Source organism: Staphylococcus sp. MB377, from assembly GCF_001922505.1.
Taxonomy (GTDB): domain Bacteria; phylum Bacillota; class Bacilli; order Staphylococcales; family Staphylococcaceae; genus Staphylococcus; species Staphylococcus haemolyticus.
Window position 1 is genome coordinate 403,701 of record NZ_MAON01000011.1, and the last position, 57,671, is coordinate 461,371.

The 57,671-nt window shown below is 32.7% G+C and carries 64 protein-coding genes, 4 pseudogenes and 1 riboswitch (2 of these 69 cut by a window edge); of the genes and pseudogenes, 37 read left to right on the plus strand and 31 right to left on the minus strand.

The window, feature by feature from the left end; genetic code table 11:
- The 4 genes in view from metE to BB045_RS03980 are tightly spaced (each overlapping or abutting the next) and all read right to left on the minus strand, a layout consistent with a single transcriptional unit that may run on beyond the window.
- On the minus strand, positions 1-1,460 hold the 5' portion of the coding sequence (gene metE / locus BB045_RS03965; RefSeq protein ID WP_075140495.1) for a 5-methyltetrahydropteroyltriglutamate--homocysteine S-methyltransferase. 790 nt of this gene lie to the left of the window's left edge; only the first 1,460 of its 2,250 coding nucleotides appear in the window; its start codon is at positions 1,458-1,460; its stop codon lies off the left edge, out of view.
- Positions 1,457-3,295, minus strand: a complete 1,839-nt coding sequence (locus BB045_RS03970; RefSeq protein ID WP_075140496.1) for a bifunctional homocysteine S-methyltransferase/methylenetetrahydrofolate reductase — start codon at positions 3,293-3,295, stop codon at positions 1,457-1,459. The genes metE and BB045_RS03970 overlap by 4 nt, the downstream gene beginning before the upstream one ends.
- Entirely contained in the window at positions 3,249-4,424 is a 1,176-nt protein-coding gene (metC, locus tag BB045_RS03975) for a cystathionine beta-lyase MetC (RefSeq protein WP_070678941.1), read from the minus strand. The genes BB045_RS03970 and metC overlap by 47 nt, the downstream gene beginning before the upstream one ends.
- Complete coding sequence (locus tag BB045_RS03980) at positions 4,421-5,524, minus strand: PLP-dependent transferase (protein ID WP_075140497.1); 1,104 nt, start codon at positions 5,522-5,524, stop codon at positions 4,421-4,423. The genes metC and BB045_RS03980 overlap by 4 nt, the downstream gene beginning before the upstream one ends.
- An 810-nt stretch (positions 5,525-6,334) precedes the next feature.
- On the opposite strand from BB045_RS03980, the gene BB045_RS03985 reads away from it, so the two are divergent.
- The 4 genes from BB045_RS03985 (at position 6,335) to ychF (ending at position 9,561) form a co-directional block, all read left to right on the plus strand.
- Positions 6,335-7,165 (plus strand): ParB/RepB/Spo0J family partition protein, encoded by an 831-nt coding sequence (locus tag BB045_RS03985; RefSeq protein WP_075140498.1) that lies wholly within the window; start codon positions 6,335-6,337, stop codon positions 7,163-7,165.
- 180 nt (positions 7,166-7,345) lie between these two features.
- Positions 7,346-8,227: a mechanosensitive ion channel family protein gene (locus BB045_RS03990; RefSeq protein ID WP_011276872.1), complete on the plus strand. Its 882-nt coding sequence runs from the start codon at positions 7,346-7,348 to the stop codon at positions 8,225-8,227.
- 21 nt (positions 8,228-8,248) lie between these two features.
- Entirely contained in the window at positions 8,249-8,452 is a 204-nt protein-coding gene (locus BB045_RS03995) for a DUF951 domain-containing protein (protein WP_011276871.1), read from the plus strand.
- Positions 8,453-8,463: 11 nt separating this feature from the next.
- A complete protein-coding gene (gene ychF / locus BB045_RS04000) occupies positions 8,464-9,561 on the plus strand; it encodes a redox-regulated ATPase YchF (protein WP_053019363.1) in 1,098 nt (365 codons plus the stop codon).
- A gap of 139 nt (positions 9,562-9,700) precedes the next feature.
- On the opposite strand, the gene BB045_RS04005 is transcribed toward ychF, so the two are convergent.
- Positions 9,701-9,892, minus strand: coding sequence for a hypothetical protein (locus tag BB045_RS04005; protein WP_011276869.1), 192 nt, complete (start codon positions 9,890-9,892; stop codon positions 9,701-9,703).
- Between the two features lie 65 nt (positions 9,893-9,957).
- On the minus strand, positions 9,958-10,764 hold the full coding sequence (locus BB045_RS04010; protein WP_075140499.1) for a glycoside hydrolase family 25 protein: 807 nt from the start codon (positions 10,762-10,764) through the stop codon (positions 9,958-9,960).
- A gap of 290 nt (positions 10,765-11,054) precedes the next feature.
- On the opposite strand from BB045_RS04010, the gene rpsF reads away from it, so the two are divergent.
- The 3 genes from rpsF to rpsR are packed head-to-tail and all read left to right on the plus strand — an operon-like array spanning position 11,055 to position 12,175.
- Complete coding sequence (rpsF, locus tag BB045_RS04015; RefSeq protein ID WP_011276867.1) at positions 11,055-11,351, plus strand: 30S ribosomal protein S6; 297 nt, start codon at positions 11,055-11,057, stop codon at positions 11,349-11,351.
- 21 nt (positions 11,352-11,372) lie between these two features.
- Positions 11,373-11,885, plus strand: coding sequence for a single-stranded DNA-binding protein (gene ssb, locus BB045_RS04020; protein WP_011276866.1), 513 nt, complete (start codon positions 11,373-11,375; stop codon positions 11,883-11,885).
- 47 nt (positions 11,886-11,932) lie between these two features.
- Positions 11,933-12,175, plus strand: coding sequence for a 30S ribosomal protein S18 (gene rpsR, locus BB045_RS04025; RefSeq protein ID WP_002447994.1), 243 nt, complete (start codon positions 11,933-11,935; stop codon positions 12,173-12,175).
- A 218-nt stretch (positions 12,176-12,393) separates the two neighbouring features.
- Here rpsR and BB045_RS04030 read toward each other — a convergent pair whose 3' ends face one another.
- On the minus strand, positions 12,394-13,464 hold the full coding sequence (locus BB045_RS04030) for an Ltp family lipoprotein (protein ID WP_053019361.1): 1,071 nt from the start codon (positions 13,462-13,464) through the stop codon (positions 12,394-12,396).
- Positions 13,465-13,667: 203 nt separating this feature from the next.
- On the minus strand, positions 13,668-13,925 hold the full coding sequence (locus BB045_RS04035; RefSeq protein WP_011276864.1) for a hypothetical protein: 258 nt from the start codon (positions 13,923-13,925) through the stop codon (positions 13,668-13,670).
- Positions 13,926-14,140: 215 nt separating this feature from the next.
- On the opposite strand from BB045_RS04035, the gene BB045_RS04040 reads away from it, so the two are divergent.
- Together BB045_RS04040 and BB045_RS04045 are read left to right on the plus strand one after the other, a co-directional pair.
- The gene (locus BB045_RS04040; RefSeq protein WP_075140500.1) at positions 14,141-14,890 is read left to right on the plus strand and encodes an amidohydrolase family protein; all 750 of its coding nucleotides are present in this window, start codon (positions 14,141-14,143) and stop codon (positions 14,888-14,890) included.
- Positions 14,891-15,067: 177 nt separating this feature from the next.
- Complete coding sequence (locus BB045_RS04045) at positions 15,068-15,316, plus strand: GlsB/YeaQ/YmgE family stress response membrane protein (protein ID WP_011276862.1); 249 nt, start codon at positions 15,068-15,070, stop codon at positions 15,314-15,316.
- Positions 15,317-15,373: 57 nt separating this feature from the next.
- Here the strand turns inward: BB045_RS04045 and BB045_RS04050 are convergent, their stop codons facing one another.
- Positions 15,374-15,607, minus strand: coding sequence for a hypothetical protein (locus BB045_RS04050; protein WP_075140501.1), 234 nt, complete (start codon positions 15,605-15,607; stop codon positions 15,374-15,376).
- A gap of 457 nt (positions 15,608-16,064) precedes the next feature.
- Here BB045_RS04050 and BB045_RS04055 point away from each other — a divergent pair, with 457 nt between their 5' ends.
- The gene (locus BB045_RS04055) at positions 16,065-16,694 is read left to right on the plus strand and encodes a LysE family translocator (protein ID WP_075140502.1); all 630 of its coding nucleotides are present in this window, start codon (positions 16,065-16,067) and stop codon (positions 16,692-16,694) included.
- 23 nt (positions 16,695-16,717) lie between these two features.
- The gene (locus BB045_RS04060) at positions 16,718-17,296 is read left to right on the plus strand and encodes a histidine phosphatase family protein (RefSeq protein ID WP_070840008.1); all 579 of its coding nucleotides are present in this window, start codon (positions 16,718-16,720) and stop codon (positions 17,294-17,296) included.
- Between the two features lie 99 nt (positions 17,297-17,395).
- On the opposite strand, the gene BB045_RS04065 is transcribed toward BB045_RS04060, so the two are convergent.
- The 4 genes from BB045_RS04065 to BB045_RS04080 all read right to left on the minus strand — a co-directional run bounded on the left by BB045_RS04065 (position 17,396) and on the right by BB045_RS04080 (position 21,928).
- Positions 17,396-18,022, minus strand: a complete 627-nt coding sequence (locus tag BB045_RS04065) for an NDxxF motif lipoprotein (RefSeq protein ID WP_016931187.1) — start codon at positions 18,020-18,022, stop codon at positions 17,396-17,398.
- A 598-nt stretch (positions 18,023-18,620) separates the two neighbouring features.
- Positions 18,621-20,144: an alkyl hydroperoxide reductase subunit F gene (gene ahpF, locus BB045_RS04070; RefSeq protein ID WP_075140503.1), complete on the minus strand. Its 1,524-nt coding sequence runs from the start codon at positions 20,142-20,144 to the stop codon at positions 18,621-18,623.
- A 14-nt stretch (positions 20,145-20,158) separates the two neighbouring features.
- Positions 20,159-20,728, minus strand: coding sequence for an alkyl hydroperoxide reductase subunit C (ahpC, locus tag BB045_RS04075; protein ID WP_037538531.1), 570 nt, complete (start codon positions 20,726-20,728; stop codon positions 20,159-20,161).
- Positions 20,729-21,148: 420 nt separating this feature from the next.
- Positions 21,149-21,928 carry a 2-keto-4-pentenoate hydratase gene (locus tag BB045_RS04080; protein ID WP_075140504.1) on the minus strand — a complete coding sequence of 260 codons (780 nt, stop codon included), beginning with the start codon at positions 21,926-21,928 and terminating at the stop codon, positions 21,149-21,151.
- A 157-nt stretch (positions 21,929-22,085) separates the two neighbouring features.
- Here BB045_RS04080 and nfsA point away from each other — a divergent pair, with 157 nt between their 5' ends.
- Positions 22,086-22,841 (plus strand): oxygen-insensitive NADPH nitroreductase, encoded by a 756-nt coding sequence (nfsA, locus tag BB045_RS04085; protein ID WP_075140505.1) that lies wholly within the window; start codon positions 22,086-22,088, stop codon positions 22,839-22,841.
- A gap of 82 nt (positions 22,842-22,923) precedes the next feature.
- Here nfsA and BB045_RS04090 read toward each other — a convergent pair whose 3' ends face one another.
- The 4 genes and pseudogenes from BB045_RS04090 to BB045_RS04105 form a co-directional block, all read right to left on the minus strand.
- On the minus strand, positions 22,924-24,312 hold the full coding sequence (locus BB045_RS04090) for an L-cystine transporter (RefSeq protein ID WP_075140506.1): 1,389 nt from the start codon (positions 24,310-24,312) through the stop codon (positions 22,924-22,926).
- 440 nt (positions 24,313-24,752) lie between these two features.
- Positions 24,753-25,251, minus strand: a pseudogene (locus tag BB045_RS04095) (DNA-binding protein); the annotation flags it as partial.
- 118 nt (positions 25,252-25,369) lie between these two features.
- A complete protein-coding gene (locus BB045_RS04100; protein WP_075140507.1) occupies positions 25,370-26,038 on the minus strand; it encodes a hypothetical protein in 669 nt (222 codons plus the stop codon).
- 148 nt (positions 26,039-26,186) lie between these two features.
- On the minus strand, positions 26,187-26,594 hold the full coding sequence (locus BB045_RS04105) for a general stress protein (protein WP_075140508.1): 408 nt from the start codon (positions 26,592-26,594) through the stop codon (positions 26,187-26,189).
- A 217-nt stretch (positions 26,595-26,811) separates the two neighbouring features.
- Positions 26,812-26,914, plus strand: a riboswitch (purine riboswitch).
- Between the two features lie 257 nt (positions 26,915-27,171).
- Between BB045_RS04105 and xpt the strand changes: the two genes are divergently transcribed.
- The 4 genes from xpt (at position 27,172) to guaA (ending at position 32,238) form a co-directional block, all read left to right on the plus strand.
- Entirely contained in the window at positions 27,172-27,753 is a 582-nt protein-coding gene (gene xpt / locus BB045_RS04110) for a xanthine phosphoribosyltransferase (protein ID WP_053026836.1), read from the plus strand.
- Positions 27,750-29,018 carry a xanthine permease PbuX gene (gene pbuX / locus BB045_RS04115; RefSeq protein WP_016931192.1) on the plus strand — a complete coding sequence of 423 codons (1,269 nt, stop codon included), beginning with the start codon at positions 27,750-27,752 and terminating at the stop codon, positions 29,016-29,018. The genes xpt and pbuX overlap by 4 nt, the downstream gene beginning before the upstream one ends.
- Before the next feature lie 38 nt (positions 29,019-29,056).
- Entirely contained in the window at positions 29,057-30,523 is a 1,467-nt protein-coding gene (gene guaB, locus BB045_RS04120) for an IMP dehydrogenase (protein ID WP_075140509.1), read from the plus strand.
- Positions 30,524-30,696: 173 nt separating this feature from the next.
- Positions 30,697-32,238, plus strand: coding sequence for a glutamine-hydrolyzing GMP synthase (guaA, locus tag BB045_RS04125; RefSeq protein WP_070581735.1), 1,542 nt, complete (start codon positions 30,697-30,699; stop codon positions 32,236-32,238).
- Between the two features lie 214 nt (positions 32,239-32,452).
- On the opposite strand, the gene BB045_RS04130 is transcribed toward guaA, so the two are convergent.
- From BB045_RS04130 to BB045_RS12365, 6 genes and pseudogenes are all read right to left on the minus strand, one after another.
- Positions 32,453-33,427, minus strand: a complete 975-nt coding sequence (locus BB045_RS04130; protein WP_070678962.1) for an Abi family protein — start codon at positions 33,425-33,427, stop codon at positions 32,453-32,455.
- A 3-nt stretch (positions 33,428-33,430) separates the two neighbouring features.
- Positions 33,431-34,645, minus strand: a pseudogene (locus BB045_RS04135) (tyrosine-type recombinase/integrase).
- Positions 34,646-34,666: 21 nt separating this feature from the next.
- On the minus strand, positions 34,667-35,230 hold the full coding sequence (locus tag BB045_RS04140; protein WP_075140510.1) for a hypothetical protein: 564 nt from the start codon (positions 35,228-35,230) through the stop codon (positions 34,667-34,669).
- 48 nt (positions 35,231-35,278) lie between these two features.
- Entirely contained in the window at positions 35,279-35,911 is a 633-nt protein-coding gene (locus tag BB045_RS04145) for a hypothetical protein (RefSeq protein WP_075140511.1), read from the minus strand.
- Between the two features lie 283 nt (positions 35,912-36,194).
- Positions 36,195-36,329, minus strand: coding sequence for a hypothetical protein (locus BB045_RS12360; protein WP_256722956.1), 135 nt, complete (start codon positions 36,327-36,329; stop codon positions 36,195-36,197).
- A gap of 508 nt (positions 36,330-36,837) precedes the next feature.
- Positions 36,838-37,005 (minus strand): hypothetical protein, encoded by a 168-nt coding sequence (locus tag BB045_RS12365; protein ID WP_256722957.1) that lies wholly within the window; start codon positions 37,003-37,005, stop codon positions 36,838-36,840.
- Positions 37,006-37,375: 370 nt separating this feature from the next.
- On the opposite strand from BB045_RS12365, the gene BB045_RS04160 reads away from it, so the two are divergent.
- Positions 37,376-37,942 (plus strand): terminase small subunit, encoded by a 567-nt coding sequence (locus BB045_RS04160; protein ID WP_075140513.1) that lies wholly within the window; start codon positions 37,376-37,378, stop codon positions 37,940-37,942.
- Positions 37,943-38,008: 66 nt separating this feature from the next.
- Complete coding sequence (locus tag BB045_RS12370; RefSeq protein ID WP_256722958.1) at positions 38,009-38,131, plus strand: hypothetical protein; 123 nt, start codon at positions 38,009-38,011, stop codon at positions 38,129-38,131.
- A 264-nt stretch (positions 38,132-38,395) separates the two neighbouring features.
- Here the strand turns inward: BB045_RS12370 and BB045_RS04170 are convergent, their stop codons facing one another.
- Together BB045_RS04170 and BB045_RS04175 are read right to left on the minus strand one after the other, a co-directional pair.
- A complete protein-coding gene (locus tag BB045_RS04170) occupies positions 38,396-38,830 on the minus strand; it encodes a DUF1433 domain-containing protein (protein WP_075140514.1) in 435 nt (144 codons plus the stop codon).
- A 44-nt stretch (positions 38,831-38,874) separates the two neighbouring features.
- Positions 38,875-39,234 carry a DUF1433 domain-containing protein gene (locus tag BB045_RS04175; protein WP_305954599.1) on the minus strand — a complete coding sequence of 120 codons (360 nt, stop codon included), beginning with the start codon at positions 39,232-39,234 and terminating at the stop codon, positions 38,875-38,877.
- A 111-nt stretch (positions 39,235-39,345) separates the two neighbouring features.
- Between BB045_RS04175 and BB045_RS04180 the strand changes: the two genes are divergently transcribed.
- The 8 genes and pseudogenes from BB045_RS04180 (at position 39,346) to BB045_RS04200 (ending at position 42,461) form a co-directional block, all read left to right on the plus strand.
- The gene (locus BB045_RS04180; RefSeq protein ID WP_075140516.1) at positions 39,346-39,603 is read left to right on the plus strand and encodes a hypothetical protein; all 258 of its coding nucleotides are present in this window, start codon (positions 39,346-39,348) and stop codon (positions 39,601-39,603) included.
- Positions 39,604-39,607: 4 nt separating this feature from the next.
- Positions 39,608-39,744: pseudogene (locus BB045_RS12580) on the plus strand (DUF1433 domain-containing protein); the annotation flags it as partial.
- Between the two features lie 73 nt (positions 39,745-39,817).
- A complete protein-coding gene (locus tag BB045_RS04185) occupies positions 39,818-40,435 on the plus strand; it encodes a stage II sporulation protein M (RefSeq protein WP_075140517.1) in 618 nt (205 codons plus the stop codon).
- Positions 40,436-40,635: 200 nt separating this feature from the next.
- Positions 40,636-40,743, plus strand: a pseudogene (locus tag BB045_RS12375) (terminase small subunit); the annotation flags it as partial.
- Between the two features lie 148 nt (positions 40,744-40,891).
- On the plus strand, positions 40,892-41,014 hold the full coding sequence (locus BB045_RS12380) for a hypothetical protein (protein WP_256722959.1): 123 nt from the start codon (positions 40,892-40,894) through the stop codon (positions 41,012-41,014).
- 170 nt (positions 41,015-41,184) lie between these two features.
- On the plus strand, positions 41,185-41,370 hold the full coding sequence (locus BB045_RS12385) for a hypothetical protein (protein WP_075140518.1): 186 nt from the start codon (positions 41,185-41,187) through the stop codon (positions 41,368-41,370).
- A gap of 80 nt (positions 41,371-41,450) precedes the next feature.
- Positions 41,451-41,597, plus strand: coding sequence for a hypothetical protein (locus tag BB045_RS12135; RefSeq protein WP_176745857.1), 147 nt, complete (start codon positions 41,451-41,453; stop codon positions 41,595-41,597).
- Between the two features lie 432 nt (positions 41,598-42,029).
- Positions 42,030-42,461 (plus strand): GNAT family N-acetyltransferase, encoded by a 432-nt coding sequence (locus tag BB045_RS04200; RefSeq protein ID WP_178377502.1) that lies wholly within the window; start codon positions 42,030-42,032, stop codon positions 42,459-42,461.
- Between the two features lie 6 nt (positions 42,462-42,467).
- Here BB045_RS04200 and BB045_RS04205 read toward each other — a convergent pair whose 3' ends face one another.
- From BB045_RS04205 to BB045_RS12540, 3 genes are all read right to left on the minus strand, one after another.
- Positions 42,468-42,896 carry a GNAT family N-acetyltransferase gene (locus tag BB045_RS04205; protein ID WP_070442233.1) on the minus strand — a complete coding sequence of 143 codons (429 nt, stop codon included), beginning with the start codon at positions 42,894-42,896 and terminating at the stop codon, positions 42,468-42,470.
- 33 nt (positions 42,897-42,929) lie between these two features.
- Positions 42,930-43,289 (minus strand): DUF1304 domain-containing protein, encoded by a 360-nt coding sequence (locus BB045_RS04210; protein ID WP_037551719.1) that lies wholly within the window; start codon positions 43,287-43,289, stop codon positions 42,930-42,932.
- 373 nt (positions 43,290-43,662) lie between these two features.
- Entirely contained in the window at positions 43,663-43,725 is a 63-nt protein-coding gene (locus tag BB045_RS12540) for an alpha family phenol-soluble modulin (protein WP_089046351.1), read from the minus strand.
- A gap of 516 nt (positions 43,726-44,241) precedes the next feature.
- Here BB045_RS12540 and BB045_RS04215 point away from each other — a divergent pair.
- The 8 genes from BB045_RS04215 (at position 44,242) to BB045_RS04250 (ending at position 52,348) form a co-directional block, all read left to right on the plus strand.
- Positions 44,242-45,741 (plus strand): NADH dehydrogenase subunit 5, encoded by a 1,500-nt coding sequence (locus tag BB045_RS04215; protein ID WP_070442230.1) that lies wholly within the window; start codon positions 44,242-44,244, stop codon positions 45,739-45,741.
- Between the two features lie 15 nt (positions 45,742-45,756).
- Complete coding sequence (locus tag BB045_RS04220; RefSeq protein WP_075140519.1) at positions 45,757-48,327, plus strand: DUF2309 domain-containing protein; 2,571 nt, start codon at positions 45,757-45,759, stop codon at positions 48,325-48,327.
- A 69-nt stretch (positions 48,328-48,396) separates the two neighbouring features.
- Complete coding sequence (locus BB045_RS04225; RefSeq protein WP_011276808.1) at positions 48,397-48,759, plus strand: Na-translocating system protein MpsC family protein; 363 nt, start codon at positions 48,397-48,399, stop codon at positions 48,757-48,759.
- Between the two features lie 199 nt (positions 48,760-48,958).
- Entirely contained in the window at positions 48,959-49,651 is a 693-nt protein-coding gene (locus tag BB045_RS04230; RefSeq protein ID WP_070861071.1) for a GNAT family N-acetyltransferase, read from the plus strand.
- Positions 49,652-49,710: 59 nt separating this feature from the next.
- The gene (locus BB045_RS04235; protein ID WP_075140520.1) at positions 49,711-50,397 is read left to right on the plus strand and encodes a phosphatase PAP2 family protein; all 687 of its coding nucleotides are present in this window, start codon (positions 49,711-49,713) and stop codon (positions 50,395-50,397) included.
- Between the two features lie 32 nt (positions 50,398-50,429).
- Positions 50,430-51,287: a patatin-like phospholipase family protein gene (locus BB045_RS04240; RefSeq protein WP_075140521.1), complete on the plus strand. Its 858-nt coding sequence runs from the start codon at positions 50,430-50,432 to the stop codon at positions 51,285-51,287.
- A 66-nt stretch (positions 51,288-51,353) separates the two neighbouring features.
- Positions 51,354-52,100: an alpha/beta hydrolase gene (locus BB045_RS04245; protein WP_075140522.1), complete on the plus strand. Its 747-nt coding sequence runs from the start codon at positions 51,354-51,356 to the stop codon at positions 52,098-52,100.
- Positions 52,100-52,348, plus strand: a complete 249-nt coding sequence (locus BB045_RS04250) for a hypothetical protein (RefSeq protein ID WP_070442212.1) — start codon at positions 52,100-52,102, stop codon at positions 52,346-52,348. Before BB045_RS04245 ends, BB045_RS04250 begins: the two co-directional genes overlap by 1 nt.
- 484 nt (positions 52,349-52,832) lie before the next feature.
- Here BB045_RS04250 and BB045_RS12390 read toward each other — a convergent pair whose 3' ends face one another.
- Positions 52,833-52,991: a hypothetical protein gene (locus BB045_RS12390; protein WP_227490104.1), complete on the minus strand. Its 159-nt coding sequence runs from the start codon at positions 52,989-52,991 to the stop codon at positions 52,833-52,835.
- Between the two features lie 150 nt (positions 52,992-53,141).
- On the opposite strand from BB045_RS12390, the gene BB045_RS04260 reads away from it, so the two are divergent.
- On the plus strand, positions 53,142-54,470 hold the full coding sequence (locus BB045_RS04260) for a sodium-dependent transporter (protein ID WP_075140523.1): 1,329 nt from the start codon (positions 53,142-53,144) through the stop codon (positions 54,468-54,470).
- A 52-nt stretch (positions 54,471-54,522) separates the two neighbouring features.
- On the opposite strand, the gene BB045_RS04265 is transcribed toward BB045_RS04260, so the two are convergent.
- Both BB045_RS04265 and BB045_RS04270 read right to left on the minus strand, forming a co-directional pair.
- Positions 54,523-55,062, minus strand: coding sequence for a hypothetical protein (locus BB045_RS04265; RefSeq protein WP_075140524.1), 540 nt, complete (start codon positions 55,060-55,062; stop codon positions 54,523-54,525).
- 121 nt (positions 55,063-55,183) lie between these two features.
- On the minus strand, positions 55,184-55,714 hold the full coding sequence (locus BB045_RS04270; protein ID WP_037551702.1) for a pentapeptide repeat-containing protein: 531 nt from the start codon (positions 55,712-55,714) through the stop codon (positions 55,184-55,186).
- Between the two features lie 282 nt (positions 55,715-55,996).
- Between BB045_RS04270 and BB045_RS04275 the strand changes: the two genes are divergently transcribed.
- Both BB045_RS04275 and BB045_RS04280 read left to right on the plus strand, forming a co-directional pair.
- Positions 55,997-56,893 (plus strand): PLP-dependent cysteine synthase family protein, encoded by an 897-nt coding sequence (locus BB045_RS04275; protein WP_037552593.1) that lies wholly within the window; start codon positions 55,997-55,999, stop codon positions 56,891-56,893.
- 2 nt (positions 56,894-56,895) lie between these two features.
- On the plus strand, positions 56,896-57,671 hold the 5' portion of the coding sequence (locus BB045_RS04280; RefSeq protein ID WP_075140525.1) for a bifunctional cystathionine gamma-lyase/homocysteine desulfhydrase. Its footprint extends 370 nt past the window's final position; the window shows 776 of its 1,146 coding nt (coding positions 1-776); it begins with the start codon at positions 56,896-56,898; its stop codon lies beyond the right edge, outside the window.

Here is a 57,671-nt window from a genome sequence, read left to right on the forward strand (position 1 = left end):
AGTTTTTCTCCAAAGAATTCAACCATATCATTACGTTCGAATTCACCGTGCACTAATACATCTAAACCGATATCTTCTTGGATTTTAATCCAACGTGCAATTTCACTTTCTAAGAAGTTATTATAGGCTTCATCAGAGATACGTTTGTTTTTCCAATCGGCACGATATTTACGTACTTCTTGTGTTTGAGGGAATGAACCGATTGTAGTTGTTGGTAAGTCAGGTAAGTGTAAGCGTGCGTCTTGTGCTTTTTTACGCTCAGGGAAAGGTGACTTACGGCTTGTCGGTACACTATCGAAGTCGTATTCTAGATTTTTGAATGATTGAATTTGGAAACGTTCATAACGTGCTTTCAATTCGTCATATTTTGCGCTATCATTCTGATTTAATAGTCGACGTAGCGCGTCTAATTCGTCTAACTTTTCAGTGGCGAAACTTAAACCTTCTTCGATAGATTGCTCTAAAGTTTCATCATCTAGTGATACTGGAACATGTAATAAAGATGATGAAGGTTGGATAACGATATGTTTTGCGTGTCCTTGTAACGTTTCGATTAATTTTTTCTTAGCTTCGATATCTGCAGCCCACACGTTACGGCCATCAATAATACCTGCATATAATGTTTTAGATGAATCGAAGTCACCTGATTCAATTTGTTTTAAGTTATAACCGTTGTCGTGTACAAAGTCTAATCCTAAACCACCAACTGGTAATGAACTTAAGAATTTAACATTGGCACGTTCGAAGTAAGTTTGAATGACTAATTTGTCAGCTAAACCTGCTTTATCAAAGTAGTCATAAGCTTCTCTAGTAATAGCTTCATAAGTTTCGCTTTCATCAGTAACTAATACTGGTTCATCAACTTGGATATGAGCTGCACCAGCGTCAATTAATGATTGAAGCACTTCTTTATATAAAGGTAATAGTGTTTGAACTTTCTCTTCGAATGATTGATGTCCACCTTTAGATAATTTTACAAACGTAATAGGACCTACAATCACAGGGTGAGCGTTAACGTTAAGAGATTTCGCATAGTTAAAGCGATCTAATAAAATGTTGTGGTTCACTTTAGGTTCAACATTATCCCATTCAGGAACAATATAGTGGTAATTCGTGTTGAACCATTTAATGAGTGCACTCGCGACATGTTCTTTATTACCGCGTGCAATATCGAATAATAAATCATCGTTAACTTCGCGACCTTGGAAACGTTCAGGGATGATGTTGAATAATAATGATGTATCGAGAATATGATCATACAAGGAGAAGTCACCAACAGGTACACTGTCTAAATTATAATTTTTTTGTAATAGTAAATTTTCTCTATGTAGGTCACTTAACTTTTGATCTAATTCTGCTTTATCGATTTTTTTAGCCCAATAGCTCTCGATGGCTTTTTTCCATTCTCTTTTTCTACCTAATCTTGGGAATCCTAAATTTGAAGTTGTAATTGTTGTCATGATATTGCCTCCTTGTTTTGGGTATTTGCTTTGGAATATGCTGCGAGTTCTAATGAATAATCGATACGTTGGAATGGTGTGATAATGTATAAACCATTGAAATACTCATGCACTGTATCAATCAATTCTTTAGAAAGTCTCAAACTTAATGCTTTTGTTTTTTCTTTATCATCTTTTACTGCTTTAAATTGGCTTAATACGTCTTCAGACATTTTAATACCAGGCACTTCGTTATGTAGGAAAAGTGCATTGTTATAGCTTGCGATAGGCATGATACCTATAAATAGAGGGACATTAAGGTGTTTCGTCGCCTCATATACTTCTTTAATTTTTTCTTTGCTATACACAGGTTGTGTAATGAAGTAATTCATACCGGCAGCTACTTTTTTCTCAAGGCGTTTTACTGCACCGTCAAGTTTGCGTACATTAGGGTCAAATGCACCAGCGATGTTGAAGTTTGTATGTTTCTTCAGCGCATCACCATCAGTATTAATACCTTGATTGAATCTTAATGCTAATTCGGTTAATCCTTTTGAATTTACGTCGTAGACATTCGTGGCACCGGGTAGGTGGCCTACTTTTGAAGGGTCACCTGTAATCGCTAAAATTTCATTAACACCAATAAGCGATAAGCCAAGTAAGTGTGATTGCAAGCCAATCAAATTACGATCTCGACATGTAATATGCACGAGGGGTTCAATGTTATAACGTTGGCGTATGATGCTCGCTGCAGCGATATTGCTAACACGAACAGTAGCAAGTGAATTGTCAGCGAGGGTAACAGCATCAATGTTCGCTTCGTCAAGTTTGCCAATATTCTCAAAGAAGAGATCTGTATCTAAATGTTTAGGTGTATCAAGTTCGACAATAACTGTTGGTCCGTTTTTAACTTTTGTTGTTAAATTATGTTTATACGTATGTGTGACTGCTCGATTTGTCTGACGATTAATCGGAATGACGTTTTTATTTTTAACAGGCTTTAAATCTTTTACAGATGATTTGATATATGCAATGTGTTGTGGTGTTGTGCCACAACATCCTCCAATTAATCTCACACCCTCATTAATAAGTTCTTGTGCGACATCTCCGAAATATTGTGCGTTATCGCTATACTTAAATTCGCTATTCTCAATATCCAGTAAACTTGCGTTTGGATAGCATGATAAGTAAGCCGTTTCTGGTAACTCAATATGTGAAAATGAGCGTTGCATATGGTGTGGACCGTGATGGCAATTTAATCCAACAACATTGGCGCCACAGGCAACTAGTTGCTGTAAAGCTTTATTGATTTCAGTGCCATCGACTAAGTAATTCGTATTTGAAGCGGTCAATTGCGCAATGATAGGGATATCGTACTTTCGACGTGTTGTTGTAACAATATTTGTCAGTTCTTCTAAGTCGTAGTAAGTTTCGAACAATAACCCATCAACACCTTCTTCAACGAGTGTATCGATTTGATTTTCAGCGTGATACTGAATGGTGGACAAAGGCAATTCCTCTTGCTGTAAACTTCTGAAACCACCTACTGTGCCAAGTATGAAAGTATCAGGTCGTGCGGCACGTTTTGCGATGGCTACAGCTGCCTTATGAATGTCCTTTACTTTATGTTCCAAGCCAAAGCGTCTTAGCTTTTCAAAGTTAGCGCCATACGTGTTGGTCTGGATAATATCGGCACCGGCTTCTATATAAGAACGATGTATAGACTCTACTTTTTCTGGATGTGTTAAGTTATAAGCTTCTGGACATGTATCTAAACCCTCTGAATAGAGAATTGTTCCCATTGCACCGTCAGCTACTAAAACGTTGTTCTGTAATTGATTCAATAATCGACTCATTGAAAGCCTCCTTTAATGCGTAGTTGAGGTCAGCAATTAATTCTTGAGATTGTTCTAGACCTACGCTTAATCGGAATAAGCCAAAGGTAATGCCACGTTCATTTCGAACATCTTCAGGAACAGCAGCATGTGACATTGTGGCTGGATGAGATAATATTGTTTCTACACCCCCAAGACTTACTGAAACTAGGGGTAAAGTTAAAGCATCTACAAAGTCTTGTGCTTTCGTTTCATCTTTTAATCGGAATCCAATCACGGCACCACCGCTATTTGCCTGTGATAAGTGTAATGAACTGTTTCCTGGATAATATACTTCGGCAATTTCTTCTCTTTCTTTTAAAAATGCTACAAGTTTCTCCGCATTTGATGTTGATTGTTTAAACCGCACAGGTAATGTTTTTAAGTGTTTGGCTAATGTCCAACTATCATGCGCTGACAATGCAGTGCCCGTACCATTCTGTAAAAGATATAATGCATCAGCGACGTCTTTACGATTTGTAATGGCAGCGCCTGCGATAATATCGCTGTGGCCACCTAAAAATTTAGTAGCTGAATGAACCACAATATCAGCGCCAAGTGCAAGTGGTGATTGACCCAACGGTGTCATAAATGTGTTATCTACTGCTAAAAGTAAGTGATGACGTTTAGCAATCGCTGCTACTGCACGTATATCTGTAATTTTGAAACAAGGATTGGATGGTGTTTCTACGTAGATGAGTTTGGTATTCGGCTGAATCGCACGCTCAATTTCTTCAGGTTGTGTAGCATTAACAGTCGTAAATTGAATATCAAAGCGATTTAAAATTTGTTCTGTAAGTCTGAATGTGCCACCGTATACATCATCAGGAAGAATGACGTGATCATTTGTTTTTAATGTTAGTAATACAGCTGAAATTGCTGCGATACCTGAGGCGTACGCAAATGCATATTGTCCTCCTTCAAGTTTCGCTAATTTCTCTTCAAGAAGTTGGCGGTTTGGATTGCCACTTCTGGCATAATCAAATTTTGCATTGCCACCAAGCACTTTTTGATGAAATGTTGAAGAGTCATAAAGTGGTGGGTTAGCTGAATCGTAATCTACTCCTCTGTGTTCATCAAAAATAACTTCGGTTTCTTTTGATAAGCTCATGAAATCACTCCTACTTTAGAATTCTCCAATGCTCGTAAAATATCTGACTCAATGTCGTTATAATCTTCAATACCAATGGATAAGCGTATAAGGTGTTCATCTATGCCACGTTTATCTTTTTCTTCATCCGGCATATCGACATGGGTTTGTGTGTATGGGAAAGTAATGAATGTTTCTGTTCCACCTAGACTTTCTGCAAAGATACAGATTTCTAAATTTTCCAAAAATTTAGCAACGCTAAAGTCTTTATTTAGACGTAAACTCAGCATGCCCGTTTTACCACTGTATAGCACTTCGTTTATTGCACTAGAAACTTTACATCGCTCGGCTAACTTCTTAGCGTTTGCCTCTGACCGTTCAATACGTAAATGTAATGTTTTTAAGCCACGTTGTAATAAATAACTATCGATAGGAGACAATGTTGCCCCAATCATGTTATGCAATTGCCCAAGTTGCTCAGCTAATGATTCATCTTTAACAGATACAACCCCAGCCAATACATCATTGTGACCACCAATATATTTAGTTGCTGAATGGAGTACAATGTCAGCACCGTCTTCTAAAGGCGTGGATAAATAAGGTGTTAAAAATGTGTTGTCGATAATTGTTAATAGATTATGCTGTTGACTTAAGATGTAATAAGGTTCAACGTCAATTTCGATCATTTGTGGATTCGAAATAGGTTCTATGAAAAGTGCTTTTGTATTAGTCGTAATAGCGTTAACAACTTCTTCATAATTTAGGAAATTAACATATTTAAATTTGATACCATATTGTTTTTCATAAAAGTCAAATAATCTAAATGTACCACCATATAAGTCGAAAGCGACTAATATTTCATCACCTGGTTGAAACAAGTTACATATGAGTTGTACTGCAGCCATGCCACTTGAAGTGGCAAATGAAGCAATGCCTCCTTCTAATTTCGCAAAGGATTCTTCAAATGCAGAACGTGTTGGATTCTTTGTTCTTGTATAATCATAGCCTGTTGACTGACCAAGGTGAGGATGTTGATATGCAGTAGATAAATAGATAGGATTGGCTATTGCGCCAGTAATATCTTTAGTTAATGATATTTGTGCTAATTGAGTATCTTTCATGTCAAATCCTCCATTCATTTTTTTGTCCAATAAAAAAAGCTTCCGTCCTTTAAACCCGATATGCATCGGATGTAAAGGACGAAAGCCTGTTTCGCGGTACCACCTTTATTTATTACTTTATTGCTAAAGTAACCTCAAACAGTACGCCATTTTATGAATAAAAGTGTACTGAGATAGTGGACGCTAATTTAATCGTTATGTAACGCTTTAGTCGAATGAAAGGGACACATTAAAAAACTCATTTAACTTGATTATAAGTAAATGAGTATTAACGATGATTAGCGACGTCTAGAATTCCAGTACGCCATTAAACAATAAATGTTAATACTGTATCGCTATAACGGGCGAACCCGTTGACACCTCGTATTGGCATCAACACTCAAAGGCCATTTTCAAACTTTCTTTCAATGTCTCTTCTCAGCTTTGGAGACTCTCTGTATTAGCAGTGTAAGTTCTACTTTCCTTATTACAGTGTGTAATTTGTGTTTTTTTAAGTTAATTCATAGCTTACAGACCTAAATTACATTTGTCAACAACTTTTCTGAAAATTAAAATTATAAAGGTAATTCAGAAAACGCTTTAAGTATTGATAGCATAGCGATAATTGTATATAAAAAAATTTAATTTTTTCATTACATTTGTCTAATCTACTTGTTAAACCTATTCCATATTTTTTAAAATAAATAAGTACTAAAAAATGCGCGCCATTGAATTTATAGTGTAAAAGTAAGTTTGTTGTGATTGTAAAAGACTAGTTCTTAGATAATGCTTCAAATACGATATCAATAATGGCTTAGAGAGGTGAAAATAGTGAGTCATAAGCAAGATGAGCGATTGGCGATAAGTCAAAATGAACAAATTCAAAAAATTGATCTTTCTAAAATTAAAGCTAATCCATATCAACCTCGTAAAACATTTGACGATGATAGATTGAGTGATTTAGCAACGTCAATACAAACTCATGGTGTATTACAGCCCATTGTATTGCGTCAGACTGTACAGGGCTACTATATAGTAGTTGGCGAAAGACGATTTAGAGCATCTCAATTAGCAGGGTTAAGCGAGATACCTGCCATTATTAAAGAATTGTCCGATTCTGACATGATGGAATTAGCAATTATCGAGAATTTACAAAGAGAAGATCTCAATGCCATTGAAGAAGCTGAAAGTTACCAGCGCCTCATGAATGATTTAGGATTAACACAACAAAAAGTAGCGGGACGACTAGGCAAATCACGACCATATATCGCAAATATGCTAAGATTGCTAAATTTACCCAAAGACATTTCGAATCAAGTCAAAGAAGGTGCGTTATCTAGTGCACATGGACGGACGTTGTTAGCCATTAAAGATGTAACTATGATGAAAAAGATAAGCCAACAAGCCATACGTGAAAATTGGAGTGTTAGATATCTTGAACAGGTTGTAAATGAATTACAAGACGGTGGGCAGTCTAAAAAAAGCAAAGCAACAACGCAAATAAAACCTAAATTTATTCAAAAGCAAGAACGTCGACTTAAAGAAAAGTTTGGGTCTAAAGTAGACATTTCAACTAGCAAGAATATAGGTAAAATTACATTTGAATTCAAAACAGAAAAAGAATTTAAACGACTCATTCAAAAACTCAATGACGAAGTATGATACGTAATCAATCGTATTGATAGAGTGATATTCTATGAAAGAGTGAGTTAAGATGTGTTACATCTTAGGCTTTGCTAAGGAAATAAGTAATAAAATAAAGCTTAAGACGGATACATATTGCGCAATAAATGATTATAATAATTTAATTATAAAAAAGTTGAATAGGGAGGTTACTATTACATGAATCAGGTCAAAAATGTATTGTCTTCATTATTTGAACCTTTAACTAAAATAGAAACATATGAAAATTTAGCTATTAAAATAGCATTAATTATCATATATATTATTGTTGCACTTATCGTCATAGCAATATTAAACAAAGTAATTGAACAAGCATTTAAAATTCAAAATCGCAGTAGCAAAGGCAATAAGAAACGTTCTCGAACGCTTATTTCTCTTGTGCAAAACGTAGTGAGCTACATTGTTTGGTTCATTGTGATTACTACTATCTTAAGTAAATTTGGAATTAGTGTTGAAGGTATCATCGCTAGTGCCGGTGTCGTCGGTTTAGCGGTTGGTTTCGGTGCTCAAACGATTGTTAAAGATATCATAACTGGTTTCTTTATTATATTTGAAAATCAATTTGATGTTGGGGACTATGTTAAAATCAATAGCGGTGGTACAACAGTAGCAGAAGGAACAGTAAAATCTATTGGCTTAAGATCAACGCGAATTAACACAATCACTGGTGAATTAACGATTTTACCAAATGGTAGTATGGGAGAAATTACTAATTTCTCTATTACCAATGGTTTCTCTATAGTAGAAATTCCGGTATCTGTAGAAGAAAACTTAGACAAGGTAGAAAAGCGTCTAAATAAACTATTTACTGCAATGCGCAGCAAATATTACTTATTTATCACTGATCCAGTCGTAGAAGGTATTGATTCGTTGGATGAAACTAAAGTAACGTTTAGAATATCTGCTGAAACCATTCCAGGTGAAGGTGCATCCGGCTCAAGAATATTACGTAAAGAAATTCAAAGAGTATTTGTTCAAGAAGGTATTAAATTACCACAACCAATTTATATTAAAAATAATAATCAACAAGGAAAATCTTAATTATTATTGAGGGGTAATTTCATGACGTCAAATTATGGAATAAATGATATAGTAGAGATGAAAAAGCAACATGCATGTGGAACTAATCGATTTAAAATTATTCGTATGGGTGCTGATATTCGCATCAAATGTGAGAATTGCCAACGAAGTATTATGATTCCACGTCAAACGTTCAATAAAAAATTAAAGAAAATATTAGTATCAAATCAAGATACTGAAGGTTAGGAGAATGATTAATGGCTTTAACAGCAGGAATCGTAGGATTACCGAACGTAGGTAAATCTACCTTATTTAATGCAATAACTAAAGCGGGAGCGTTAGCCGCTAACTATCCATTCGCAACAATTGATCCAAACGTAGGTATCGTAGAGGTGCCAGATTCACGTTTAAATAAATTAACAGAAATGGTTGAACCTAAAAAAACTATTCCTACAACTTTTGAGTTTACTGATATTGCAGGTATTGTAAAAGGTGCTTCTAAAGGTGAAGGTTTAGGAAACAAATTCCTTTCACATATTCGTGAAGTAGATGCAATTTGCCAAGTTGTACGTGCATTTGATGATGAAAATGTAACGCACGTATCAGGACGTGTAAATCCTTTAGATGATATTGAAGTTATTAATATGGAATTAGTATTAGCAGACTTAGAATCTGTTGAAAAACGTTTGCCTCGAATTGAAAAAATGGCGCGTCAAAAAGATAAAACTGCTGAAATGGAAATGAGAATTCTGTCTAGAATCAAAGAAGCACTTGAAAATGGTGATCCTGTACGTAGCTTAGACTTCAATGAAGAAGATCAAAGATATGTTAACCAAGCACAATTATTAACGTCTAAGAAAATGTTATATATTGCCAATGTTGGAGAAGACGAGATTGGTGATGAAGATAACGATAAAGTAAAAGCAATTCGAGAATATGCAACGAAAGAAGATTCTGAAGTTATCGTTATTAGTGCAAAAATCGAAGAAGAAATCGCTACATTAGATGACGAAGATAGAGAAATGTTCTTAGAAGATTTAGGCATTGAGGAACCAGGACTAGACGTACTTATCAGAACAACATATGATTTATTGGGTTTATCAACATACTTTACTGCAGGTGTACAAGAAGTGCGTGCTTGGACATTCAGACAAGGTATGACAGCACCACAATGTGCAGGTATTATTCACACTGACTTTGAACGTGGATTTATCCGTGCCGAAGTGACAAGTTATGATGACTATGTTGAGCATGGTGGCGAACAAGGTGCTAAAGAAGCGGGTAAACAACGTTTAGAAGGTAAAGAATACATTATGCAAGATGGCGATATCGTACACTTTAGATTTAACGTTTAATAATCACATCTAATTATTTATAGCGATATGCATAGTAAAAATTAAATATTTGATAAAAATAAAAAGCAATGTAAGTTTCGCTTGGCTTGAGTGACAGGAGACTTACATTGCTTTTTTATATTGTTTATTTCATTATATCTTAAAAGAACGGTATAACTTTACTTGCTTCAATAATATCTTTGGTACTAAAAAACTGTTTACCTTCTCCAGTGTAAGCAGGTTCTAGAATCATATTGGCTTTCGCACAATATAACCATTCTGGATTGATACCGCAATTTAAGACTTCTTGAAATTCTTGAAAATCTTTATTCCAATCTAAATCTAATTGCATGTTTTACACCTCGACTATATTATAGAACAAGTGTTCGTAAAAATAAAGTGCTATGTATAAATTTTTTAACTAGTAAACCAATCAGCAGTAACATTCGCATCTAAGTAATTCGCATCAACGTTTTGGTTTAGCTCAGGGGCATAGTAACTATCTGTGTATTGCCATAAAACTTTCTCTCTATTAGGTTCTTGCGTTTGATAAGCTGCTAACCAATAACCATCATAGGCACTTACAGCATTCGGAACGTTGTTGGTCATAAAGTTCTCATAAGAATAAAATAATACTTTTTTATTCCCTGCAAGTTGTTTCATTTCATCAGCCCAAGCTTTTGTAGCAGTGTCAGCATCACCAGAACTGATTGAATTTTGTTCAAAATCATTTACATAGAATGAAGCTTTAGGTGCACGACTATAAAGCGTTTGAGCTTCATTTCGAGCATCATCAGCATTTTCATACAGGCTATATGAATAGACGCCGAATTTCATATTATTTTTATCTAATAAAGCTGAATTATTCTCCAAACATTGATCAACATATTCTGAACCATATTGACCTCTGATAATGATGAAATCATAATCTTGCTTTAGTTGTTTAACTTGTGCATTCGTTAAGTTTCCTTGCCATTCTGAAATATCTAACACACGATCACCATTTTGTGTTGTGATTGCTTTAGATTTTGTTGAAAAGGTTGAACGGTTACTAGTAGCGTTGTTTTGTTCATTGGGATGATTTTTTAGATATTTTTGATATCCATACCCCATCGTTCCTTTTTGGCTACCTTCAGTTTGTTCAGAAGCGTTTGCATTTAACGCACCTATAGAAGTTGCCATAATAGTTAAACATGCAATAGATGATGTTGTTTTCTTGAACATTTGAGCTCTCCTTTAGATATTTTATTTTTTTAAAATAATATTAATATGCAAAATGCAGTTGTGATGTTAGTACAAAAACTAATGATTCTCAACTTTATAATTGACACGATACATATGTAGAAAAATAAGGTTATGAACAATGTAAATTAGCGGGACAGATGCTGAATAAAATATATTGTAAAAAGTAATACTCTGTGCTATAATCCTTGATTGTGAGTAATGAAAATTATTCCTTGCTTATCGTTAGTATTCGATAGGCCGCATAGACCACAAGGAGGTGCAAGTATAAAATGAGAACATATGAAATTATGTATGTCGTACGTCCAAACATTGAAGAAGATGCTAAAAAAGCAGTTGTTGAACGCTTCAACGGTATCTTAGCTTCAGAAGGATCAGAAGTTTTAGAAGAAAAAGACTGGGGTAAACGCCGTCTTGCTTATGAAATTGAAGATTTCAAAGAAGGTTTCTATAACATCGTACGTATTAAAACTGATAACAACAGAGCTACAGACGAATTCCAACGTTTAGCTAAAATCAGTGACGATATCATCCGTTATATCGTTATCCGTGAAGACCAAGATAAGTAATAAATTAATGGGGGCGTTTTAATGATAAACAGAGTTGTATTAGTAGGTCGTTTAACTAAAGATCCAGAATACAGAACCACTCCCTCAGGCGTAAGTGTAGCGACATTTACTCTAGCAGTTAATCGTACTTTCACGAATGCTCAAGGGGAACGCGAAGCTGACTTCATCAATGTTGTTGTATTTAGAAGACAAGCAGAGAATGTGAATAATTATTTATTCAAAGGTAGTCTAGCTGGCGTTGATGGTCGCATACAATCACGCAGTTATGAAAATCAAGAAGGTCGTCGTATCTTTGTTACTGAAGTTGTAGCAGATAGTGTTCAATTCCTTGAACCTAAAAATGCTCAAGGTGGCCAACGTAATCAAAGTAATAACAATGATTTCCAAGACTACGGTCAAGGATTTGGTGGTCAACAATCAGGACAAAATACGTCTTACAATAACAATAATTCATCAAACAATAAACAATCTGATAATCCATTTGCAAACGCAAACGGACCGATTGATATTAGTGATGATGACTTACCATTCTAATAACAAAATGAACGTATAAAAAAATATTCCAAAGGAGGTAATTAACCATGGCAGGTGGACCAAGAAGAGGCGGACGTCGTCGTAAAAAAGTATGCTATTTCACAGCAAATGGTATTACACACATTGACTATAAAGACACTGAATTATTAAAACGTTTTATCTCAGAACGCGGTAAAATTTTACCACGTCGTGTAACTGGTACTTCAGCTAAATATCAACGTATGTTGACTACAGCTATCAAACGTGCTCGTCATATGGCTTTATTACCATATGTTAAAGACGAAAACTAATATATAGGTATTGGTTAAACCCCGTAGGCTTAAGGCTTATGGGGTTATTTTTTTGTGCTTTGAATTTTAGGGAAAGGATAGAAAAGGGATATAATAATAATTTTACATAAAGCACTTAGTAGTACTACACAAAAAAATCCCCACCAATACTAAATTGATAATTTAGCTTGAAGGGGATTTAATATTATAAATACTAATATTTTATGGTCATTAAATCATTATTTTAAATGATCAACGGCATATTGTGCTTCTTCTTCAGTGAATTTGAAACCATCTTTAGAAGACAACATATCCTTAATATCTGATTTAGAAGTATCGCCATTCTTAGATAAAGATTTGGCTCTTTCTAGTGCATTCTCTTTGTAGTCTACTTTTACATTATCGGCAGCATATTTTGCTTCATCTTCTGTGAAATCGTCGTATTCTACTAACTTATTATAAAGTTCACTTTTTGATTCGATAGAGTCTTGCATATATCGTTGGGCATTTTTTAATGCATTCTTTTTAAAATCCGTCTTCAAATGTTTCATTGCGTAATCTGCTTCATCTTTCGTAAATTGACGCCCATCTTTAGACGTAAGTTCGTCTTCAAGTTGCGATTTTGAAGAATAAGATTGGTCACTGATATGTTTTGCTGTTTCTAACGCATTTTCTTTATAGTCAATTTTTGCATGCTTCATCGCATAATCTACTTGTTCACTAGTAAATTGACCTGAATTTTCATCATTTTTAAGATAATCAGTTAGTTCTTTTTTCGAAAAATGTAAGTTATCACTACTTTCTTCTGCAGTTTTTAACGCATTTTCCTTATAATCTACATCTTTTAAATGATTAACGGCATATTTAGCTGTACTAGAATTAAATTTATCACCACTACTAGAAGTCAATTGGTTATAGATACCTTTTTTAGACATGTACATCGATTTAGCATAAGTTTCAGCACGTTGCAAAGCTTCTTCTTTATCATTCCCGCCAGCTTTACGAGAGTTACCTTCTTGTTTGGATTCATGTGTTGCATTTTCACTATCACTTGATGAAATTGAGTCTGAGACTTTCATAAAAATCACACAAGCTGCTAGTACTAATATAATTAAAATAACTAGACAGCCACAACCGGCGCCGCATCCAATAAGCCAATATTTCCCTTTATTAGAACTATTGGAATCATCGTTTTGAGTACTTTCATTATTACTCACATTTTCATTTTTATCTTGATTATGTATATTGTTTTCTTGTGATTGTTCTTGGGATGAATTGGTATTATTTGGTGGCTCTTCATTAAATGCCATTAAAATATCCTCCTTGTAGTTGGTTAACACTAATTACAATCATACATAAATTAAAATTTACATACAATAGCTATAAAAATTATTTTGTGACATTAATTTAAATTCAAGTCATTATATCGCAATTAATTTTATTTAAAAAGAAAATTATGATAAAAAAGCCTGTCATACACTAAATATATAGTATGACAGGCATTTAATAGAAATTATAAACGAATATCGATATCGTCAATTTGCTGTTGATATTCTTTGTATTTACTTTCGACTAACATTTGATAAGGTGTGTCAAAGAAGTCTGCGAGAATCATTGCATCTTTAAACTTAGGTTCATGTTGATGATTTTCCCATTCCCATAATTGATGTGGTTCATAATGTGTACCATATTTTTTATTAATTAATTCTGTTAATTCGTTAATTTCAAGATTTCGTTTAGTTCTTAAATTAAAAAGTGTATGTGAACTCATGAAACATAACCTCCTAAAAAACAAGTTTGAATTTAAATTGTTTTTACTTACTTTCCAATTCATTAATTATAAGTAAATAATTTGAATCTTTTATATACAACCTAAGTTATTTAACTATACTAGTCTTGTTCACAATAATTATCAAGTCTTTTAGCTGATAAATATTAATTATGTTATCTTTATTTCAAGAAATATAAATGTAGGGGAAATTTATAATGAAACTATTTGATTCGCATTTTCATATCATTGATTATAATTTTCCGGTGAAGGAAAATAACGGCTATATGCCTCCATCATTTAAGGTTAATGACTATTTAAATCATACTCAGCAATTAAATGTTGTTGGTGGCGCAATTGTATCAGGGTCATTTCAAGGATTTGACCAAGATTATTTAATATCAGCTTTAAATCAACTTCAGGGTCAATTTGTTGGGATAACGCAGCTACCTGCATCTACATCTGATGATGAAATTCTTCGATTACATGATGAAGGAGTTAGAGGTATTCGATTTAATGTTAAACGTGGTGGGTCTGAAGATATAGCGCTTATTAAGACGTTTGCACAAAGAGTCTATGATTTAGTTGGCTGGCATTCTGAAATATATATTGAATCCAAACAATTAAAAGACTATAAAGAAATTATAAGTTCGTTACCTAAAGTATCAATCGATCATCTTGGCTTAACCGTAGAGGGTTTTGAAGATTTAAAAGCATTAGTCAAACAAGGTGTTTATGTTAAAGCAACAGGATTTGGACGTATAGAAGTTGAGCCTATTGCAGTCATTAAGGAACTGATTGACATTAATCCTGATGCCATTATGTTTGGTACAGATTTACCTTCCCCGCGAGCAAAGCGTCCTTTTAGTGAACGAGATATTGAGTTAATTCAAAAGCATTTTGATGAAGAGACACAAGAGAAGATCTTTTGTAAAAATGCATTAAAATTTTACAGAATTTCAGAATGAAAATCGAATTTGTAGTAGTGGAAAACGAATATATAAATTATCCATAATTTTTATAATGAGATTTGATATAAGTTTAAATAAAAATATAATAAAATTATATGCTAATGTTTATTCATATTGATGCGTGGTATATATAAGAAGTATATAAAAATAGAAGATGTAAGGAGAGTTCTGAATATGGGCTTTATTGTTATGTTAATAGTCGGAGGATTAATCGGCTGGGTTGCCGGTATGATCATGGGTAAAGATATCCCAGGTGGTATCATCGGTAACATCATCGCTGGTTTAATCGGTTCAGCTGTAGGTAGTAAATTGTTAGGTACTTGGGGACCTGTATGGGGTGGCGTACCAATCATTCCAGCACTAATCGGTGCAATTATTGTTATTTTCGTTGTTTCTTTAATTTTAAAAGCACTTAGAAAATAATAGCAATATTAAGAGAGCTACTTTAATAGTAGCTCTCTTTTTTAGTTTAATGAAATTTTAAATAATTAAAGCCTGATGGTTATGAATATCTTCAAAATCATAGTTCTTTATAATCTCACATCCTAGTGGATGTCTACCATTATCAACGTGCTTATTAACTTCTTCTAATACTTCCAGAATTTCATACTCAGGCGTTTCAATATTAAATGAATACCTAAATATATGTCCGTGATCCGATTTAACAGTTGCCATGAGTTCGTCGTTTACCATTTTATAACCTAGTAATTCCATTATTGATTCCCCTCCAATAAGTGTGATTACTTAGTTATAATGTAGCATGTAAAAATGCATGATGACAGTAATTTTACTTAAATGTTAATGATTATCATTTCACTTATCTTTTTGAGGGGATATATTTTAAAAGTAGCTAAAATTGGGCATAAAAAGAGGGTGACGTCGGGTTAAGGCGTCACCCAGGAGTATTATGTTCATGAATATAAAAGACTTTGTAGTTATTATTTAACTACACCCTAATACTACCATGTTACCTACCATAATGACAATAAAAAGTGCTTAAAATATAAAAAAATTCCGTTTAGTACTAATATTTGTAAAAAGTTATATTTAAGTTATTTATTAAACTTAAAATGATTGTGTTGCTTATTAACATTTAGACTACGCGTAGACTTACATATCTATATAAGTTATGGCATAATGTTTATAATATTTTATTGAAGAGGGTGTATATATGGATGGAATAATAACGTTTATTACTATTACGCTACTTATTATCATTGTGCCTGGTCCAGACTTTTTGATTGTCATGAAAAACACAATCCATTCGGGCAAACTAAATGGTTCTATGGCAGCTTTAGGTATTACCTCTGCTCATATCATTTATTCATCGTTAGCTGTATTGGGAATTATATATATTCTTACAAGTTTATATTACGTATTTTTGATTATAAAAATTCTAGGTGTCTGTTATCTGATTTATCTAGGCGTACAAAGTATTCGTTCAGCTCGTCAGTCGATGAACTTTAATACGGGTGGTATTAAAGTCAATGATGTGAGTTGTTTTACCTCATATCGACAAGGCTTTCTAAGCACAATTTTGAACCCTAAAGCGTTACTTTATTATGTGAGTGTTTTACCGCAATTTTTGTCAACTGGCGGAATTGAAGTGAAATCACAAGTAGCCATTTTATCTTTAGCAGTCATTATGATTATCTTAATTTGGTTTTTATTCTGTGTATTTGTATTTCAATATATTAAATTATTATTCAGTCAGCCTAAAGTAAAAGCTATATTTGATTATACTGTAGGTTTTATTTTAATAGGATTATCAATTAATTTATTATTAAGCAAGAGTAGTTAAATTTCAGTAAAGGATTGTAGTATATGAAATTATATTTAGTGAGACATGGAGAATCACAATCAAATTATGATAATAAACATAATCGAGCTTATTTCTGTGGCCAATTAGATGTGCCATTAACCAAGAAAGGTATTGAAGGCGCAAAAAATTTGGAAAGCTACTTTAAAGACAAACATATTGATCATGTTTATATATCTGATTTAACTCGAACACAGGAAACCTATCATTATATCTTTCCATATGACATACCTTCTACTATCACTTCATTGCTTCGAGAACGTTCTTTAGGAGTATTTGAAGGAGAGTATAAAGATAAGTTAATGCAAGATGCACAATATCATCGTTACTTTAACGATCCTGAATATAAAGATTTTCGTCATAGTTTCACTCAAAAAGCACCTATGGGTGAAAGTTATAGAGATGTATATAATAGAGTTCATCAATTCTTTGAACAAATGAATATGAGTGACGATGAAATAATTGTAATCGTAGCACATCAAGTAGTTATTCGTTGTATATTTGCATATTTCAATGTAATTGGTGAAGAAGAAGCATTAGATTACAATGTTGAAAATTGTAAACCATACTTTTTAGAAGTATAAAATGTATAATAACAATTAATTAACACGCAAAAATCCAAACCGTATATTTTAACGGTTTGGATTTTTATGTGCCTAGAAAAGTATGTCAGTCACAACATTTTATTTATCTAAAACGTCAGATTTAATATTTTTATCGTCTAGGAATTTTTGAATTTTATCTTGTTGTTTACCATTTACATCACCTGCATAATGTGTAGGCACATCGACAACGTTAATTGTATTTTGTGGTTCATAATTAAGCTGCTCAATGCTCTTATCTACATCTGCGATTGTGCTATTTAAGGCGTGGAAATAATTAATAATACGCTCCGTGTTTTCCTTATACCCAGAAGGTAAGGTATTGTTTTTAACGAATTTTTTGAAATGTAAATCATTTTTAACAGCTAAGTTTGATAATTTGCTCAGCTTTTTAGCTTGTTTATCAGTGACTCTTGTTTGTCCTGTGCTTTGTCGGTCAATTTGACTTTGCATCACGTATTTATTATCTAAAATATCGCTATTAACATCTAAATATTTTTTAATGGCTTTATTCATTTCATCTTCGCTAAGTTTTTGGTTCTCTTTATTTGAAGTGAAAATATCACTTTCTGTTAAATTTTTAGCGTGTTTTGGTGCATTAACGCCATTACTATGATGGTCTGTTGTATCATTATCATCTTCAGGTGCACAAGCACTTAATGTTAGTAATAATGATAAAAAGAGACCTATTAATATATTCTTCTTCATAGGTTTATAAATCTCCTTTATTAGTAACGCAACTATAATTTTACATAATAATAGATTATCATTTATCGAAAAATAATTGAATGTTAAGTACTTAAATTCATAGCCATCTATGAACAATTTGTGGCATTTATCTAGTTACATAGTTTGTAAATCGGCTAAAAGATTATCTAGGATTTTATGGGTCATAGGTAACTTTTTTAATTTTCTCTTATTAATTAGTATAAGTGATTCACTATTTTTAAAAAAAATACTAATATAAATTCTTTCAGATTGGCTCATCTCATTGTAAAGTTGTGTTAATGTTTCGGATTGTGAAGCGAATTGAAGTAGCGTATAGACTTTACTGTAATGAGATGATGGATTTACAAGTAGCTTCAAATTACTCAATTGTTCTTCTGAAATTAGGGAAAGAGATTCGTGACATACAGTGACCTCCAACTGTACAAACATAGATTAGCAAAGATAAAGTGAAAGTTACAAAAAAACAGAGACGCTTGTAAAAAACGTCTCTGCTTTATATGAAGATATTTGATAGGTTAAGTGTTTAATATGGATAAATGTGAAGTAAATAAACTTCTAACATATCCTAAAAAGATTATTAATTTCTAATGATATAATCAAATGCATTTAATGCCGCATTGGCACCTGCACCCATAGAAATAATAATTTGTTTATTTTTCTGATCGGTAACGTCACCAGCAGCAAATATACCTGGAACGTTTGTATTGTTATTACGGTCAATAACAACTTCGCCACGGTTATTTAGTTCTACTGCATCACCAATCCAACTTGTATTTGGAACTAGTCCGATTTGAACGAAGATACCATCTAAACTTAATTCTTTCATTTCGCCAGAATTTAAATCTTCGTAACTAATACCAGTTACATGATCTTCACCTAATACTTCAGCAGTTCGTGCATTAGTGTGGATATCTACGTTTGATAGTGAACGTAAACGATCTTGTAATACAGTGTCTGCTTTAAGTTCTGATGAATATTCAAATAAAGTAACATGTTTAACAATTCCTGCTAAGTCGATAGCAGCTTCAACACCAGAGTTTCCTCCGCCGATAACTGCAACGTCTTTGTTTTCAAATAAAGGACCATCACAGTGAGGGCAGAAAGCAACACCTTTATTGATTAAACGATCTTCACCAGGAATGTTAAGTTTACGCCAGCTTGCACCTGTTGAAATAATAGCGGTTTTAGTTTCTAAAACTGCATTATTTTCAAGTGTGACACGAATAGCTTGGTCTGTCTTCTCGATATTAGTAGCACGGATGCCTGTCATTGTATCAATATCATATTCTTCAATATGAGCAGCTAAATTAGCTGAGAATTGAGAACCTGTTGTTTCTTTTACAGTGATAAAGTTCTCGATGCCAGCAGTATCATTAACTTGACCACCAATACGGTCAGCAATAATACCTGTACGTAGTCCTTTACGAGCTGTATAAATTGCGGCACTACCACTAGCTGGACCACCACCGATGATTAAAACATCATATGGATCTTTACCTTCAAATTCAGAAGCATCTTGTGTACTGCCTAATTTAGTTAAGATATCTGAAATAGTCATACGTCCATTGCCAAATTCTTCACCATCTAAGAATACAGCTGGGACAGCCATGATATCTTCTGATTCTTCACGGAATACAGAACCATCAATCATTGTATGAGTGATATTAGGGTTAACAACACTCATTAGATTTAATGCTTGAACAACGTCAGGACATTTTTGACATGTCAAACTAACGTAGGTTTCAAAGTTGTATTTACCTTCTAATCCTTTAATTTGATCAATAATTGATTGTTTCTCTTTAGGTGCACGACCACTTACTTGTAAAATTGCTAATACAAGAGAATTAAATTCATGACCTAATGGAATTCCGGCAAACGTTACGCCAACTTCTTCATCAGGTTTGCTGACTGAGAAGCTTGGTGTACGTTTTGATTCTTTTTCTACGATTGTTATATGTTCAGACATTTCAGCGATTTCATCTAAAAGTTCTTTAAGTTCTTTAGATTTGTCGTCAGAACCGATACTAGCTCTGAATTCTACATCGCCTTCCATTAGTCCTAAAAGTTGTTGTAATTGTTGTTTTAAATCAGCATTAAGCATTCTTTAATGCCTCCTTAAATTTTACCTACTAAGTCTAATCCTGGTTGTAATGATTCAGAACCTTCTTCCCATTTAGCTGGGCATACTTCACCTGGATGTTGACGTACATATTGAGCGGCTTTGATTTTATTTACTAATGTGCTTGCGTCACGGCCAATACCATCTGCATTAATTTCAGCTGCTTGAACAACGCCGTCTGGATCAATGATGAAAGTACCACGTTGAGCTAAACCAGCTTCTTCATCTAAGACATCAAAATTACGAGTGATTGTTTGAGAAGGGTCACCGATCATTTGATATTGGATTTTACTGATTGCATCTGAATGATCATGCCAAGCTTTGTGTACGAAATGAGTATCAGTTGATACTGAGAATACATTTACACCTAAGTCTTGTAATTTATCATATTGGTTTTGTAAATCTTCTAATTCGGTTGGGCATACGAATGAGAAGTCAGCTGGGTAGAAACATACTACGCTCCAAGAACCTTTTAAATCATCTTGGCTTACTTCTTTGAATTCGTCTTTTTTAGGATCATAAGCTTGCGCTGTGAATGGTAGAATTTCTTTATTGATTAATGACATAACTTAAATTCCTCCTGATTATCATGAATATTAATTAGAACTACATAATAATTATTGCTTGTTTATAATAATTCTAATTTCTTAAATATTATTATTACATGCTATTTCCTATTCGTCAACTTAATGCACTTATAACTATTGAAATGTTGATTTAACATTGTTCAAATAGGTTTTTTGAATCATATATTGAGAAAGTAAATATGTGTTTAAGTTTTAGTGTTTATTTTGAAAATGTTATTTTAAAAGTGCTTATGAATATCAATTAACTTTTTCCATTCTCAACTAAACATATGTTTTTGATAATAAATAATATGAATAATTAAAAAGACGGAATAGAAATCAACATTAATGATGAGGATTTCATATCCCGTTCAACAATGGCTAATGTATGGGTTAGTTCTTTATAACTTAAATAGTCAGTTAATCAATAACTTTAACTGTGACAGATCCTACTCTATCATAGTCAGCAGTATAAGTACCTTCTTCTAAATTTAAAGGAGAAATGAAGGTTCCAGATGAAATAAATTGTCCTCTTTTTAATGATTTACCATGAGAATGTAATTTTTTGTTTAACCATTTTACTGATTCAATTGGGTTGCCAAGCACTTCACTAGAGTGACCCGTTTCAATTTGGTTATCATCCTTGAATAACTTTAAATTAATATCAGCAAATGCCTCGTAATCAAGAGGTGTGATACGTTCACCAACCACAATAAGTCCAGTAGCTGTATTATCAGAAATTAAATCACCTAAAGTGAAATTTGGGAACCAATCTTTATAACGTGCATCGGGAATTTCGATGCCTGGTGAGACTTTTACGCTTTCTAATATCGTTTGTGTATCAGCATCTTCAGGTAAATCCGCAGTTAATTCGAAAATAATTTCAGGCTCCAATAGTGGTGCAAATAACGTTGTAAGAGATACACCATGACCGTTTTCTACGACTTGATGAGATAAAATAGTACCGTATGCTGGTTCATTAGTGTTAGCAATTGCTTGAGTTGCAGCACTCGTCATACTAACTTTATAACCTTTAATAGGTACATTCTTCTCGGCTTGAATTTGATGGATAAGATCATCTTGTGTTTTGTAAGCTTCTGGTTCAGTTAGATTATATGTTTTGCTTACAAATTCGATAGGTTCTTTTGAAATGTATGCTTGAAATAAGGCATTTGATACTTCTTTGTTTGCTTGACTCATGATATCTCTCCTTAAATATCTGAAAATTGTTGCTATTATGATAACTATAAAATTATTATCATGCAAATGTTTTACGGAAGATAGTTAAACCTTTATAAAAGCAAAATGAAATATAAATTGTTACGATGTAATAAATAGACTTGAAGGAGAAGATACCATGTCAGACTATGTTTACGATTTGATGAAAAAACACCACTCAGTGAGACAATTTAAAGATAAAGCACTAAGTGATGAAACAGTTCAAAAGTTAGTAGAAGCAGGGCAAAGCGCATCAACGTCAAGTTACTTACAAACATACTCAATTATAGGTGTAGATAATCCTGAAATTAAAAAACAATTGAAAGAAGTTTCAGGACAGCCATATGTTGTCGATAATGGCTATTTATTTGTATTTGTTTTAGATTATTATCGTCATAATTTAATAAATGAAAATGTAGACTTTGATATGCAAACGTCTTTTGAATCGGCAGAAGGATTATTGGTAGGGGCTATTGATGTGGCATTAGTTTCTGAAAATGTTGCTTTAGCTGCTGAGGATATGGGTTATGGTACTGTTTACTTAGGTTCACTACGAAATGATGTTGCGCGTGTCAAAGAAATTTTAGATTTACCTGAATATGCTTTTCCATTATTTGGAATGGCTGTTGGCGAGCCAGCAGATGATGAAAATGGTGCACCTAAGCCACGTTTACCGTTTGAGCATGTATTCCATAAAAACGTTTATAATAGCAATGCTAAAGAACAAAGAGAAGCTATTCAGAAATATGATGAGAAAATCAGTGAGTATTATAAAGAACGTACGAATGGAAAGCGTCAAGAAACATGGTCACAACAAGTTGCTGGGTTCTTAAGTGGTAAAACACGTTTAGATATGTTGGAAGAGCTAAATAAATCTGGGTTAATGAAAAAATAAGCTATTAATAAAAAAGCGTAGCTAATGGTTACAATTGTTCGAAATAAACATTGTAATGTTTTAGCTACGCTTTTTTTAAATATTAATTTGTTGATAAATCTCCATATTCATTTGAATTGAATTTATCTTTATCCATATTACCTGTAAGTTTTGCAGTTCCAGTACCTGCTAATATTGAATCATTAACGTTAAGGGCAGTACGTCCCATATCGATAATTGGTTCTATTGAAATAAGTACCCCTGCAAGTGCAACTGGTAGATTTAAAGTTGATAATACTAAGATAGATGCGAAAGTTGCACCACCGCCGACACCAGCTACACCAAATGAACTGATTATAACAACGCCAATTAATGTAAGAATAAATGGTAAATCAATATCTACATTTGCAACTGGTGCTACCATAATGGCTAACATAGCAGGATAAATTCCCGCACAACCATTTTGACCTATTGATAAGCCGAATGATGCTGAGAAATTAGCGATACCATCTGGTACACCTAATCGTTGTGTTTGAGTTTGAATGTTTAAAGGTAATGCACCAGCGCTTGAGCGAGAAGTAAATGCAAATATAAGCACTTCTAAAGTTTTCTTAACGTAACGCACTGGATTGATTCCCATTACTGCTAATAATATTAAATGGATAATGTACATTGTGATTAATGCTGCATAAGATGCAATCATAAATTTACCTAATGTCCATATCGCTTGAAAATCACTCGTAGCGATTGTAGATGCCATAATCGCGATGATACCATATGGTGTTAGTCTTAAAACGAATGTAACGATAGACATTACTAATGCGTATATAGCATCGATACCGCATTTTAACAAACTACCACTTTCTGGTTGTTTGCGAGCAACACGTAAATATGCAAATCCTACAAAGATTGCAAAGATAACCACTGCAATTGTAGAAGTTGTTCTCTGACCAGTGAAATCTAAGAATGGATTGCTAGGTAATAATTCAAGAATTTGCTGTGGTAACGTATTAGCAGTCAGATCTTTAGCTTGGCTACTAATTTCGCTTCCTCTTGAGTTTTCTGCACTACCTAAATCAATGCTTGAGGCATCAAGTCCAAATACAATGGCATAAAAAATTCCTACTATAGCAGCAATAGCTACAGTACCAATTAAAAACATAAAAATATAAGTACCAATTTTAGCGAATTTGTCACCAATTTGTATTTTACTGAATGCTGACACAATTGAAATGAATATAAGTGGCATTACAATCATTTGTAACAAAGCCACATAGCCGTCTCCCACAATACTAAACCAGTCAGTAGTTGTTTCAAGTACTTTGGAGTTTGCTCCATAAATAAGATGTAACGCTATACCAAACACAATTCCCAACCCTAATGCGGTAAATACTCTTTTAGGGAATGAGACGTGCTTTCTAGCCATTATGAATAACCCAATTAAAAACAATATCATAACGACAATATTAATAACTGTAAAAAAAGTCCCCATAATTAGTCTCCTTTGAATATTCTAATTCCGACATACTTAATAAGGATAATACTATTTATTTTATATTTCAATAGCTTGGAATAGAAAGTATAAATTATAAGTTTTTGAAAACACACAATAGTTAATTGAATTAAAATAATTTAAAGATTTAAATCGTTAATCATATTAATTATAGAAACGAAAAAAGGTGAGACAATGAATTCAAAATGAATTCTGTCTCACCTTTGTATAAAGAGTTAGTATTGCGACAAATAGGTCTTGTTACCAATCATTAAATAATTGAAATCTTTATAAATTAAATAATCTCGCAAAGAAACCTTTATTCTCATCATTAGGTCTATTAAGAGAAGATTGTGTTTTAATATCTTCTTTTAATGTATCGATAGATTGTTGATTATTATCATTAATTTCTTTAACTAAACTATTTTTAGTGTATTCAGATTGCTCTTTTTGAGCTGTTTGGATGGCTTCTTGTGAATTTTGAATAGCCAATAATGATTGATTGTGAGTATCTAATTTTTCAGTGATTTGATTTTGAAGTTCTTTTAATTCCGTTTGTTGTTGGTGAACTTGGCTAATCATTTGACCGAGCATTTGACGTTCTTCGCGCATTTTTTGAATTTCTGTGCGTAATTCTTCTACCAATTGTGTAGCACCTTGATCAGCAGGTAGTTGTTCATTATCTTCTTTGACAATCACTTGTAAGAAGTCTTTTTCTTTTTCAAGCTCTTCAAAAGCTAAATCATAACTATTCGTTTGTTTTACTTTTTCAGCGATATCTTGGAAAAGTTCGATATCTTCTTCTTTAAAGTCAGTAGCTTCACGGCCACGGTATTCTGTCTTACTAAGTTGATAGCCACGTTCTTCTAAGTGTTGGACTATCTTACGGACTTGTTTTTCACTTAGTTCGACACGTTGAGCGAATTCTTTGGTTAACATAGCTGAAAGTCCTTTCGTTCTTTGATTTATGTACACTGACGTTTGTCTTCTGTCAGTGAAACGTCAGTCTAACCTCAAATATTAGTTTAACCCTTTATATCGCTCATTTCAAGTGTTCCTAATGGGGTAGGCGTAAATTCATTTTGACTAATAAAGGATAAATAATATCTCGAGAAATGCCGTTAGCAAACACATATTTTAAAATGTAATTTGATTTAACACTTGCTGGATAGATATCTTTTGTTAATTCTATATTTGATTTAATGAATAAGTCTACTTTAAAAGGCGAGTCAATTTTTGAATAGTTAGGATGTATATAATCAATTTCACTTTGTCGTTCAAAGCCGTTTGATAATAATAATTGTTGGCGTTGAGTTAAAGCTTGTTGATTGATGTCTTTTAATGGATGATCCGTCTTAGGAACTTCCACCATTACAAAATTAATATCACGAGAATGAACTTTATTAGAAAGTTGATTTAATTGATGTTCTATTTCTTTAAGTGTATTAATTAGGACATCTTCATAATCTGGTGTATCATTGGCGATTAAATGTATTAAAAATGCCGAATTTGTTGTTGCTTCATAATGTGCCGTTGCTAAACTAATAATCTCATCATCTTGTATGCCCACAAGAAATGCGTAATCATTTTTGGTCTTATTATTTTTTAAGGATCTTTCAATAATATAGCTATCTTCATAGAAATTCACATTTAATTGTTGATTATAAAAAGTGATTGCCTTGTCATAATATTCATCTTTTATTGATTGAATTACGTGAAAATTCATTATGTCACCCCCACGATAGTTTGTTTAAGTATAGCATATTTAAACATTTTGACGTCATTGTTAAAAAGATATTGAGATTGAAAAAAACCGTAAAATGAACTTAAAACTACGTTCATTTCACGGTCTCAAAGTTTAAAATGAATATTGATTATGATTTAGGACCTTTAGATTCATTTGCATAATGTGTAATATCAATTTCTTCATAAGCTGAGTTATTTTCCTCAACTTCGTCGTGTGAAGAGTTATCTTTGTTGGCAATTACTAAAAATTTACCATCTAAAATATCTTTTTTGTATTTTTCTGTTTGCTCTTCAGATAATTCATAACGAGCTAAAACGGCTTCTTCGCCATCCTCACCAGTTAATAATTTAGACATACGGTCACTAAAAGATCCACTTGTAGCAATTAAAGTAACTTGAGAATCATGTAAATCATCTAAATGTAATTTACTTTTACTTAAAACGACTAATTCATTTTCTGAGTATCCTTCAGCTTTTTTCTTATTAATAACGTTATAAATCTCATCTTGCTTGTCTAATACGGTAAAATCTGCCATATTAATCGCCCTCCATCTTTTCGTCCTACTTTTAATAAAAATATACCCTTAAGAATATTTATAAAACTCAACTATAGTTATTATATAATTAATTAAGAATGGTTTACAAATAGTGATGAACAATATTTAGTTAAACGTTTACACTTGAAAATATTATTATGAAAGGGCTTGTAACAATTTCTATCATATTGAAAATAAAGCAAAAGTTTGGTATTATCGTTAAATAATTTATATCACTCATATAATCTAAAGAATATGGCTTTAGAAGTTTCTACCATGTTGCCACAAACGACATGACTATGAGTTCAGACTCAATACATAAAAGAGCAAGTTTTATTTAAATAGCTATCTAGAATACTATATAAAAGTTGTTTAGCTTTGGAGGTTGTATATACACCCACTTCATCCTATGAGGTAAAACAAATTTAAAATTATAAAGTGTTTGAAGAAGAATATATTTAAATATACGGCTTCTTGAAATTTCAAAATACTATGTATTGCCTGTACGCTCATGGATCCTGAAACTTTTTCGCAAAGTTTGAGGCTTTTTTTGTATACAAATTTAGGAGGTTTTGACGTGGAATCGCTTAGACAGAAAGTCAAAAAAGATGGCGTAGTAATTGATGAAAAAATATTGAAAGTGGATGGTTTTTTAAATCATCAAATCGATGCAAAATTGATGCATGAAGTAGGCAAAACATTTTATGAGCAATTTAAAGATAAAGGTGTCACAAAGATCTTGACAATCGAGGCTTCAGGTATTGCTCCAGCTATTATGGCATCTTTACATTTTGATGTTCCTTGTTTATTTGCTAAAAAGGCTAAACCAAGTACGTTGAAAGATGGCTTTTATAGTACCGATATTCATTCTTTTACAAAGAATAAAACAAGTACGGTTATTGTTTCGGAAGAATTTCTAAATGAGAATGATACGGTTTTAATTATTGATGATTTCTTAGCCAACGGTGATGCTTCACTTGGGTTATATGATATTGCGCAACAAGCTAAAGCTAAAACGGTTGGTATTGGTATTGTTGTTGAAAAGAGTTTCCAAGATGGTAGACAAAGATTAGAAGAGGCAGGTTTAAACGTTTCTTCATTATGTAAAGTGGCTTCATTAAAAGGAAACCAAGTGACACTACTAGGTGAAAATGAATGAAGACGTTCATTTTAAGTTTACAACACTTATTAGCAATGTATGCCGGAGCGATATTAGTACCAATTATTGTTGGTACCAGTCTTAAATTTACGCCGGAACAAATTGCGTATTTAGTCACAGTGGATGTTTTTATGTGTGGTGTAGCAACATTTTTACAAGCTAACAAAGTGACAGGTACAGGATTACCCATTGTACTAGGATGTACATTTACTGCGGTAGCACCTATGATTTTAATCGGTCAAACGAAGGGCTTGGATGTGCTATATGGTTCATTGTTTGTATCAGGTATTTTAGTTGTTATTATTGCACCATTCTTCTCTTATTTAGTTAAATTCTTTCCACCTGTCGTAACTGGAAGTGTGGTTACAATTATAGGAATTAATTTAATGCCAGTAGCAATGAATTATTTAGCTGGTGGAGAAGGTGCTAAAGACTATGGAAATCCTAAAAATTTAATTTTAGGAGGCGCTACATTAGTCATTATTCTTATTTTACAAAGATTTACGAAGGGGTTCTTAAAATCCATTGCGATTTTAATCGGACTAGTTGCAGGTACAATATTGGCAAATGTTCTTGGCTTAGTAGATGTTAAGCAAGTGGGAGAAGCCCATTGGTTAGGAATACCTCAACCATTTCGCTTTTCTGGTTTTGGTTTTGATTTAGGTGCGATACTTGTATTTACAATTGTAGCCATCGTAAGTTTAATAGAATCGACAGGTGTATATCATGCACTAAGTGAAATTACTGGTAAAAAGTTGGAAAGAAAAGATTTTCGTAAAGGTTACACTGCGGAAGGTCTTGCTATTGTATTAGGATCAATTTTTAACTCATTTCCTTATACGGCATACTCTCAAAATGTTGGACTAGTATCTTTATCAGGTGCTAAGAAAAACAATGTCATTTACGGCATGGTTATTTTACTTTTAATATGTGGTTGTATTCCTAAATTAGGTGCATTAGCTAATATCATCCCATTACCTGTATTAGGCGGTGCAATGATTGCAATGTTTGGTATGGTTATGGCTTATGGTGTTAGCATTTTAGGACATATTGATTTTAAAAATCAAAATAATTTACTAATTATTGCAGTATCCGTAGGTTTAGGTACAGGCATTAGTGCAGTACCTCAAGCATTTAAAGCGTTAGGTGAGCAATTTGCTTGGCTAACTCAAAATGGCATTGTACTAGGTGCTATTTCAGCAATTATTCTTAATTTCTTTTTTAATGGTCTAAAGTATAAACAAAGCGAAGAAAATGTGAAATAATAGAAATAACTATATTAAAAATGGAGGCTGTATTATCAATGTGGGAAAATAAGTTTGCTAAAGAATCTTTAACGTTTGACGATGTTTTATTAATTCCAGCTGCATCAGATGTGTTACCTAGTGATGCTAATCTTAGTGTTGAATTATCAGAACGAATTAAATTAAATATTCCAGTTATATCAGCTGGTATGGATACAGTAACTGAGTCTAAAATGGCAATCGCAATGGCACGTCAAGGTGGTCTAGGTGTCATTCATAAGAATATGGGCATCGAAGAGCAAGCTGAAGAAGTTCAAAAAGTTAAACGCTCAGAAAACGGTGTAATTACAAACCCATTCTACTTAACGCCAGACGAAAGTGTGTATGAAGCAGAAGCTTTAATGGGTAAATATCGTATTTCAGGTGTACCAATTGTTAGTGATAAAGAATCAAGAGAGCTAGTAGGTATTCTAACTAATCGTGATTTACGTTTTATTGAAGACTTTTCAATCAAAATTTCTGACGTTATGACTAAAGAAAACTTAATTACAGCTCCTGTAGGCACTACATTAGATGAAGCCGAAACAATTCTTCAAGAACACAAAATTGAAAAACTACCTTTAGTTGAAAATGGTCGTTTAGAAGGTTTAATTACAATTAAAGATATTGAAAAAGTGCTTGAATTCCCTCACGCAGCAAAAGATGCGCATGGACGTTTACTAGCTGCTGCAGCTATCGGTACATCTAAAGATACAGAAATTCGTGCTCAAAAATTAGTCGAAGCTGGCGTAGATGCATTAATTATCGATACAGCACATGGTCACTCTAATGGCGTTATTCAAGAAGTTAAAAAAATGAAAGAAAAATATCCAGAGATTACAATCGTAGCTGGTAACGTAGCCACTGCTGAAGCTACACGTGCATTGTTTGAAGCTGGTGCTGACGTCGTTAAAGTTGGTATTGGACCAGGATCAATTTGTACAACACGTGTCGTAGCTGGTGTAGGTGTGCCTCAAATTACTGCGATTTATGATTGTGCTACTGAAGCTCGTAAATTTGGTAAAGCAATCATAGCGGATGGTGGTATTAAATTCTCTGGTGACATTATTAAAGCATTAGCTGCTGGTGGACATGCAGTAATGTTAGGAAGCTTATTAGCTGGTACTGAAGAAAGCCCAGGCGCAACTGAAGTATTCCAAGGCAGACAATATAAAGTTTACCGTGGTATGGGTTCTTTAGGCGCTATGGAAAAAGGATCAAACGACCGTTACTTCCAAGAAGACAAAACGCCTAGAAAATTTGTCCCTGAAGGTATTGAAGGACGTACTGCATATAAAGGTCCTTTACAAGATACAATTTATCAACTTATGGGTGGCGTAAGAGCTGGTATGGGTTATACAGGTTCACCTGATTTAAAAACACTACGTGATGAAGCACAATTCACACGTATGGGCCCTGCTGGTTTAGCAGAAAGCCATCCACATAACGTACAAATTACAAAAGAATCACCAAACTATTCATTTTAATTTAAATCAAGTGTGATGAAGTCAATTTGTTAGAAAGAATGGGGAGCACTTTTCATTTTAAATGTGATTGTCATAGAGGTTGTTCACTTTTAAGAAGAATCTAAAAGCAATGCATTGTGGGAAGTGTCTCTCTATTATTTACATAAAATTCAATTAAAAGGAGATTCACAATTATGGAAATGGCTCAAGAGCAAGAGTTGATTCTTGTCTTAGACTTTGGTAGTCAGTACAATCAATTGATTACGCGTCGTATTCGTGAAATGGGCGTATACAGTGAATTACATGATCACGAAATTTCGGTTGATGAAATTAAACGTATGAATCCTAAAGGTATTATTCTTTCAGGTGGTCCGAATTCAGTATATGAGGAAGGTTCATTCACTATCGACCCTGAAATTTATAATTTAGGCATTCCTGTACTAGGTATTTGTTATGGTATGCAGTTGACGACTAAACTTTTAGGCGGAAAAGTTGAACGCGCTAATGAACGTGAGTATGGTAAAGCAATTATTAATGCAAAATCAGATGAGTTATTCTTTGGGTTACCAGCTGAACAAACTGTATGGATGAGTCATTCTGATAAAGTAATTGAAATTCCAGAAGGATTTGAAGTTATCGCGGATAGTCCAAGTACAAGTTATGCAGCAATTGAAGACAAAGAACGCCGAATTTACGGTGTTCAATTCCACCCTGAAGTACGTCATACAGAATACGGTAATGATTTATTAAGAAACTTCGTACGCCGTGTGTGTGTATGCACAGGCGAATGGACAATGGAAAACTTTATCGATATCGAAGTTGAAAAAATCCGTAAACGCGTTGGAGATCGCAAAGTATTATGTGCGATGAGCGGGGGCGTAGACTCATCAGTTGTAGCTGTCTTATTACATAAAGCGATTGGCGATCAATTGACATGTATCTTTGTTGACCATGGTTTGCTTCGTAAAGGCGAAGGTGACATGGTTATGGAACAATTTGGTGAAGGTTTCGATATGAATATTATTCGTGTGAACGCACAGGAACGTTTCATGGATAAATTAAAAGGTGTATCTGATCCAGAACAAAAACGTAAAATTATTGGTAATGAATTTGTATATGTGTTTGATGATGAAGCGGCAAAATTAACTGATGTTGATTTCTTAGCACAAGGTACGCTTTACACTGACGTCATCGAATCAGGTACTAAAACTGCACAAACTATCAAATCTCACCATAACGTAGGTGGATTACCTGAAGATATGGAATTTGAACTTATTGAGCCGATTAACACGTTATTTAAAGATGAAGTGCGTGCATTAGGCATAGAATTAGGCATTCCTGAACATTTAGTGTGGAGACAGCCTTTCCCAGGTCCAGGTTTAGGAATCCGTGTATTAGGTGAAATTACTGAAGATAAATTAGAAATCGTACGAGAATCAGATGCGATTTTACGTGAAGTTGTACGTGAGGAAGGTCTTGAGAGAGACATTTGGCAATATTTCACAGTACTTCCTGGCATTCAATCTGTAGGTGTTATGGGAGACTATCGTACGTATGATCATACTGTAGGTATTCGTGCAGTTACATCTATTGACGGTATGACAAGTGACTTCGCCCGCATTGATTGGGAAGTCCTACAAAAAATCTCAAGTCGTATCGTAAACGAAGTAGACCACGTTAACCGCGTAGTCTATGACATCACTTCTAAGCCACCAAGCACTATAGAGTGGGAATAATAACATAAAATGAAGAAACCTCTTAGGCATAGGCTTAAGAGGTTGTTTTTATGATTTTTAAATTAAAAAAAGGGCATAATGTGAAAAAAACTTGATTTTAAGCATAAAAAAAGAGGCAACCGTCGCAACAGTTAACCTCAGATACACTCCGCAGATGTGTACCGCTATTTGCATATTATTATAATACTTATATATGACTTTTACAATAGAAAACTTATATGTAGGTTTTTATTTCAGTTAATTTTCTTCGCACATCTGTACCAATGATTTTATCATAGGTTGATACATTTAATTTTAAACGTAAAGTGTTTAATTCTAATTCAAAGCCTTTTATTAAGCGTTTTAATTCAGTTTTAGAGTACCCTAAAGAGCAGCCAATTAATACTATTACAGCTAAATAATCAACTATTCTATCAAAATTCAAATCTTTAACTTTCATTTTTATATTAAAATATTCAGTTAGTTGATTGCCTACATTACTTTCTTTAAATCTACAATCATATAAAACACCATTATGTGCAATTGCATTTCTTAACCCTTTTAAGCAATCTATTAGATCACCGATTAATCTGTCATTTTTATCAAAAGAAGAATGATAAAGTTTTAAATCTTTAACTATTTGTAATTTAACTTCAGAATTCATGCACCTTACAAAAAATACTAAATTCCCTAATGTGAAAAGTTCAAAAACAGCATATAGAGGTACTGAACGATCATTATAAATAAAATGATGAATGTAAGGTTTAGAAGTGAAATTGTTGTGTAATTTCTCATAAATATCGTTACGCAATTTCATAGTGTTTTTAAATTTGTCTTTGTATTTAGTAGAACCTGGTCGATATTTTTTATAATCGGTTAAAATATTGTTAAACACTTTATCTAACTCAAAGCCAGCTTTTTTATGAATGATTTCTAGTAGTCTGTTTTTGATAGAAGTTTCAATATACATAATGTGTTTATAAAATAATGATTTAATATTTGTATCAAATTCGTATAACGCTACTATCTCATCAAAATTTTTAAAGGATAAGGAATTTTTGCTATTTTGGAAGAAACTATATCCTTTGTAACCATGAAAGTAACCTATGTTTAATAATTGTTTCTTTTGCTTACTTCCATTAATTTCAATATTTTTATTGTCTCTAATATGTCTCATTAAACCATCAGTAGTTTTAGGTTTCTTATTCACGCTCTATATACCTACCTTTTCCAACTTACTCATCATATCTTTATCCATTTGCTCAGTTACATGACTATATATCTGTAATGTTTTTTTATGGTCTGTGTGACCTACACGATCCATTATTGCACGCAGTGATACACCTAACTGTGATAATAAGGATATGTGACTGTGGCGCATGGTGTGGGTTGTCACATGCTTTTCTATCCCTATATTTTGTGTAGCTATTTGTATGTTTCTGTTTATTGATGTGAGAGGTAGAGGGTTGCCTCTATGACTTGTAAATATGAAACCTCTATCAATATACATGTTTTCCCATTGTATCGCTCTCTTATTTTCCAACATAACCTTACGCAAAATATCGCAACTTCTAGTAGTTAAAGATATAGTTCGATATGATGATGTTGTTTTTGTAGTATCTTTGAAACCTATTTTGTTACCATCTTTACGCCAGTGTATAGTACCATCAATGAGAAGTTTCTTATTTTCAAAATCAATATTATCAGGTTGAATTGCTAAGAGTTCGCCAATACGCATGCCATTTAATGCTTGAAATTCAACTATATAAGCAGTAAATAAGTATGATCTTTTCATATAACTAGCACGCTTTTTATTTGCTATGCGTTTTAATTCTTCAGCAATAGCCAGAATTTCATTCATTTCTAGGTAATTCTCACGTTTAGCTTTAATTTCTTCTCTTGTAGTCGCTTTTTTAGGCATAACAACATCATCTATGTATGATATATCAGTGATGTTATATTTCTTTTGAGTATATCAAAGTATATTTTTGATGATACTTAAATCGTCTTTAACTACTTTATGGCTTAGTCCATCTTTTAATGATGAGTTAATTAAATCTTGTATAACTTTAGCATTCATATTTTGAACAAGAATATCTTTGTCTATATTTCTTTTGATGTGAGCAACCTTATAGCTTTTAGTAGTAATAGTTGACTGTTTAGATCCAGATATTATTTTGTAATGTTCAAACCACTCATCACATGCAGCATGGAAAGTTAGCGTCTTGAGTGTAGTAGGCGTCTTGTCATTTACCTTTGCCTCTATACGCTCATTTAAACGCTTTTGAGCCTCTTTCTGTGATTGCTTACCATTCTTATTAAGTACCACGCTAACACGTCGCCATTTGTTTGTGAGAGGGTCTTTATACTTCTCATAAAAGCGATATTTAGTTTCACCATGTTTATTAGTAAATTTCTCATGCCACATGTGAGTAGGCCTCCTTTTTACTTAATCTTGTGGTCCATATTGATTTTCTACTGCTTGATTTAAAATTTCGGAAGCTTGTTTATCTCTCTCCATTGCTTCATCTTCACTAATCAAGCCATTTTCATAATCTTCACTAGCTTGTCTTTCGATTTCAGTTTTACGTTGCAAAGCTTCAGAAACTTCACCATGTATATACTGATCATCAATCTCTGTATTTTTAGGTAACTTTACATTTTGATTAGGTTGTTGAGATTGATTATAGCTTTGGTTATTTTGCTGTTGTTGTGGAGTTTGTTGAGCGTTATTAGCTTGTTGTGTTTGCTGTTGCTCTTGAGTTGCAGTTTCTTGTGTGTCTTGTTCTTCAGTAGAGTTATCTTCTTGGATAGACTTGTTATCTTCATTCTCTTGGGATTTCTTTTCTTCTTTAGACTTTTTATTCTCTTTAGTTTTCTTATCTTTTTTATCATCAGTTTTCTTTTCAGTAGTGCTTTCTGACTTTTTACTTTCATCTTCTTTAGTGTCATCTTGGCTACAAGCACTTAATATAAGTGTAGCTGCAAATAATGTTCCTAGTAATTTTTTCATATGTATTCTCCTTTAATTAAAGTAAGGGTAGGCGGACTACCCGTAAAATTATTGTGATGGTGTATTTTGCACTTCTTGTTGTCGTTTAGCCCAACTTTCATAACCTTCGTTTTTACCTACCCAGATTGGACCACCTACATGAGCGTTTGGATCGTCCCAAACCTTTTCGCTTGCTTTACGAGCCTCCTCGTACTCTGAACGCCCATATCCCATTTGCGACTCATCATGCGTAGTAGGTTTGTTTTTATTCCATTCATTTATTTGTTCTTGTGTCATATAACCGTTATTATTTTGTGCTTGATGGTTATTGCTTTGTTGTTGATTGTTATTTTGTTGAGTTTGATTATTGTTACTTTGTTGTTGGTTATTTTGTTGTGTATCTTGAGCTTGTTTGCCTTGTGTTCGTTCATTATTGATATTGTTATCTTGTGATTTACCATTATCATTTTTAGATGTGCTTTGAGATTCATTGCTATCTGAATTAGCTTGTTGCTTATCTTCACTAGAGTTATTCTTTGAATCTTTCTTATTATTTGCTTTCTCATCTTTATTCTTTTTAGGGTCATTCGATTTTTTATGTTCGGACTGTTTGTTATCAGCTTTATTCGACGTATCCCCGTCTTGACCACATGCACATAGCACCAATAAACTTGCAAATATTAAAAATAACACTTTTTTCATTAGTTATTTTCTCCTTTGATTATATATTTATATTAAAGCGCCACTAGGACGCTAAAAGATAAGTTTTATATTCCTAAATAATGCGAAGATAAATACTGCACAAGGTAACCCATTAAGCAAAGCGTCCCAATTGCAATAAAAATAATAGATATAGTTCTACAGTTATTTTTATAATATAAACCTTCGTTTTGAGCTAAAAAGAAACTAAATATATACAAAAAGGCACTTATTAAAAATATAATAATGATGAGTATTAACATAAAATCCTCCTTTATTTATATTATTATTCTTTCTCCAATCCTATAATTAGCATTATCACTACTGAAATAAGCATGAACGGTACAAAAATAGAAGTTACTAAAAACCCACCAATCATGATTAGGTAAAATTCATCAATCTTGTAGTTACCGAATTTCATAATATCTCTCCAATATGTATTATTTTTCTTTTCTATCTTTTGGTTTAAATAACTTGTTAAATATTGGCGAAATTATATTTATAAATAGACTTGATATTGTTACAGTCACTTCTAATGTTTTAATTATAATTCCTGTGAGTATTTCCATTTCTAAACTTCTTTGTCCCCAATACACGCTACTTAATTCACATCTTACTATGTATCTCACGATCTTAAAATAGGGCGTACATGTGCTGGGACACGTAGTAATTTGATTGTTTTATATAATTTATTTGAAAATTATAAACATTACTCTGTTTCATATAAAAATTTATATAAGGCGTCATCTTGGCTACAAACACTTAACACAAGTGTAGCTGCAAATAATGTTCCTAGTAATTTTTTCATATGTATGCTCCCTAATATAGATTACCTTTTATATTCATTTTTCTATGGTGTATTAGACATTGTTCGATAGAACCACCACCTTAATTGAATAAATTGAACTTTATTTATAATGTATTTTTTATTAATAATCGTCTAGCTTATTCATAATATCTTTATTTTTATCATCAAATTCTTTTTCTTCTTTTTCGCTATGTTCAAAACTACTTCTTGTTTCTTTTTGAATATTAATTTTATTTTCAAAATAATTATCTAAAATATTTTCAATATTTTTTCTATCCATCTCTGACAAAAGAATTCTTTTATAGAACTTATTATTATTAGTATCTTTTAAGTGGAAAGATAAATCATTTGCTGGTATTGAAAGGTATAGTGTTTTCTTTTCATTATTTTCTAAATATGATAGTTCAAATGGTTCTGCTATTATATTTAAATTAATGTTGAAAGTATCGATGTAGTAGACGCAGGACAGCAGGCGTTTTTTAATGAGTTAGATCAATATATATACGCAACATGTACCAGTAGAGAACACATGCTATTTATGATGTTGTGTGAAGGATATTCACAGAAACGGATAGCAGATATATTTATGGTTACTGTTAGTAGAGTATACCAAATATATTCAGATCTATTAGATAAATTAGAAAATAAGGAGTGATAAAATGCACGATTTAAACCCAAGACAAGAGAAATTTGTTCATGAGTACCTAAAGACGCTAAATGTGACACAAAGTGCAATTAAGTCTGGATATAGTCCACATACAGCACATGTACAGGGTAGTAGACTGCTCAAGAATAAAAAGGTGGCTCAATACATTAATGAACAGCGTTCTAAACTGATTGATGAGAATGTACTTAAAGTAAATGAATTACTACATATCCTAAGTAATGCAGCAGTAGGTGATGAAACTGAAGTACGTGAAGTCGTTGTTAAACGTGGCGAGTTTCAACGCAACCCAGATACCGACAGAATGAACCTAGTTTACAATGAGCATGTAGAACTTGTAGAAGTACCTATTAAGCCTAGTGACCGATTACGTGCTAGAGATATGCTAGGTAAGTATCATGGTTTGTTTACAGATAAATTTGATGTAAATATGGCTACACCAGTATTCATTGATAGTATTGGAACAAATGAAGAAGAAAATAAAAGAGAATTAGAGAAATTAAGTAAAGAGCATCCTAATGCAGTATTTCATATTGATGATATAGGTGGATTTGAGGAATAGAATACGCTCATAAAATGATTAATTATACAAAAAACATGGTATTCATATAGTAAAGGAGAATGCTATATGGAGATAATTGGTAAAATAATAACTTTTGTCATGAGTACATTTTCAAACCTAGTAGGTACTAGTTCCTTAATTGATGATGTTAAAAAAGGGTTCAAAGAAATTTTTAAAAAAGATAGTTAGTAATACACCCATCAGCAGAAGTGTTGGTGGGTGTTTTTACATTAAATAGAGGTCAATAACATAAATAGCTACGGACACACCAATTTTCATTAATATAGGTGAATGGAATGAGGAAGATGAAGAATTAGACAATGGGGTAAATAAAGTAGCAGACGAACATCCAACCAGACCGGTATTTGTTGATGATGTATCGTTGGAGGACTAATAATGAAATTTAAAAGCACTAACTATTCATTAGGTTGAGTAATTAGTGCTTTTCTGATGTTAAAAGCCCCAAATTAGAGGAGGGTCTGCTTCATAGTCGTTTTTATTAAGGTTTTCTTTTTTTATAATATCATTTGGTGTTAATTTATCTTTAGCATTTTTTTCTTTAAAAAGTTTCCCTACGCCGTCTGTGTCATATCCTATGTCTCCAGTAAACTGATGATTATCTGCACTTGATATATAGGCCTCAAACTCTAAAGTTTTATCATCATTAATATAACCATCGATAAAGTATCCTTTCATAGGACTCTTTTTGAAATTGTTAATTTTCATAGTTTGATAATTTTTTAGATTATGTTTGAAGTATAAATCTATACGCTTTTTTTGTGTCGTAATGTAAGTATCTTTTTTATTTTTGTGAGAAAGATATAGTCCGACTACGAGCAATAGTACTATGATAGAAATAAGGACGAATATTTTATTTTTATTTCGCATGAAATCTCCTTTGAAAATGAGTAGATGACAATTGTTAATGCGCCTTAGAAGCTAAATATAATGGGTGGGTCAGCTTTATAATCATTTTCATTTAAGTTTTTTTCTTTGATGATTTGGCTAGGGAATTTATCAGGTTTGCTTTGTGATTTGAACATATTCGAAAGTTTTTCGGATATACCAATTTGGTTGTCAAATTGATAATTACTAGAGCCATCCATAGTAGCTGTAAAATATAATTTTTTATCATCATTAATATATCCTTTAATTAAATAAATCGTTATTGGATTTTGTTCAGTTTTTGTTATTTCTATCTTGTGGTAGCTACTAACATTTTCTGCGAAATACATTTCGATACGCTTTTTTTGTATATCTATATAGTGTTCACGTTTTTTTTCATGTAGCACATAGAAACCTCCAATTATAAGTGTTAAGATTATGAAAAATGATATGGTGAACAATATAATTTTATTATTCTTGAACATAAGAACCTCCCCAAATAAAGGATGTTAAATACTATGAAAATTAACGATAACACTAAGTTGAAGCTTTCTGAAAGTTCTTATCAGAACTATAACATTGGACGTCAGATTAGCGCTCCAAAAGGTGAATTTGAAGTCATTGAAAAACGTGATGACACTCAAAATGGTCTACGTGCTTATGCCCATGCACCAATGGTTAATGGAAAACCAGACACGAATAATATTGTGATGGGTTACGCTGGTACAGACACTCTTAGTATGAAGATTGTCTGTTATTTTACCTCAAAGGAATGATTATTTGAATAAAAAAGTAATATTAATATTCATTATATTAATTAGTATAATATTCATTGTTGGAGGCGTATATTTTAAAATGAAATATGATAAAAAAAAGAAGAGGAACAACAATATTATAATGAACAGAAAGAAAGGATAAATTATATGAATATTTATATAGATATCCTATTTTAATTAATGGACAATATTATCTATAAGGAGATCTGTAAATATGGAAAATTTAAAATTAACCTCGTTCATTAAAAGAGCAAATAAATTTATGATATTTAATCTTATATTAAGTGTTTTAATAGGTGTTATTTTTTTTATTATCGGTATGAGCATTAATGATTTTAGTGATTATCCTAATTTAAATTTAAATAATAAAGTTGATAACAGTTTAAATGGTTTAATAGAAATTTTTTGTAACAATGCGTTTATAATGCCACTTACTTCGCTTATCATAGCTCTTATACCTATACCATACTTGTATTTGATTCCATCAATATCAACAATATTTTCTTTGAGTATGGCTATTGGTATTCAATTTGCCTATAAATTTAATGAGGGTACAGTGTTGTTAATAGGTATATTACCACATGGATTACTAGAAATTTACATAATGAGTGTATTATTATCTTTATTGTTTGCACTTAATAAGTATATAAGAAATAGTTTAGTTAATTTATTTAAGAAGAATAAAACGTATTTACCAAAATTTCTTAACGTAATTACATCAATTTGTAAGTGTTATTTATTAGTAATGTTACCACTTACCTTTATATGTGTATTAATCGAAGTATTTATTACACCTAATTGGTATCAATTTTTGAAAAATATACTAATATAATTCAGTAGACAACAAAAATATGAGCAATTAAATGTTTCGCTTTAAAGTCACATAGACGTGGCGTTTTTTACGCTGAGAAACGCCTTGTATAACTATGTGTTTAAAGTGATTGATAAACGCTCTGTAATATTCCTATTAAACATCAATTTATGCAACATTTCAGTAGTTTTAAAAAGTGTATGAAGTAAGGTGTATCAAGTGCTCGAGATATGTTGGGTAAATATTATAAATTATTTACTGACAAGCAAGAAATTACATATTGTAATTTTGAAATTAACATAGGTGAGTGGGACGAAGAAGTGGAATAAATACCAAAATATATACAGATAAGGTGGATGTGAGCATGGTAGCACCCACATTTATTGATAATATAGGTGGATTTGAGGAATAGAATACGCTCATAAAATGATTAATCATACAAAAACATGGTATTCATATAGTAAAGGAGAATGCTATATGGAGATAATTGATAAAATAATAACTTTTGTAATGAGTACATTTTCAAAACTAGTAGGTACTAGTTCCTTAATTGATGATATTAAAAAAGGATTCAAAGAAATTTTTAAAAAAGATAGTTAGTAATACACCCATCAGCAGAAGTGTTGGTGGGTGTTTTTAAGTATTGTTGTTACATTTAATAATGTTCATAAGGCGCTTAGGCACTTATAACTAACAAGTAGGCAATATAATTTGTATAAGAACTATGTTAATATAAAACTAAATTTCATATTATGTTAGGAGTGCTTATTTTGAATAAAAACACAGTGTTGGATAAGGGTTATTTTATAGCGACTATCTTAAACGTTTTCTTTTTACTTGGACTTATTTTTATAATGAAAACAGAGAATTTATTTATCCTAATACCTTATGCAATCATAATGGTGTTAAACGCTGGATATATAGTCGCTAAAGCGATGAAAATTAGGAATAACTAAAGTAATTAAAAAGATCAACTGATTAATAGGTTAATAGGGTTTGAGTTAGAGAGATTAGAATAAGAAGAAGGTGGAAGACAATGAAGAAAAAAGATTTGAAAATTTTAAAAATTACATTCTCTAGTTTAGCAGCTATTTTATTTTATATTTCTGGATTATGGATTATTAGTGCATTCTTTGCTTTGTTGTCATTGTATTTTATGGATGGAAAAGGTATGAGAAAATAAACACAATACTTTATAAGACTACTCTAACCACTCGCACATGTCACTGGGTGGTTATTTTTTATGTATAGAATTAAAAAATTGATAAAAAAGATTGTCAAAAGGGACAATTGTCTTGTGTGATGCGTAGTTTAGTAAGAAGGTGGCAAAAATTGAACTGTTTAGAACGGAAAGAAAAAGGAAACACTCCTAAACGATAAAATACGTAATTTTAAGGGCAAAAAAAGGGCATAATTTTGATAATAAGGGCAAGGGTATGAACAAGAAATCATCTTTAAAACGCTCATAAACTCCTATATAATAGTGTTTTGAAAACTTATGAATGTTCATAAAATCAGATTTAGGATTGAGTGGGAATAAAGGACAATAAATAATTATAGGTTAGAAACACTTTTTGATAGGGTTTCTAACCTTTTTATTATGTGAGATTATAAAATGAAACTAAGTAAAATCGAGCTTCAAGAAAAGGATTATCCTAAGGCATTGGCTATTTGGGAGCGTTCAGTTATTGCTACACATGACTTTTTAAAAGAGAAAGATAGAGTAGAACTTAAAAAGGAAATCCCAATATACTTCCCGCATGTTGAGGCATATTTGTGGTTTGATGGTGATGATGTCATTGGATTTTCAGGGACTAATGACGCTAATTTGGAAATGTTATTTTTAGATCCTAAATACTTTAAACAGGGTTGTGGCACGGAAATACTACAAATTTTAATTCAAGAGCATAAGGTTCAATATGTGGATGTAAATAAAGATAATCCCAATGCCTTGTCATTTTACCTTAAAAATGGATTCAAAAAATATAATGAATCTGCAAAAGATGGACAGGGTAGGGATTATCCAATCATACATATTAAATTGTAAACTGTTTTATTTCTTCCATTGCATTAGTAAGTTTGTATGGTTTGTTTTATCAACACTGGACTCCATTTTTATAAATCCTAAACTTTCATAAAAATGAACAGCTCTATTATTTTGTTCAAATACTTTTAAAGATAAATGATTGTATTCTGATTGTAAATGTTTGATGAGAGCATGACCTATACCTTTATTACGGTATTCTTCTTTCACAAACAATCCGGCTATATAATTATCTCTTAAGCCACAGAAAGCAACTATTTGTTCATTTGCCTTATACACATAAACATCGGCATCTTTAAGTGAATCAAGCACATTACTATAGTTGTCTATCCAGTAGAAACTATCAATAAAGGTATGTGTATCTAAATTTGCATTAAGCCAAATGTTTCCTAATACTTTTATAGTTTTACGATTTTTCTTTTTTAAATGTTCTATCATAGCAGACACCAACTTTGCTTGTTTAGTAGATAACTAAAGTAATAAAGAGATTAAAGCTAGAATTGGAAGGGTTCCTTGTTTAAGGAAAATACTAATATGACTCGTTAAGCCACCGTAAATAGCTACTATAATGGTGTAAATTAGAATTGGAATGCATAGTTGTTTAGGAGCACTACTGAAAAAAAGACCATAAATTAGAAGTAAACCAATCAAGCCATTATACACTCCTTGGTTCTTAAGAAGGGTATTTATGTTTTTATTATTGAGTTGACTGACAGTAATACCGAAGACTTTGCTCGTTCTATCGGAAGTCGTTGCTATGGTCTCTAAATACATAATAAATAGAAATTCAATCGCTACAAGTAAAATGAGTATTATGGATAGTATATGAATTTAAATCAGTCCTTTTTTGTAAATTATAAATTGTATTTTTATGTGCGTCTCTATTACTTGTTTGATTATTACCCTAATTTTAGTAGTATTTGTGTGAAATAGAAGTTTTAATAAGAAAAATTCACTAAATATTAACTTATTTTAAGCTTTTGAGAAAATTTTCGAAATATTTTTAAGCGTTTTCACAAAATTGTTACATGCATGACCGTTAAAATATGTTACTTTATAGTTAAACAAATAAATTCATTTTATCCACTGACGTTCAATCTTTATATATAGGGATTGAGCGTTTTGTTTATGGGCACAAAAAAAGAGTGAAATCATCCGATTTCACTCTTTTTTATATGGAATGTTTATGTGCGTAATGCGAGACTTATTTTTTAGTTAAGTCGATGATGAATTTAACAAGTTCAATAATACCAGAAATGATTCCCATTTTGAGTACCTCCTTATTAAATGTTAAATAAAGTATATCGTGACTTTGAGAGGATGTGTTTGATAATTCTTAACTCGATGAAAGCGTTTCGTATTCGTTAGATTTCAGACAACTTAACACGATAAATTATGCCTATCTGAAAGATTGAAGAGTAACGTGTTATTAAATGTATGAAAGAACTTCCAATTACTATAATATATTGACTTTTTAGCAATATTTTCATATATTGTATGTATTACGATGATTTTTACATAGGTGTTTATCAAGCATTTGTGCAAGGATTTTCAATATCCATTGTTCATTTGAAGGATAAGGCATATGTTCAACCATACATATTAGGTAGCTTGAAAAAGCATTTTTACATATTAAGTAAATGAGTTCTCATAGAAACCTACAATAGTTAGTAAATATCTGATACCTAAGGATAAAACTAGACTATTGTAGGTTTTTTCTTATATTGTTAATAGTATAAGGAAACTTTTTGTTGAAATAGATTGAAGACATGGAGGAGCGGCAATGTTAAGTTCTGGTTTTTTACTAACATTATTTTTCGTAACGCTTGTCATTGCAGTGTTAAGTGGTTTGATTTTTTTAGTGCCATCGGTTCCTGTAAAATACATACGTTTACATTTAACTTTACTTCTATTACCTGTCATTGTAGGAGTAATTGGATTAATCACTATTAATGGCAGAGAAGTTATAGGTATCTTTGCACTAGATAAACTAGCTTGGTTAGTAGGTGCCTTTGTGTTAGCTTTAGGTTTTATTATTCAGAAATTTTCTGCACGTTACTTATTAGGCGATCGTAATTATCGTAAATACTTCCCGTTATACACATTTACAACAGTATTTGCGTCTATTGGCTGGTTAAGTAATGATTTACGCTTGATGGTTATTTGTTGGGGACTAACATTATTTTGTCTAACACAACTTATACGACTAAACCGTTCTTGGAAAGTGCCGGCTGAAGCAGCAAAAGTATCTGCGCGTTCATTTATCATTGGATGGGTTGCTTTATTATTAGCTGTAGTTGTATTTTTCATCGGTACTGGCGATTGGGTTATCGATCCATCACAAGATTACGATGTTTCAATGAGTTATGGACTGAAATTAATTGTAGATTTATTACTTGTTATTGCTGTTATTATCCCAGCAGCACAATATCCATTTCAAAGTTGGTTAATTGAGTCTGTTGTAGCACCAACACCCGTATCTGCAATTATGCATGCTGGTATTGTAAATGCTGGTGGTATTATTTTAACGCGTTTTTCACCAGTATTTGATAATAATATTGCATTAACGTTATTACTTATTATTTCAAGTATTTCAGTACTTATTGGATCAGGAATTAGTTTAGTGCATGTTGACTACAAAAGACAACTTGTTGGTTCAACAATGAGTCAAATGGGTTTCATGCTTGTGCAATGTGCTTTGGGTGTTTATTCTGCTGCGATTATTCACTTGATTTTACATGGTGTATTTAAAGCAACGCTATTTTTACAATCAGGGTCAGTTGTTAAACGCTTTAATATTCCGACACCACCAAATGTTAAGCGTTCTTATGCTTGGACAGTATTAGGAAGAACATTAGCCGTTGTTATTGCTATTACCTTCTTTTTAACAAGTTCGCATACACCTTACACATTAATTAGCGCCTTTATCCTAGCATGGTCATTATCTGTATCGTGGAATCAAATGGTTGCACTAAATAGAGGTATGATGGGAAGAGTAATTGGTATTGCGATGCTTATCATTGTGGCACTCGTTTACGTTGTGACACATGAAGTATTTGTTAATATTTTAAATAGTGTATATATGGTAACGCCACATCCACCATTAATTAGCGTTATCATTTGTGTGGCCATTCTAGTATTAGGTAGTATCTTTAGCATTTGGGTAGCACGTCGTCGTTCATCAACAGCTTTCGCTAAAGTATATTTATGGCTTGTAAAAATTGGAGAAGCAAAATTTAAATCGGTTGAAAGTCATCCGAACTACTTAAAGAATTATTTATAAGAGGTGAAATCTAACATGACAATAACTAAACATAACATAGAAGAAACAGTTAAATCGGCACGTCGTGTGATTACACCACTATCTCCTATATCTATCTTTGCAGCACGTAATCCATGGGAAGAAATGGAACATGAAACGTTTGATCAAGTAGCTCAATGGTTTAAACATGTTCGTGATATAGATTTATACCCAAGTCACGCGTCAGTGATGACTGCTTTAGAAAATGGCGAGATAGACCAAAAACTTGTAGAAACAGAAGTACAACAAGCTATTAAAGACTACGACACTTCAGTGCCAAAATCACATATAGATATTTATTGTAAAAATGCGATGCGCATCAAAGATTTGCCTACAAACCTAATTACTAAAGAAGCATACTTAAAGATTGAAGTATCTAAGCTCAAACGTGTATTTGAAAATGAGCCTTTTAAATATGCACGATCAAAAAGTGCGAATGCATTTAATGCTAAAGGTGAATCTTTAATGGATGAACTTAATACACATATTATTAAGTGGTCCAAATTATATTTAGATAATTTCCAATCAAGTTGGACTATGCCTAAAAGGGAAGAAGGATTCTATATTTCTTGGCTACATTTAGCACAGCATGATCCAATGCTTACTAAAACACAACGTAAAATGATTAAGACACTGCCTCAAGATTATAGAGAGGCTTTAATCATGGCATTAAATCATTTAGATATAGCTGAAGATGAACGTGAATCATATTTAACAGGTCATTTCCTATCATTACCAGGTTGGGCAGGCATGATGTACTACCGTGCTGAACAACATGAACATGAAGCGGATTTGTTAACACAGTATCTTGCTATAAGATTAACGATGGAGTGTATTTTACTAGATACTGAAAAAATGAGCCGTCCGGCAGTCTTAAATGTTGAAAGACGAATCAAAGAACTTGTAAGTAAATGGTTATATTATGGAGAGATGTCAATTGATGATTGGGCCTCAATGTCTATAGAAGACCAACTGGAACATTTAAGGTTTGCTCACGATTTTAACCCACTCTATTTCAAAAAATTATGGCTTGAAGCGTGGGAAGAAACACATGAACGTGAGTTAGTCGAAGCGATTTATGATAAATCTGTTAAACCAGTAGAGCAAGAAACTCAAGTCCAATTAGCTTTTTGCATTGATGTGCGTTCAGAGCCTTTTCGTCGTCATTTAGAGAGTGAAGGACCGTTTGAGACGATAGGTATTGCAGGATTCTTTGGTCTTCCAATTAGAAAAGAAGTGTTAGATGAACAATTTACGCATAATTCATTACCTGTCATGGTACCACCAGCCTATGCCATTAAAGAGTATGCCGATCGCCATGATTTAAATACGTATAACCAACAACAACATTCGGTTACATCCATGTTTTATACATTCAAATTGATGAAACATAATGTCTTACCGAGTCTACTATTACCAGAATTAAGCGGATCATTTTTAAGCTTAAATACGATAGCGAGTACATTAATGCCGAAGAAGACAGGCCACTTTGTTCGTAATTTTACGAAGAATTGGTTGAAGAAACCTGAAGCTAAATTAACAATAGATCGTGAGCATGAAATTTATAGTGATTTACCAATAGGATTTACTGAAAAAGAACAAGTTGCTTTCACAAGACAGGCATTACAGTTGATGGATTTAACGACAAACTTTGCACCTTTAATTGTATTAGGTGGTCATGGAAGTGTGTCCAATAACAATCCCTACCATGCTTCGTTAGAATGTGGCGCTTGTGGAGGCGCGTCAAGTGGATTCAATGCTAAGCTATTGGCAATGATGTGTAATTTACCACATGTACGTAAAACTTTAAAAAATGAGGGTATAGTGATTCCTGACTCAACCGTCTTTGTTGCTGCAGAGCATAAGACCTCTATCGATGAATTAGAATTTATTTATATGCCAGAATTAACTAAGGAAGCTCAAAATGCATTGGATATGTTAAATGAAGCTATGCCACGTATAAGTTATAAAGCAAATTCGGAACGTCTCGCTAATCTTCCTGGCTTAGATCAAGATAATTTGAAAGACCCGATTGCAGAAGCGCATCGCTTTGCGAATGACTGGAGTGAAATCCGTCCAGAATGGGGCTTAGCTCGTAATGCAGAATTTATTATTGGTCAGCGTAATATTACTGCAGGTACCAATTTAGAAGGACGAGCTTTCTTACATAATTATGATTGGAAGAAAGACACTGATGGGCAATTATTAAATACAATTATTTCGGGTCCAGCTTTAGTAGCACAGTGGATTAATCTACAATATTACGCGTCGACTGTTGCACCACATTTTTATGGAAGCGGAAATAAGACTACCCAATCAGTAACATCTGGTGTTGGCGTTATGCAAGGTAATTCAAGTGACTTATTGGCTGGGTTACCTTGGCAATCGGTTATGGCTGCAGATAACAAAATTTATCATTCTCCAATTCGATTGTTAGTTGTTATCCAAGCGCCAGATCAATATATTAAAGACTTACTTGAGAATAATATTAAATTCAAACAGAAAGTTGATAATCAATGGGTACGTTTGGCAAGTATTGATGAGAATGGTAGTTGGAAAGACTGGTAGAGAGTTCGGTTTTTTCGGAAAAAGTGATAAAATAAGGTTAATCAATTAATAGGAGATAAATGATTAATCATGGCTAAATCTAAAGGTGCTTATGAGGCAGAGATTAGTAAGGCAATTACACAATGGGAAAAGGATTTTCTCGGACGTGGTTCGCTTTCAGTAAAAACTGATATACTACGCGATATGATTATCGTCAACTTACAAGGCGTATTAACTCCTGCAGAATATCGTGTATGCAAGACACAAGAAGGCCTACTTAACATTAAACGTACGCGTTCGGAACTTGTGGAGTCAGGACAAGATGATTTGATGCAATTAATCTTAGATATTACTGGCGTCAGTGTGAGTAGTTTCCATAGTGATTTAAGTACGATTACAGGCGAACGAGTGATTGTATTTAAACTAGATACTAATTTGGAAAAGCAACTTTAAACTCAATGTCGTTAATGTTAATACAATTTTAAAGAGGCACCCTAAAAGTTAGATTATTATGCTGACTTTGTAGGGTGCTTTTACGTATAAGCGTTTTAATTAATGAATTATCCATTTATATTTAAACATTTCTAATTAAGAGATTATTTTATTGGATTAGTGTACAATTTACACAAAGAGAATCTAGGAGTTGAAAGTGATGCGCGTAAATGAGTTTAAGCAACCAATTGGAGAAGCATTAGATGATTTTGTGACGCCGTCTTTTCCTGATGCACAAACGCTAGAGGGCAGTTATGGAAGGCTAACAAAGCTGAGTATTGAACACATAAATAATTTATATGACGTTCTATGTGATGTTGAATCGAGACGCATTTGGACGTATCTTTATGAGGGCCCTTTTGATTCTAAGACCGAATTTGAACAATACATTAAACAACTTATTGATAGTAAAGATAAATATTTCTTTACGATTTTAGATAATGTGCAACAAAAACCTTTAGGTATTCTAGCATTAATGCGTATAAATCCAGAACAAGGGTCTATAGAAGTAGGCAATATTATCTACTCTAAAACGTTAAAGAAAACACGTGTGGCTACAGAAACTCAATATTTGTTAGCGAAATACGTGTTCGAAACGTTAGGCTACAGACGATATGAATGGAAATGTGATAACTTAAATGCACCTTCCAAACATGCTGCGCAACGATTTGGATTTACATACGAAGGATTATTTAGACAATCTAATATTTGTAAAGGTCGTAATCGTGATACTGCTTGGTTCTCAATGTTGGATAGTGAGTGGCCAGATGTAAAAGCAAGATTTGAACACTGGCTTAAACCATCTAATTTTGATCAGGAGGGACAACAAATTAAACATTTAAATGACTTTTAATAAGTAAAATACATGTTTAATTATTTTTGAAAATAATGAAATTAGGGACTGGTGAGCGTATGAATAAACAAATAAGTGGAATTTCACCTAAGATGACGGTGCCTATGTTCATGATCGGGTTAATTATTTTTGTCGTTGTTGCAATAAATGTAATTCACGATACATTATTGGTTCAAAATATCGATATAGGTTCTTTGCATTGGCTGACAGATTATTTTGGTATGCCGCAACGTAAATACGGCGATGGTATTTGGCATAATTTCATGACTTTTTGTGCTGAGATAGGAGAAGTAAAGTCAGTTATCTATATCACACTATTTTTAGCAATTGTTTTATTGTTTAAACATTATAAATTCTCAATTTGGATGATGTTAACTATAACGAGTGGTACGTTATTAAATTATTTAATTAAACAACTCATCGAGAGACAACGTCCATTTAATCATTTGATGCGAGACCACGGATATTCATTTCCAAGTGGGCATTCTAATGCAAGTACGTTACTTGCTTTAATATTGTTAATTATTTTAATTCCTTTAATAAAATTCAAAGCAATAAGGATAATAGCCAGTATTATCACTATTATCATTTGGATAGGTGTGCTGTGTTGCCGACTATATTTTCATGCGCATTATATTACAGATGTAGTTGGAGGCGTTACACTAGGTATCATTTGGATAGCATTGTTTTTAATGATATTACCATTGTTTTATCTTAATTTACGTAATAAGCCTAATAATAATTAGTTCAATATCTTTTTTACAAAGGGGAGATGGCAATGTCAAAAGATAAGGAACGTATTTTAGTTCTTGGCGGAGGCGGAATTACAGGAATTGCTTGGGAATCTGGCGTGTTAGCTGGATTGATTGAAAGTGGTGTAGGTTTAGAGTTGGCAGATAGAATCATAGGCACATCTGCAGGTTCGTTTGTAGGTGCAGTACTAGCTAACGGTTATGATATGCGTACATATTACTATGAGCTAAATGAACGAATAGATGATAGTGATCATGCGAAGCTTTCTTCAGATATTTATCGGTTATGGCAGAATGCATTTATCGTAGGACGTGATGATGCGACTAAAGTAGGTCAAATGATGGGTGATATTGTATATACGCGACCTTCACATGTTGATTTAACTAAACGTAAACAAGCCATTCGTCAACGTTTAGGTGATGTAGGGTGGCATGATAATTTAGAAATTACTGCTATGAATGCTAAGACAGGAGAAGTCGCTACATTTCATTCACATAGCAATGTAACACTTGAGGAAGCCGTGACAGCGAGCGGTGCAGTACCTGGCATTTGGCCACATATACGTTTGAACAATCATGATTGGATTGATGGAGGTATGGTTTCTCCGACAAATGCTATGTTAGCTAAAGGTGCAGACAGTATTATTATTTTAGCGCCAATAGCAGATGGTTTAGGTATGATGCCAGGTGCATTTGATGATGCGAAATTATTAAGCGAGCATAGTCATGTTTTAGTAATTAGTCCAGATAGTAAGAGTAGAGCTGAAATTGGAGATAACATTTATAATCCCAATAACATACTAAAAATTGGCAATGCTGGTTATGAGCAAGGAAAGTTACTTGCACAACGTATTCATCTGGAATTTTGCGAGTGGGTTGAATGATTTGAAGATTTTAAGGCTACGCGCAGTATTATAATATGCTAATTTTAGAATAAGGAGAGAGTAAGAATGAAAGTAAAATCACCACGCCCAATTAATTTAAAGGGGACACGTAAAGAAGCGGTCTTATTGCTTCATTCATTTACTGGAACGATTCGTGATGTGAAACCCTTAGCACAAAAACTTAATCAAGAGGGTTATACATGTTACGCACCTAATTATAAAGGACATGGATTACCACTAGATCAGTTTACGCAATATACTGTTCACGATTGGTGGAATGATGTCTTAAATGGTTATCAATACTTGAAAGATGAAGGGTATGAAACCATTTATGCAACAGGCGTATCATTGGGCGGATTATTCACATTGAAATTAGCTGAAACGGTAGATGTAGCGAAAATTGCGGTTATGTCAGCACCAAGTGAAAAAGAAGAAGCTGGTATAGTATGGCGTATGGAGCGCTATGGTCAGCGCATGAATGAGTTAATGAATTTAGATAGTGATGTTTCACAGGCACAGTTTAATCATATAGAGGACTATCGCCCAAGTGTTCGTGTATTCAAAGATTTCATTTCCAATATTACTGCGCATTTAGGCGATATCAAGATACCAGCGAGAATTCTTTATGGAGAAAAAGATGAACAATCTTATCAAGATAGTGCACATTATATTTATGAGCACATTAATAGTGAAGATAAAGATTTAACAAGTCATCCTTTATGCAAGCATCTCATGACGCATGGTGAAGGCAGTGATAAAGTAGAAACACAAATTGCAGAATTTTTCATGACTAATAGAGTGGAGCGAATGTGATGAAACGTACATTTTTACTAACTTATATAACAACATCTGGAAAAAATTATACTGAATTTAAAACTTTTCAAAATGGTCCTGATAAAGATGCATGTATTCAACGTCTTATTGATGAATTTGATGAACTTGCTTATTTATTTTTAAAAGATGGCCAACAATCTCATTATATCAATGTTGATCATATTGAAAGTTTGAGTATTCAAGAAGTTACTGAGGGACAAAACGTAATGTACGATTTTAATGGTTAATTTAATTATTAGCGTAACTAATGTAAATAGAAGGAGCAGGACAGAAATAATATTTTCCAAAATTTATTTCGTTGTATCCCCAGCAAAGAGAATTTTTTTAAGAAATTCTCTTTGCTGGGGCCTCGCCTGCCAGGCAATGTTGACTAGAATTAAAAAGCTTGTTACGAATGCATTTTTAATTCAGTCAACTACTGCCAATATGTAATTTTAGCCTGAACATTGATTTATGTCCTAGGCTCTTTTTTATGCTACAAAATGCACAACGTCTTGATCTATAAATTTAAATATTGTGCTCCTATTGATAATTTAGTTTAACTAAGTATAAGACAATGAATATCATTATACCTAATACTAATCACTTCATTTCGTTTAGAAATTCAATGATTTTTCCTCGTTGATTAACAACTATTTTATGAACATTTTTGTCTTTATCAATTATTTTGACACCATTTGGGACAACGAATAAAGTATTAACTTTCGAAATTTATTGAATATGTTGATAAGGTACGAAGACTGAATCATCTTGAATGTTAAATGAGTGAGGAGTAAATCTAAATCCATCATCCATAAATACAATGTGGCCCCATACAGCTTCTACGCCTTTCCAATAATTAGCTTTAATTCTTTTATGAAGTAAACTCATTATATCCCCCCCTTAGGCAATCAATATTAGTTAAATTTTACTATAAAGATAAAAAATAAAAAATCTATGTATATTGCACTTATAAGAAAGACGTGTTAAAGTATTACTTAAGTGCATAAACGCTTTAACGCGTTAAAGGGAGTGGATGAATTGAGCAAAGAGTCACAATGGAAGACATCAACCGGATTTATTTTAGCCAGTGCGGGATCGGCAATAGGACTAGGAGCAATGTGGAAGTTTCCGTATATGGCAGGCGTTTATGGTGGTGGGGCTTTTTTACTTTTATTCTTAATATTTACTATATTTGTAGGGTTACCGCTATTAATTATGGAATTTACAGTAGGTAAGATGGGACGTACTTACACTACTCAAATATATAGTAAGTTAACTGGTAAGAAATGGCTAAATATTATTGGATGGAATGGTAATTTAGCAGTATTTATATTATTTGGATTTTATAGTGTTATTGGTGGATGGATCATTATATATATCGGTAATGTCATTTTACAAATGTTATCCATTGAGAAAACGACACTAACAAACATTAATTTTGAAGCAATTATTAGTAATCCGTGGCTAACGGTTCTTGGTCAGGGGATTTTTATCTTTTTAACAATGATTATCGTCATGTTAGGCGTTGAAAAAGGGTTAGAAAAAGCATCTAAAGTAATGATGCCACTATTATTTATCTTTTTAATTATCGTGGTACTCAAATCTTTAACTTTAGACGGCGCGATAGACGGCGTGCGTTATATTCTACAGCCACGTCTAGAAGATATTTCAATGGAAGGGATTCTATTTGCGTTGGGTCAGTCATTCTTTACGTTATCATTGGGAACAACTGGGATGATTACTTATGCAAGTTATGCGCCAAAAGAAATGACAATAAAGTCATCAGCAATTTCAATAGTAATCATGAATATTTTAGTATCTGTATTAGCTGGTTTAGCCATATTCCCAGCTTTAAAAACTTTTGGATACGAACCTCAGGAGGGGCCAGGGCTATTATTTAAAGTTTTACCGTTAGTATTTAGTCAAATGGGCTTTGGTGTTATGTTTTATTTCATATTCTTAATCCTATTCTTATTTGCTGCATTAACTTCGTCTATTTCGCTATTAGAATTAAACGTATCTAATTTCACTAAAAATGATAATTCTAAGCGTAAATCTATAGCATTTATCGCAAGTATATTGGTATTAATTATTAGTATTCCAGCTACGCTATCATTTAGTAGTTTAAGTGCTGTTAAATTTGGTGCAGGAACTATTTTTGATAATATGGATTTCATAGTTTCAAATATTTTAATGCCTTTAGGCGCACTTGGGACAACATTAGTAGTAGGGCAATTATTAGATAAAGAAGCTTTAAAAGAAAGTTTCGGTCGCGACAAGTTTAAATTCTTTGCGCCATGGTATTTTTTAATGAAATTCGTCATGCCAGTCGTTATTATACTCGTGTTCATCGTTCAATTATTCTAAAGATTATACAATATAAAAAGGTTAGTCACACATATGTGGCTAACCTTTTTTACTACTTGAAACGAGCATTTATATAATCTCGTTCAATTTCTAATAACTCTAAATAATCTTCAGACATGATTTCTTTACCAATTTCAATATTTTTAGAAACAATAAAGTCAGCAAGTTTATGGTTTTCCTCATCAGAGTCAAAGAATGAAAGTGCTCTTTTTATTGTATCTTTTTCAGAAAAAAGGATTAACGTACGACCGTACACTAAATCTTCCTTACTTCTTTGATAAGAAGCCTCTAAAAAAGCAAATATTTTTGAGCCATCATTATATTCAAAAGCTGAGTCTATATCACCCTGAACTTTATCAGCAATATTAGACAATCTTGACTGCTCAGCTGGATCTTCTGGTCTATATTGATCTCGTACATACTCTTTCCACTTAATTAATTCTGAAGCAATATGTTCTTTTAATTCTGAATCACTATTATTTGTTTTAAATGCGTCAACTTGTTGTCTTAACTCGCTTAAATCCATTAAATCTTCACGGTTAAGTTGACTCGATTCAAACGCTTCATAGTGATCATTTTCATGTGTAGACATCAATCATTCCCCCCTTAAGATACTTTGATACTTTATTCCTTTTAACACTACATCTAAAACATATCAGTTTTGATATTAAAAAGGGATAAGTTAGAAATGATATAAATGGGAAACAGTAGGATTACATGTTTTCAAAACGAACGTCTTGTTTGCGTAATTCTTTCATCACTTTCTCAGAAATTGCTGAATTGTTGATTGAAACATTTTTAAAAACACAATCTTTAATTTTAACATTGTCTAGGTTACATAAATCTAATGCGACATTTTCAAACACGACTTTCTTTAAAACAACATCGTTGAAAGTGACGTTGCGTAAGCTACAGTCTTTGAAGGAAGTCTGTTCTATAGTTAGTGTGTTGAATTGACTATCATCGAATGTAGTTACACTGTAGTTTACTTTACTCATTAGAGTTTTAAAGAAATTAATGTTTACAAAAATACTACTGCTAAAGTCACAATTAATTAATTTAGTGTTAGACACGGTATGAACATTTTTAAATATGCCCTCAGAAAAGTCGCAGTTTTTAAAATAACTCTTATTAATTTCTAAATCGTCGTACATAGCGTTTCTAAAGGTACTATTGGTATATTTTTTACTTTTATAGTGTTCATTAGTAAACACAGATAGAGATAAATCGGCTTTTGATGTCATTACGATTCTCCTTTAAGTATTATTAATACGTATAATCAATTATTGCGTTTGCATCGATATTATCGTAACACGAGTATTAAGTTGAACGATAGTTATTGAGTTCTTAGATACATGTATCATTACATAAAAAAGTTTAAAATTTGCAGTTTTGCATAAATCTAAAGATTATCGTATAATTCATAGTGATTGAGTAAGGATTACAAACAAAATTTGGGGTTGATGAATACTATAAACAGAAGGTAGGTTGAGTCAAAGCGAGTAAGAGCGCTTTAGATAATTAATATGATTGCATTTGACTTAATAGGACAAACACCACTCGTATTACTGGAAAGTTTTAGCGATGAGAACGTTCAGATTTATGCTAAATTAGAGCAATTCAATCCAGGTGGTAGTGTGAAAGATAGACTAGGTAAATACCTTGTTGAAACAGCCATAAAAGAAGGTCGAGTTTCTTCGGGGGGTACGATTGTTGAAGCTACAGCAGGAAATACTGGAATAGGACTTGTAATTGCTGCCAATCGGTATCATTTAAAATGTGTTATTTTTGCGCCAGAGGGCTTTTCTGAAGAAAAAATATCAATTATGCGTGCATTAGGCGCAGATATTAAACGTACGCCTAAAGATGAAGGCATGATTGGTGCACAAACTAAAGCAAGAAGCTACGCCCAAGAATTTGGGGCGATATATATGAACCAATTTGAAACGGAACATAATCCAGCGGCATATACGCATACGTTAGGTAAACAACTGACTGATACTTTGCCAAACATAGACTACTTTGTTGCAGGCGTGGGTTCAGGAGGTACGTTTACAGGCGTTGCACAACATCTTAAACAATATAGTGTAAAGAATGTGATTGTTGAACCAGAAGGCTCAATATTAAATGGTGGCGAAGCACATTCACATGATATTGAAGGTATTGGTTCAGAAAAATGGCCCATCTTTTTGGAGCGAAGTTTAGTAGATCAAATTATTACAGTAAGTGATAAAGATGGCTTTGACAATGTTAAACGTTTAGCACAGCAAGAAGGATTATTAGTAGGTAGCTCATCAGGCGCTGCTTTACAAGGTGCTTTAGACATTAAAAATCAAATCGATAAGGGCGTTATTGTAACCATTTTTCCAGATGGAAGCGATCGTTATATGTCGAAAAAAATATTTGAATACAAAGGAGAATAATGATGAAGAAAAAAACACAAATGATTCATGGTGGACATACAACAGATGACTTTACAGGTGCAGTTACGACACCTATTTACCAAACAAGTACGTATTTACAAGACGAGATTGGTGACTTAAGACAAGGATACGAGTACTCCCGTACAGCTAACCCAACACGTACAGCGATTGAAAGTGTTATTGCTAATTTAGAAAATGGTAAACATGGTTTTGCTTTTGGTTCAGGTATGGCGGCTATCAGTGCGGTCATCATGTTGTTAGATAAAGGTGATCATCTTATTTTAAATTCTGATGTGTATGGTGGAACTTATCGTGCATTAACTAAAGTATTTACACGTTATGGCATCGATGTTGATTTCGTAGATACAACTCATATTGAAAATGTCAAAGACTATATTAAACCAGAAACTAAAATGTTATATGTAGAAACACCATCAAATCCATTATTACGTGTAACAGATATTAAACGTACAGCAGAAATTGCAAAAGAAAATAATTTAATTTCAGTAGTAGATAATACATTTATGACACCTTACTATCAAAATCCATTAGACTTCAGTATTGATATTGTTTTACATTCAGCTACTAAATATATTGGTGGTCATAGTGATGTTGTAGCTGGTTTGGTTGCAACTGCAGATGACGAGTTAGGAGAACGTTTAGCCTTTATTTCAAATTCAACAGGTGGTGTTCTTGGACCACAAGATAGTTATTTATTAGTTCGTGGTATTAAAACATTAGGATTACGTATGGAACAAATTAATCGTAATGTTGAAGC

Bases quoted from the DNA above. Each gene is read 5' to 3' on its own strand.
- BB045_RS04105 (WP_075140508.1), bottom strand. From the start codon at position 26,594: ATGGCAGATTTTACCGTATTAGACAAGCAAGATGAGATTTATAACGTT.
- BB045_RS04160 (WP_075140513.1), top strand. From the start codon at position 37,376: ATGCACGATTTAAACCCAAGACAAGAGAAATTTGTTCATGAGTACCTA.
- BB045_RS04200 (WP_178377502.1), top strand. From the start codon at position 42,030: ATGAAACTAAGTAAAATCGAGCTTCAAGAAAAGGATTATCCTAAGGCA.
- BB045_RS04225 (WP_011276808.1), top strand. From the start codon at position 48,397: ATGGCTAAATCTAAAGGTGCTTATGAGGCAGAGATTAGTAAGGCAATT.
- BB045_RS04275 (WP_037552593.1), top strand. From the start codon at position 55,997: ATGATTGCATTTGACTTAATAGGACAAACACCACTCGTATTACTGGAA.
- BB045_RS04060 (WP_070840008.1), top strand. From the start codon at position 16,718: ATGAAATTATATTTAGTGAGACATGGAGAATCACAATCAAATTATGAT.
- BB045_RS04065 (WP_016931187.1), bottom strand. From the start codon at position 18,022: ATGAAGAAGAATATATTAATAGGTCTCTTTTTATCATTATTACTAACA.
- BB045_RS04185 (WP_075140517.1), top strand. From the start codon at position 39,818: ATGGAAAATTTAAAATTAACCTCGTTCATTAAAAGAGCAAATAAATTT.
- guaB (WP_075140509.1), top strand. From the start codon at position 29,057: ATGTGGGAAAATAAGTTTGCTAAAGAATCTTTAACGTTTGACGATGTT.
- BB045_RS04035 (WP_011276864.1), bottom strand. From the start codon at position 13,925: ATGAGTTCACATACACTTTTTAATTTAAGAACTAAACGAAATCTTGAA.
- metC (WP_070678941.1), bottom strand. From the start codon at position 4,424: ATGAGCTTATCAAAAGAAACCGAAGTTATTTTTGATGAACACAGAGGA.
- BB045_RS04030 (WP_053019361.1), bottom strand. From the start codon at position 13,464: ATGGCATTTAATGAAGAGCCACCAAATAATACCAATTCATCCCAAGAA.
- BB045_RS12380 (WP_256722959.1), top strand. From the start codon at position 40,892: ATGGAGATAATTGATAAAATAATAACTTTTGTAATGAGTACATTTTCA.
- BB045_RS04080 (WP_075140504.1), bottom strand. From the start codon at position 21,928: ATGAGTCAAGCAAACAAAGAAGTATCAAATGCCTTATTTCAAGCATAC.
- BB045_RS04050 (WP_075140501.1), bottom strand. From the start codon at position 15,607: ATGGAATTACTAGGTTATAAAATGGTAAACGACGAACTCATGGCAACT.
- nfsA (WP_075140505.1), top strand. From the start codon at position 22,086: ATGTCAGACTATGTTTACGATTTGATGAAAAAACACCACTCAGTGAGA.
- BB045_RS04220 (WP_075140519.1), top strand. From the start codon at position 45,757: ATGACAATAACTAAACATAACATAGAAGAAACAGTTAAATCGGCACGT.
- rpsR (WP_002447994.1), top strand. From the start codon at position 11,933: ATGGCAGGTGGACCAAGAAGAGGCGGACGTCGTCGTAAAAAAGTATGC.
- BB045_RS04240 (WP_075140521.1), top strand. From the start codon at position 50,430: ATGTCAAAAGATAAGGAACGTATTTTAGTTCTTGGCGGAGGCGGAATT.
- pbuX (WP_016931192.1), top strand. From the start codon at position 27,750: ATGAAGACGTTCATTTTAAGTTTACAACACTTATTAGCAATGTATGCC.
- BB045_RS03970 (WP_075140496.1), bottom strand. From the start codon at position 3,295: ATGAGTCGATTATTGAATCAATTACAGAACAACGTTTTAGTAGCTGAC.
- BB045_RS04005 (WP_011276869.1), bottom strand. From the start codon at position 9,892: ATGCAATTAGATTTAGATTGGAATAAAGATTTTCAAGAATTTCAAGAA.
- BB045_RS04090 (WP_075140506.1), bottom strand. From the start codon at position 24,312: ATGGGGACTTTTTTTACAGTTATTAATATTGTCGTTATGATATTGTTT.
- BB045_RS12370 (WP_256722958.1), top strand. From the start codon at position 38,009: ATGGAGATAATTGGTAAAATAATAACTTTTGTCATGAGTACATTTTCA.
- BB045_RS03990 (WP_011276872.1), top strand. From the start codon at position 7,346: ATGAATCAGGTCAAAAATGTATTGTCTTCATTATTTGAACCTTTAACT.
- ychF (WP_053019363.1), top strand. From the start codon at position 8,464: ATGGCTTTAACAGCAGGAATCGTAGGATTACCGAACGTAGGTAAATCT.
- BB045_RS04100 (WP_075140507.1), bottom strand. From the start codon at position 26,038: ATGAATTTTCACGTAATTCAATCAATAAAAGATGAATATTATGACAAG.
- ssb (WP_011276866.1), top strand. From the start codon at position 11,373: ATGATAAACAGAGTTGTATTAGTAGGTCGTTTAACTAAAGATCCAGAA.
- BB045_RS04230 (WP_070861071.1), top strand. From the start codon at position 48,959: ATGCGCGTAAATGAGTTTAAGCAACCAATTGGAGAAGCATTAGATGAT.
- BB045_RS04040 (WP_075140500.1), top strand. From the start codon at position 14,141: ATGAAACTATTTGATTCGCATTTTCATATCATTGATTATAATTTTCCG.
- BB045_RS03980 (WP_075140497.1), bottom strand. From the start codon at position 5,524: ATGAAAGATACTCAATTAGCACAAATATCATTAACTAAAGATATTACT.
- BB045_RS04250 (WP_070442212.1), top strand. From the start codon at position 52,100: ATGAAACGTACATTTTTACTAACTTATATAACAACATCTGGAAAAAAT.
- BB045_RS12360 (WP_256722956.1), bottom strand. From the start codon at position 36,329: ATGAAATTCGGTAACTACAAGATTGATGAATTTTACCTAATCATGATT.
- BB045_RS04270 (WP_037551702.1), bottom strand. From the start codon at position 55,714: ATGACATCAAAAGCCGATTTATCTCTATCTGTGTTTACTAATGAACAC.
- BB045_RS04245 (WP_075140522.1), top strand. From the start codon at position 51,354: ATGAAAGTAAAATCACCACGCCCAATTAATTTAAAGGGGACACGTAAA.
- BB045_RS04205 (WP_070442233.1), bottom strand. From the start codon at position 42,896: ATGATAGAACATTTAAAAAAGAAAAATCGTAAAACTATAAAAGTATTA.
- rpsF (WP_011276867.1), top strand. From the start codon at position 11,055: ATGAGAACATATGAAATTATGTATGTCGTACGTCCAAACATTGAAGAA.
- BB045_RS04265 (WP_075140524.1), bottom strand. From the start codon at position 55,062: ATGTCTACACATGAAAATGATCACTATGAAGCGTTTGAATCGAGTCAA.
- ahpC (WP_037538531.1), bottom strand. From the start codon at position 20,728: ATGTCATTAATCAATAAAGAAATTCTACCATTCACAGCGCAAGCTTAT.
- BB045_RS04145 (WP_075140511.1), bottom strand. From the start codon at position 35,911: ATGAAAAAAGTGTTATTTTTAATATTTGCAAGTTTATTGGTGCTATGT.
- BB045_RS04235 (WP_075140520.1), top strand. From the start codon at position 49,711: ATGAATAAACAAATAAGTGGAATTTCACCTAAGATGACGGTGCCTATG.
- BB045_RS04180 (WP_075140516.1), top strand. From the start codon at position 39,346: ATGAAAATTAACGATAACACTAAGTTGAAGCTTTCTGAAAGTTCTTAT.
- BB045_RS04215 (WP_070442230.1), top strand. From the start codon at position 44,242: ATGTTAAGTTCTGGTTTTTTACTAACATTATTTTTCGTAACGCTTGTC.
- BB045_RS12135 (WP_176745857.1), top strand. From the start codon at position 41,451: ATGAAGAAAAAAGATTTGAAAATTTTAAAAATTACATTCTCTAGTTTA.
- guaA (WP_070581735.1), top strand. From the start codon at position 30,697: ATGGAAATGGCTCAAGAGCAAGAGTTGATTCTTGTCTTAGACTTTGGT.
- BB045_RS04010 (WP_075140499.1), bottom strand. From the start codon at position 10,764: ATGTTCAAGAAAACAACATCATCTATTGCATGTTTAACTATTATGGCA.
- BB045_RS04055 (WP_075140502.1), top strand. From the start codon at position 16,065: ATGGATGGAATAATAACGTTTATTACTATTACGCTACTTATTATCATT.
- BB045_RS12390 (WP_227490104.1), bottom strand. From the start codon at position 52,991: ATGAGTTTACTTCATAAAAGAATTAAAGCTAATTATTGGAAAGGCGTA.
- BB045_RS04140 (WP_075140510.1), bottom strand. From the start codon at position 35,230: ATGAAAAAATTACTAGGAACATTATTTGCAGCTACACTTATATTAAGT.
- BB045_RS03995 (WP_011276871.1), top strand. From the start codon at position 8,249: ATGACGTCAAATTATGGAATAAATGATATAGTAGAGATGAAAAAGCAA.
- ahpF (WP_075140503.1), bottom strand. From the start codon at position 20,144: ATGCTTAATGCTGATTTAAAACAACAATTACAACAACTTTTAGGACTA.
- BB045_RS04045 (WP_011276862.1), top strand. From the start codon at position 15,068: ATGGGCTTTATTGTTATGTTAATAGTCGGAGGATTAATCGGCTGGGTT.
- BB045_RS04170 (WP_075140514.1), bottom strand. From the start codon at position 38,830: ATGCGAAATAAAAATAAAATATTCGTCCTTATTTCTATCATAGTACTA.